Source organism: Acinetobacter terrestris, assembly GCF_004331155.1.
Lineage (GTDB): Bacteria > Pseudomonadota > Gammaproteobacteria > Pseudomonadales > Moraxellaceae > Acinetobacter > Acinetobacter terrestris.
In genome coordinates, this window is sequence record NZ_SJNZ01000019.1 from 1 (window position 1) to 57,671 (window position 57,671).

General features: G+C 42.6%; 48 protein-coding genes, 1 tRNA gene, 2 pseudogenes and 1 riboswitch (1 of these 52 running past the window's edge). Of the genes and pseudogenes, 20 read left to right on the top strand and 31 right to left on the bottom strand.

The window, feature by feature from the left end; translation table 11 throughout:
- From E0H81_RS11115 to E0H81_RS11130, 4 genes and pseudogenes are all read left to right on the top strand, one after another.
- Positions 1-232, top strand: a pseudogene (locus E0H81_RS11115) (transposase); the annotation flags it as partial.
- A gap of 245 nt (positions 233-477) precedes the next feature.
- A complete protein-coding gene (locus E0H81_RS11120; RefSeq protein ID WP_378235392.1) occupies positions 478-1,536 on the top strand; it encodes a type II asparaginase in 1,059 nt (352 codons plus the stop codon).
- Positions 1,537-1,806: 270 nt separating this feature from the next.
- Entirely contained in the window at positions 1,807-2,034 is a 228-nt protein-coding gene (locus E0H81_RS11125; RefSeq protein WP_131318928.1) for a hypothetical protein, read from the top strand.
- A 138-nt stretch (positions 2,035-2,172) separates the two neighbouring features.
- Positions 2,173-2,248: transfer RNA gene (locus E0H81_RS11130), tRNA-Thr, on the top strand.
- An 85-nt stretch (positions 2,249-2,333) separates the two neighbouring features.
- On the opposite strand, the gene E0H81_RS11135 is transcribed toward E0H81_RS11130, so the two are convergent.
- The 3 genes from E0H81_RS11135 to E0H81_RS11145 all read right to left on the bottom strand — a co-directional run bounded on the left by E0H81_RS11135 (position 2,334) and on the right by E0H81_RS11145 (position 5,778).
- The gene (locus E0H81_RS11135; protein ID WP_131318930.1) at positions 2,334-3,161 is read right to left on the bottom strand and encodes an SAM-dependent methyltransferase; all 828 of its coding nucleotides are present in this window, start codon (positions 3,159-3,161) and stop codon (positions 2,334-2,336) included.
- Between the two features lie 3 nt (positions 3,162-3,164).
- The gene (locus E0H81_RS11140; RefSeq protein ID WP_205677723.1) at positions 3,165-4,463 is read right to left on the bottom strand and encodes an FAD-dependent oxidoreductase; all 1,299 of its coding nucleotides are present in this window, start codon (positions 4,461-4,463) and stop codon (positions 3,165-3,167) included.
- 427 nt (positions 4,464-4,890) lie between these two features.
- Positions 4,891-5,778, bottom strand: a complete 888-nt coding sequence (locus E0H81_RS11145; protein ID WP_131318934.1) for a pirin family protein — start codon at positions 5,776-5,778, stop codon at positions 4,891-4,893.
- 288 nt (positions 5,779-6,066) lie between these two features.
- Here E0H81_RS11145 and ycaC point away from each other — a divergent pair, with 288 nt between their 5' ends.
- Both ycaC and E0H81_RS11155 read left to right on the top strand, forming a co-directional pair.
- Entirely contained in the window at positions 6,067-6,693 is a 627-nt protein-coding gene (gene ycaC, locus E0H81_RS11150) for an isochorismate family cysteine hydrolase YcaC (protein WP_131318936.1), read from the top strand.
- Positions 6,694-6,813: 120 nt separating this feature from the next.
- The gene (locus E0H81_RS11155) at positions 6,814-7,737 is read left to right on the top strand and encodes a LysR substrate-binding domain-containing protein (protein WP_131318938.1); all 924 of its coding nucleotides are present in this window, start codon (positions 6,814-6,816) and stop codon (positions 7,735-7,737) included.
- 71 nt (positions 7,738-7,808) lie between these two features.
- Here E0H81_RS11155 and ahpC read toward each other — a convergent pair whose 3' ends face one another.
- From ahpC to E0H81_RS11175, 4 genes are all read right to left on the bottom strand, one after another.
- Positions 7,809-8,372, bottom strand: a complete 564-nt coding sequence (gene ahpC / locus E0H81_RS11160; protein WP_131318939.1) for an alkyl hydroperoxide reductase subunit C — start codon at positions 8,370-8,372, stop codon at positions 7,809-7,811.
- 214 nt (positions 8,373-8,586) lie between these two features.
- Positions 8,587-9,192, bottom strand: a complete 606-nt coding sequence (gene ssb / locus E0H81_RS11165; RefSeq protein ID WP_131318941.1) for a single-stranded DNA-binding protein — start codon at positions 9,190-9,192, stop codon at positions 8,587-8,589.
- Positions 9,193-9,243: 51 nt separating this feature from the next.
- Positions 9,244-10,608 carry an MFS transporter gene (locus E0H81_RS11170; protein WP_131318943.1) on the bottom strand — a complete coding sequence of 455 codons (1,365 nt, stop codon included), beginning with the start codon at positions 10,606-10,608 and terminating at the stop codon, positions 9,244-9,246.
- 148 nt (positions 10,609-10,756) lie between these two features.
- Positions 10,757-11,842 carry a DUF475 domain-containing protein gene (locus E0H81_RS11175; protein WP_131267714.1) on the bottom strand — a complete coding sequence of 362 codons (1,086 nt, stop codon included), beginning with the start codon at positions 11,840-11,842 and terminating at the stop codon, positions 10,757-10,759.
- 235 nt (positions 11,843-12,077) lie between these two features.
- Here E0H81_RS11175 and tenA point away from each other — a divergent pair, with 235 nt between their 5' ends.
- A complete protein-coding gene (gene tenA / locus E0H81_RS11180; RefSeq protein WP_131318945.1) occupies positions 12,078-12,749 on the top strand; it encodes a thiaminase II in 672 nt (223 codons plus the stop codon).
- A 126-nt stretch (positions 12,750-12,875) separates the two neighbouring features.
- On the opposite strand, the gene E0H81_RS11185 is transcribed toward tenA, so the two are convergent.
- Entirely contained in the window at positions 12,876-13,217 is a 342-nt protein-coding gene (locus tag E0H81_RS11185; RefSeq protein WP_131318947.1) for a GlpM family protein, read from the bottom strand.
- 52 nt (positions 13,218-13,269) lie between these two features.
- Positions 13,270-13,623: a DUF1304 domain-containing protein gene (locus tag E0H81_RS11190; protein WP_131318949.1), complete on the bottom strand. Its 354-nt coding sequence runs from the start codon at positions 13,621-13,623 to the stop codon at positions 13,270-13,272.
- Between the two features lie 259 nt (positions 13,624-13,882).
- On the opposite strand from E0H81_RS11190, the gene uvrA reads away from it, so the two are divergent.
- Positions 13,883-16,714: an excinuclease ABC subunit UvrA gene (uvrA, locus tag E0H81_RS11195; protein ID WP_131318951.1), complete on the top strand. Its 2,832-nt coding sequence runs from the start codon at positions 13,883-13,885 to the stop codon at positions 16,712-16,714.
- A gap of 389 nt (positions 16,715-17,103) precedes the next feature.
- Positions 17,104-17,301, top strand: a pseudogene (locus E0H81_RS11200) (AbiJ-NTD4 domain-containing protein); the annotation flags it as partial.
- A gap of 18 nt (positions 17,302-17,319) precedes the next feature.
- Here the strand turns inward: E0H81_RS11200 and E0H81_RS11205 are convergent.
- Together E0H81_RS11205 and blaOXA are read right to left on the bottom strand one after the other, a co-directional pair.
- Complete coding sequence (locus E0H81_RS11205) at positions 17,320-19,023, bottom strand: GGDEF domain-containing protein (protein WP_131318954.1); 1,704 nt, start codon at positions 19,021-19,023, stop codon at positions 17,320-17,322.
- 156 nt (positions 19,024-19,179) lie between these two features.
- Entirely contained in the window at positions 19,180-20,034 is an 855-nt protein-coding gene (blaOXA, locus tag E0H81_RS11210; protein ID WP_131318957.1) for a class D beta-lactamase, read from the bottom strand.
- Between the two features lie 1,086 nt (positions 20,035-21,120).
- Between blaOXA and omp33-36 the strand changes: the two genes are divergently transcribed.
- Positions 21,121-22,062: a porin Omp33-36 gene (omp33-36, locus tag E0H81_RS11215; protein WP_131318961.1), complete on the top strand. Its 942-nt coding sequence runs from the start codon at positions 21,121-21,123 to the stop codon at positions 22,060-22,062.
- A 76-nt stretch (positions 22,063-22,138) separates the two neighbouring features.
- Here omp33-36 and E0H81_RS11220 read toward each other — a convergent pair whose 3' ends face one another.
- The 4 genes from E0H81_RS11220 to E0H81_RS11235 all read right to left on the bottom strand — a co-directional run bounded on the left by E0H81_RS11220 (position 22,139) and on the right by E0H81_RS11235 (position 27,358).
- Positions 22,139-24,109, bottom strand: a complete 1,971-nt coding sequence (locus tag E0H81_RS11220) for a glycine betaine transporter (protein ID WP_131318963.1) — start codon at positions 24,107-24,109, stop codon at positions 22,139-22,141.
- A gap of 174 nt (positions 24,110-24,283) precedes the next feature.
- Entirely contained in the window at positions 24,284-24,976 is a 693-nt protein-coding gene (locus tag E0H81_RS11225; RefSeq protein WP_131318965.1) for an ion channel, read from the bottom strand.
- Between the two features lie 332 nt (positions 24,977-25,308).
- The gene (locus E0H81_RS11230) at positions 25,309-27,024 is read right to left on the bottom strand and encodes a cation acetate symporter (RefSeq protein WP_131318967.1); all 1,716 of its coding nucleotides are present in this window, start codon (positions 27,022-27,024) and stop codon (positions 25,309-25,311) included.
- Between the two features lies 1 nt (position 27,025).
- Complete coding sequence (locus tag E0H81_RS11235; protein WP_131267725.1) at positions 27,026-27,358, bottom strand: DUF485 domain-containing protein; 333 nt, start codon at positions 27,356-27,358, stop codon at positions 27,026-27,028.
- 185 nt (positions 27,359-27,543) lie between these two features.
- Here E0H81_RS11235 and E0H81_RS11240 point away from each other — a divergent pair, with 185 nt between their 5' ends.
- Positions 27,544-31,035, top strand: a complete 3,492-nt coding sequence (locus E0H81_RS11240) for a hybrid sensor histidine kinase/response regulator (protein ID WP_131318969.1) — start codon at positions 27,544-27,546, stop codon at positions 31,033-31,035.
- Between the two features lie 417 nt (positions 31,036-31,452).
- On the top strand, positions 31,453-32,220 hold the full coding sequence (locus E0H81_RS11245; RefSeq protein ID WP_131318971.1) for a hypothetical protein: 768 nt from the start codon (positions 31,453-31,455) through the stop codon (positions 32,218-32,220).
- Between the two features lie 109 nt (positions 32,221-32,329).
- Here E0H81_RS11245 and E0H81_RS11250 read toward each other — a convergent pair whose 3' ends face one another.
- Positions 32,330-32,980: a response regulator gene (locus tag E0H81_RS11250; protein WP_067725655.1), complete on the bottom strand. Its 651-nt coding sequence runs from the start codon at positions 32,978-32,980 to the stop codon at positions 32,330-32,332.
- A gap of 377 nt (positions 32,981-33,357) precedes the next feature.
- Between E0H81_RS11250 and msuE the strand changes: the two genes are divergently transcribed.
- The 3 genes from msuE to E0H81_RS11265 all read left to right on the top strand — a co-directional run bounded on the left by msuE (position 33,358) and on the right by E0H81_RS11265 (position 35,994).
- Positions 33,358-34,092, top strand: a complete 735-nt coding sequence (msuE, locus tag E0H81_RS11255; RefSeq protein WP_131267728.1) for an FMN reductase — start codon at positions 33,358-33,360, stop codon at positions 34,090-34,092.
- A 29-nt stretch (positions 34,093-34,121) separates the two neighbouring features.
- Positions 34,122-35,240, top strand: coding sequence for a dimethylsulfone monooxygenase SfnG (sfnG, locus tag E0H81_RS11260; RefSeq protein WP_131318973.1), 1,119 nt, complete (start codon positions 34,122-34,124; stop codon positions 35,238-35,240).
- A gap of 139 nt (positions 35,241-35,379) precedes the next feature.
- Positions 35,380-35,994 carry a riboflavin synthase subunit alpha gene (locus E0H81_RS11265; protein ID WP_131318975.1) on the top strand — a complete coding sequence of 205 codons (615 nt, stop codon included), beginning with the start codon at positions 35,380-35,382 and terminating at the stop codon, positions 35,992-35,994.
- A gap of 84 nt (positions 35,995-36,078) precedes the next feature.
- Here the strand turns inward: E0H81_RS11265 and E0H81_RS11270 are convergent, their stop codons facing one another.
- Positions 36,079-37,260, bottom strand: coding sequence for an acyl-CoA dehydrogenase family protein (locus tag E0H81_RS11270; RefSeq protein ID WP_131318977.1), 1,182 nt, complete (start codon positions 37,258-37,260; stop codon positions 36,079-36,081).
- Positions 37,261-37,391: 131 nt separating this feature from the next.
- Positions 37,392-39,335 carry an acetate--CoA ligase gene (acs, locus tag E0H81_RS11275; RefSeq protein ID WP_131318979.1) on the bottom strand — a complete coding sequence of 648 codons (1,944 nt, stop codon included), beginning with the start codon at positions 39,333-39,335 and terminating at the stop codon, positions 37,392-37,394.
- Between the two features lie 287 nt (positions 39,336-39,622).
- On the opposite strand from acs, the gene E0H81_RS11280 reads away from it, so the two are divergent.
- Together E0H81_RS11280 and E0H81_RS11285 are read left to right on the top strand one after the other, a co-directional pair.
- Complete coding sequence (locus E0H81_RS11280; RefSeq protein WP_131267733.1) at positions 39,623-40,204, top strand: DUF805 domain-containing protein; 582 nt, start codon at positions 39,623-39,625, stop codon at positions 40,202-40,204.
- Between the two features lie 110 nt (positions 40,205-40,314).
- The gene (locus tag E0H81_RS11285; RefSeq protein ID WP_131318981.1) at positions 40,315-41,295 is read left to right on the top strand and encodes a mechanosensitive ion channel family protein; all 981 of its coding nucleotides are present in this window, start codon (positions 40,315-40,317) and stop codon (positions 41,293-41,295) included.
- Here E0H81_RS11285 and E0H81_RS11290 read toward each other — a convergent pair.
- The 5 genes from E0H81_RS11290 to prfB all read right to left on the bottom strand — a co-directional run bounded on the left by E0H81_RS11290 (position 41,269) and on the right by prfB (position 46,328).
- Positions 41,269-41,982: a 16S rRNA (uracil(1498)-N(3))-methyltransferase gene (locus tag E0H81_RS11290; protein ID WP_131318983.1), complete on the bottom strand. Its 714-nt coding sequence runs from the start codon at positions 41,980-41,982 to the stop codon at positions 41,269-41,271. The two genes, E0H81_RS11285 and E0H81_RS11290, sit on opposite strands and share 27 nt — an antisense overlap.
- Before the next feature lie 208 nt (positions 41,983-42,190).
- Positions 42,191-43,471 (bottom strand): 3-deoxy-D-manno-octulosonic acid transferase, encoded by a 1,281-nt coding sequence (locus E0H81_RS11295; RefSeq protein WP_131318985.1) that lies wholly within the window; start codon positions 43,469-43,471, stop codon positions 42,191-42,193.
- A 110-nt stretch (positions 43,472-43,581) separates the two neighbouring features.
- Positions 43,582-44,658 carry an alkene reductase gene (locus tag E0H81_RS11300; RefSeq protein ID WP_131318987.1) on the bottom strand — a complete coding sequence of 359 codons (1,077 nt, stop codon included), beginning with the start codon at positions 44,656-44,658 and terminating at the stop codon, positions 43,582-43,584.
- A 38-nt stretch (positions 44,659-44,696) separates the two neighbouring features.
- On the bottom strand, positions 44,697-44,999 hold the full coding sequence (locus E0H81_RS11305) for an ArsR/SmtB family transcription factor (protein ID WP_131267738.1): 303 nt from the start codon (positions 44,997-44,999) through the stop codon (positions 44,697-44,699).
- A gap of 233 nt (positions 45,000-45,232) precedes the next feature.
- Positions 45,233-46,328, bottom strand: a protein-coding gene (gene prfB, locus E0H81_RS11310) for a peptide chain release factor 2 (RefSeq protein WP_131267739.1) whose coding sequence is annotated in 2 segments (ribosomal slippage) — positions 45,233-46,255 and positions 46,257-46,328 — 1,095 coding nt in all. Because the reading frame shifts where the segments join, the coding sequence is not laid out codon by codon here.
- Positions 46,329-46,433: 105 nt separating this feature from the next.
- Here prfB and E0H81_RS11315 point away from each other — a divergent pair.
- The 3 genes from E0H81_RS11315 to E0H81_RS11325 all read left to right on the top strand — a co-directional run bounded on the left by E0H81_RS11315 (position 46,434) and on the right by E0H81_RS11325 (position 48,767).
- The gene (locus E0H81_RS11315; RefSeq protein ID WP_205677724.1) at positions 46,434-46,679 is read left to right on the top strand and encodes a hypothetical protein; all 246 of its coding nucleotides are present in this window, start codon (positions 46,434-46,436) and stop codon (positions 46,677-46,679) included.
- A 323-nt stretch (positions 46,680-47,002) separates the two neighbouring features.
- On the top strand, positions 47,003-47,791 hold the full coding sequence (locus E0H81_RS11320; protein ID WP_131267741.1) for a putative porin: 789 nt from the start codon (positions 47,003-47,005) through the stop codon (positions 47,789-47,791).
- Between the two features lie 175 nt (positions 47,792-47,966).
- A complete protein-coding gene (locus E0H81_RS11325) occupies positions 47,967-48,767 on the top strand; it encodes a putative porin (RefSeq protein ID WP_131318989.1) in 801 nt (266 codons plus the stop codon).
- A gap of 45 nt (positions 48,768-48,812) precedes the next feature.
- On the opposite strand, the gene recJ is transcribed toward E0H81_RS11325, so the two are convergent.
- The 8 genes from recJ to E0H81_RS11365 form a co-directional block, all read right to left on the bottom strand.
- Positions 48,813-50,516 (bottom strand): single-stranded-DNA-specific exonuclease RecJ, encoded by a 1,704-nt coding sequence (gene recJ / locus E0H81_RS11330; protein ID WP_131318991.1) that lies wholly within the window; start codon positions 50,514-50,516, stop codon positions 48,813-48,815.
- Complete coding sequence (pdxH, locus tag E0H81_RS11335) at positions 50,517-51,173, bottom strand: pyridoxamine 5'-phosphate oxidase (RefSeq protein WP_131318993.1); 657 nt, start codon at positions 51,171-51,173, stop codon at positions 50,517-50,519.
- A 16-nt stretch (positions 51,174-51,189) separates the two neighbouring features.
- Entirely contained in the window at positions 51,190-52,521 is a 1,332-nt protein-coding gene (gene glmM / locus E0H81_RS11340) for a phosphoglucosamine mutase (protein ID WP_131318995.1), read from the bottom strand.
- 126 nt (positions 52,522-52,647) lie between these two features.
- On the bottom strand, positions 52,648-54,114 hold the full coding sequence (gene guaB, locus E0H81_RS11345; protein ID WP_131267746.1) for an IMP dehydrogenase: 1,467 nt from the start codon (positions 54,112-54,114) through the stop codon (positions 52,648-52,650).
- Between the two features lie 176 nt (positions 54,115-54,290).
- Positions 54,291-54,656, bottom strand: coding sequence for a YkgJ family cysteine cluster protein (locus E0H81_RS11350; RefSeq protein ID WP_131267747.1), 366 nt, complete (start codon positions 54,654-54,656; stop codon positions 54,291-54,293).
- 98 nt (positions 54,657-54,754) lie between these two features.
- Positions 54,755-55,552, bottom strand: coding sequence for an oxygen-binding di-iron domain-containing protein (locus tag E0H81_RS11355; RefSeq protein WP_131267748.1), 798 nt, complete (start codon positions 55,550-55,552; stop codon positions 54,755-54,757).
- A 182-nt stretch (positions 55,553-55,734) separates the two neighbouring features.
- Positions 55,735-56,310: a TMEM165/GDT1 family protein gene (locus E0H81_RS11360; RefSeq protein WP_131267749.1), complete on the bottom strand. Its 576-nt coding sequence runs from the start codon at positions 56,308-56,310 to the stop codon at positions 55,735-55,737.
- A 72-nt stretch (positions 56,311-56,382) separates the two neighbouring features.
- Positions 56,383-56,525, bottom strand: a riboswitch (yybP-ykoY riboswitch).
- Between the two features lie 192 nt (positions 56,526-56,717).
- Positions 56,718-57,671, bottom strand: the end of a protein-coding gene (locus E0H81_RS11365) for a 2-oxo acid dehydrogenase subunit E2 (RefSeq protein ID WP_131318997.1). Its footprint extends 1,068 nt past the window's final position; the window shows 954 of its 2,022 coding nt (coding positions 1,069-2,022); the start codon falls outside the window, past its right edge; its stop codon occupies positions 56,718-56,720.

The window sequence follows — 57,671 nt, forward strand, 5'->3', positions numbered from 1 at the left end:
WCCTGTTCGTAAATCGATGAAGAATGCCAAACCAAAAACACAGCAAGAAAAAGAGTTATTATCAAGGCGTGGTTTGATTGAAACAGTGAATGATCAGTTGAAGAATTAACATCAGATAGAACACACACGTCATAGATCGATCAATAATTTTATGGTGAATGTTATGGCGGGTGTAGTGGCTTACTGTTTAAATCCCCATAAGCCAACCTTTAAAAATTTGTTAAATGGCTGAGGAATCCCTTCGAACTCAGGTTATTTATTTATTTATTTATTTATTTATTTATTAGGCAGAAAAACAATTCATTGCGCATTTTTACCCAAGTTCATTCCAGCAAATATAAAAATCATGGCTTCTGATATTTCTGATGATGAAATCCATATTTTAAATTTGGTATAGGCAAAGCTGGTTTATTTATATTAGGTTATAAGTGGTACAAAAAATGCTTGGATTGTACAGAACATTTATAAGGAAAAATGATGAAAAAAACACTTAGCGCACTTTCTTTAAGTCTCGGCTTATTACTTCCCCTTTCAACTTTTGCCAAGAATAATGTCGTGGTGGTTGCCACAGGTGGCACGATTGCAGGTGCAGGTGCCAGTTCTACAAACAGTGCAACCTATACCGCAGCCAAAGTGCCTGTAGATGACTTGCTCAAGGCCGTTCCTCAAATTCAGAATCTGGCAAATGTTACCGGTGTACAGGCACTTCAGGTTGCGTCAGAAAGCATTACAGATAAAGAACTTTTAACCATTGCACGTAAAGTCAATGAATTGGTGAAAAAGCCCGATGTAAATGGCGTTGTGATCACCCATGGTACCGATACGCTAGAAGAAACCGCTTATTTTCTAAGCTTGACCGTTCATACCGATAAACCGATTGTGGTCGTGGGTTCTATGCGCCCACCTTCTGCATTATCTGCAGATGGCCCTTTAAATTTATATAGTGCTGTTGCCCTAGCTGCTGCCGATAATGCAAAAGCCAAAGGCGTTTTTGTGCTCATGAATGATGATATTTTTGCAGCACGAGATGTGACCAAAACCATTAACATTCACACCAATGGCTTTGCTAGTCAGTGGGGTGCATTGGGGACACTGGTCGAAGGTAAAACCTATTGGTTTAGAAATGTCGTGAAACGTTTTAATAATGCATCTGAATTTAATATTGAAAATATTCAGGGTGATGCGCTGCCTCTAGTTCAAATTGTATATGGTTCTGGCAATATGATTCCTGATGCCTATAAAGCTTATGCAAAAGCAGGGGCAAAAGCCATTATTCATGCAGGAACAGGCAATGGATCTGTTGCAAAAAATATTGTGCCGACTTTAAACGAGCTACAAAAGCAGGGCGTGCAAATTATTCGTTCATCACGTGTGCCACAAGGCTTTGTGCTCAGAAATGCAGAACAGCCCGATGATCAGTATAACTGGGTGGTGGCGCATGACTTAAATCCACAGAAAGCGAAATTACTGGCAGCCCTTGCACTGACTAAAACCCGGGATGCAAAAGAAATTCAACGCATGTTTTGGGAATATTAATATTTAAGCCAATTGAAGAAAGTATGTAGCGATACTTTCTTCACTCCTGAGGTTAAAAGTCTTCATCTGTTGATCTAAAATTTTAAAACAACGACTTCCATTTTTTAAAAAAATTTGCACATTTATTCACCTCATTACAAGAGAATATAAAAACTCAAAAAAATGATCATCAAGCTGCAATATTCCGCTGATAATAATCATCTTACAGAACTTTAGTTCAAGGCATAAAAGTCCATTCAGCAGATCAAAAACTGCTATTCGGGAGTAAGCATGAATACCAGCAATAACTATGTAAAACAGATCAAGAATGCGAAACGTGGTGGTTATACCCCAACCCTTGCCAAAGACATGAATAAACATAAAATTCAGAAAGCATTACGTTTAATAGAACAGTGGAGAAAGCTTGCAGATGAACTGAAGCCACAAATGCAAATTGACATGGCTTTAACCTTGGAAGAATGTGCACAAGACTTAGCCCAGATCCTGAGGCCAAAATAAGCATTGTTATCTTTTAAATTCTTTTTGACTTGCCCACCTTTGCGGCGGATCAATTATTTTTATCTTAAAGCAGGAAAATCAATCGCTCATTTTTTGGCTTGCGTTTTCAGCAAAATTCGCTATTATTCATCCCACGTTGCCGGCATAGCTCAGTTGGTAGAGCAACTGACTTGTAATCAGTAGGTCCACAGTTCGAATCCGTGTGCCGGCACCATTTTATACTTAGCCTCGCTTTTTAGTGAGGCTTTGTTGTTTCTGGGCTTTGGCTTTGCAAAAAATCTCTGAAATGTCAGTGTTGATTATTTTCTCGCGCTGATTTGCACATACTTGACCCAGCCATCTGCATAAAGCTTGGCACATAATTTTGCTGTCATGCGAATTTTAAATCCATCCAGGCCTATACTTTGATGTGGCAATGGCTGCAATGTATGAAAATAATTTGCAAAACCCTGCAAAACGCCTTTAGATAAATCACGGATTTCAATCTCCGCAAAATCATAGTCCTGCAAAGTTTGCTTCAGAGCCGATGCAGTCATTAAATGATCTAAATTTACATCTGCAACTTTTAATAACCATTGATACTTTCGTTTTTGCAATGAATTTAAATCCAGCCATTTCTCAGACCAGATTAAATAATGAAAACCCAGTCTGCCCTTTGAATTTAAAACAGGGTTTACTGAATCAAGAAATGAATTCAAATTGGAGTGATAAGCGGCGTCGATACACAGCACCACATCAAAGCCAGATTTGAACTGAATCTGTTTTAAATTTAAAAAAGAGTGTTGGTGAATCGCAGCAAGCTCAGGAAAATGTTTTTGAATTTGAATCACGCAACTGGATTGCATTTCCACAGCTTCAATGTGTTGAACATAATAATGCTGCTGCCAATGGAGCAGACTTGCACCCTGTCCACAGCCCAAATCCAGCAATCTGTCATTTGAAGTTAAATGCACGGCTTGCGCCAACTGATCTGCCAATTGACGACAAGCATCGGGATAGGATGACGTTGCATCATCCCAATAACCCAGATTAGTCCAAGCGAGTTCAGCATCATCCCCTAACTGTTTTGCGTTAATCGCATACTTATGTTGTGAAAATTGCTGTTGAATCGCTTGAAGCCATTTCATGGATTAGTAGCCGAGTTGTGGGGCAACCTCAACTTTAGGTTTTAATCCCACAAACGGCAATGGTGCACCCAAAATTTCTGCAATATGCATCGCTGAAGTTACTGCAGATTCGAGTACCGGCAAGCCATCGCAAGACCATGAACCACAGTAGAACACTTTACGGTTGAGGTCTTTATGACGCTGCTGTAATTCTTTATTTAGAGCCACGGTTTGAGAGTTCACCACCGCACGGGTTAAGGTAACGCTGGAAATGATTTTTTTAGGATCAATTTCAGTCACTGGTTGCCAGGTTTGGAATACGGGTGTCTTGCCGACCAGACTTGGCTCGACTGAATTCAGCCATACGGTGAACTGTTGGCGGGTAAACTTACGATCCATCATATAACTGAGCACCGCCCAGTCTTTACGCTTGGGTGGCATCACGGTTTGATCAGTGTGAATCACCAATTGACCCTGTTCAAATCTGAATTGCTTTAACAGTGCAATATCATCTGCGAACTGTTCATTATCTAAAAAGGTTTCAATTTTATTGGTCGGTGTTGCCACAATGACACGGTCAAAAACGCGCTGCTCACCTAGTGCATTTTCAACCAGAACTCCATTTTCCTGTTCTTTGACTTGGGTAATGGCAGTGCCATTATGAATTTCAATGTCTTTAATTAGCTTGTCGACCAATGCTGGCGTGCCACCTTGAAGACGCAGTAAAGCATCGCCATCGGTCAATTGACGCAAGAATGTCAATAAAGGTTTTGCAGGCCAGTCGCCAATGGTTTTTGGGTTACAGGTACAAATGGTATACAGCACCGGCATCACCGCGCCATGCCAGAATACTTCTTCGATATCATTATTATTAATAAATTCAGCCAGGCTAATCTCTTGGTTCTTTGACTTAAAGAATCGAGCAATGGCCGCTTTCAGTTGCAGCATGCCTTTGACCAGACGCCAGCCGTATTGTTGCAGCCCTTTACGGTTATTGATAATCGGGAAATTCCCAATACGGCTACGGGTGGTGGTTAGCCAGGTTTCAGTGCGATCCTCAAACAGCCAGCTGCATGCCATATAGGTACGCACGGGGAAAGTGGGTATATCCAGATAGGTCGCCAAACTGAGGGTGTTTTTCCACAAATGCGGATTCATGACACGCAAGGGTGCATCAATTAAGCCGCCTTCAAATTCAATGCTATGGCTGTCCATACCACGTCCAGGCAATGCTTCAAAAATAGTTATGCTATGCCCTGCATCTTTAAGAATTCTGGCGGTAGCTAGCCCAGCCATGCCACTACCAATAACTGCAATATCCAAAATTATTATCCGTCAGTTACACATAAGATTCTTGAAATTATGAACCAAGCGAGATTAAAAGGTGGTATTAAAATATTCCAGAATATATTTTTTTAACAAAAGTCATCATGACAGGTATTAGAAAGATTTTTTACGTTCATTCACAGCTTAAAAAATTCAAATAAATGTGTGAAATTATTATAATTTTTCAAAATAAATATAAAAAAACCTTTAAAAAAAGACAGATATATTAACCAATATTATAACGATCGGTTTACAAAATCATAAATTTTCGTTATGATACATCACATAATAATTTGACTTTCAGATTCACTTTTAACCCCCATAACTATGCAAATGCTGTAAAAACAACAAAATTCATTTCGCAAAAAGCCCCTAAACATTTAGGGGCTTCTTTATTTTCTAGATAATCAACCCATGGCTAAAATTAACTGGCCACTGGGATCTCCCCAAATTTGCCACTATTAAAGTCATTAAAGGCTTGAACGATTTCATCCTTGGTATTCATCACAAAGGGACCATAGCCCTGAATTGGCTCATTCAAAGGTTGGCCAGTAAGCACTAGAAATTTGCTGTCTTTAAGCGCCTGCAGTTGAATATCGGCTTCACCGTCCTGAGCAAACATGACAATGGAACTGTCTTGAACATGCTGCGTTCCATTCAGCTGCATTTCACCAGAGAGCACCACAACCAGTACATTGTGATCGACAGGCACATGAATGTGATGCACATGTTCTGCTTTCAACTCACCATCCCAAACGTTCACAGGACTATAAGTAGAAGCAGGACCGCTATGCTCTGCATCATCCGCTATATAGCGACCGGCAATCATACGGAGATGCCCCGCACCCTGTTCAAGTTCAATCACGGGAATATCTTGTGCTTCAATGGCCTGGTACTTAGGTGCGGTCATTTTGTCTGCTGCAGGCAAGTTGACCCAAAGCTGCACCATTTCAAACAGGCCACCCTTGTTGGCAAATTCTTCAGAATGAAATTCCTCATGCACCAAACCTGCACCCGCCGTCATCCATTGCACATCGCCAGTTTTAATCTGGCCGCCGCCTCCGGCTGAATCTTTGTGAGTCACCCCACCTTGATAAGCCAGCGTCACCGTTTCAAAACCCCGATGCGGATGTGAACCGACCCCATGCTGCTGCGTGGTCGGACTAAAATGGTAGGGTGCTGCGTAATCCAAGAGCAAAAATGGGCTAATTGCCTGACCTAAACGATCGTAGGAAAATAGGTTTTTAACCGGAAAGCCATCTCCGACCCAATGCATGTTCTGGTTACGGTAAACGCCAATAATTTTTTTCATTTCAAACTCCTATCTCTAGGAAACAATATGCGTACATATTAGTCTTTTTAAATATCTCAACATAGCTAAATACCAATACACACAATCTCATTTTTAGGACAAAAATGGGCTTTGCATTTTTATAAAGATTCATTCTTAGCTTAATCCAGCCAAATTATCCTATAAATAATATGATGAATCTCAAATAATCGGGTTTATCCCTAATCATTATCTCATTAATATCAATTCAACCCAGAACATCTAAACAGAGTTCTACTTCTCCACAACACAATTCATGAGGCAAAAAAAATGGGCAAACCCTACGTTCGTTTAGACAAAGATAATGCAGCAGTTTTATTGGTCGACCATCAAACAGGATTACTTTCACTGGTGCGTGATATCGATCCGGATAAATTCAAAAACAATGTTTTAGCACTTGCTGCAGCAGCTCAATATTTCAATCTTCCGACCATTTTAACCACCAGTTTTGAAAGCGGCCCAAATGGACCTTTGGTTCCCGAGCTGAAAGAAATGTTCCCCGATGCACCTTATATTGCCCGTCCGGGTCAAATTAATGCCTGGGACAACGAAGAATTCCTAAAAGCGGTCAAGGCCACAGGTAAAAAACAACTGATTATTGCCGGTGTTGTGACCGAAGTCTGTGTGGCATTTCCTGCACTTTCCGCACTTGAAGAAGACTTTGATGTGTTTGTGATTACCGATGCTTCAGGCACATTTAACCCTTTAACCCGCGATTCGTCATGGGATCGTATGTCCAATGCCGGCGCACAATTGATGACCTGGTTTGGCGCAGCCTGTGAGTTGCACCGCGACTGGCGTAACGACGTTGAAGGTTTGGGTGCATTGTTCTCAAATCACATTCCTGATTATCGCAACCTGATTAACAGCTATAACCAGCACAGCGCTCAAAAATAACAATAGTCTTTTAAAATAAGCGGTCTTCGGATCGCTTTTTTGCAGTTCTTAATGTCCGTTATTTGGTTGATTTTCAGCTACAATAATCACTATTCCCTGGTTCTGTTTTGAGCATGATGTATGCATTCATTTGATGATTATTATTACTTTTTCCTGGTGGTAAAACACGGCGGATTTAGTGCAGCAAGTGAAGCCAGCAATATCACCAAATCAAAACTCAGCAGGCGCATTTTAGACTTGGAAAGTCAGTTTAATGTCAGCCTGATTCAACGCTCCACCCGTCATTTTAAGGTGACGGCACTGGGGCAGGAATTTTATGAGGAATGTTGCAAAGTCATCGCCCAGGTGGAATGTGCCAATAATGTCTTACTGAAACAAAAAAGTGAGCCTCAGGGGTTAATCAAAATCAGCTGCCCTTCAGTGATGATGCGTTTTCAAATTCGCACTTTACTGAATCAGTTTTTAAAAGATTATCCCAAAGTACAGATTGAACTCGAACTGACCAGCCGCCGTGTGGATCTGATTCATGATGATATGGATTTAGCCATCCGCACCAATTTTCAAGCCAATGAAGATTCCAGCTTAATTGTCCGTGACGTGATTAAAACCATGCATTGTTTGGTGGCAAGTCCAGAATTGCTACAAGGACGAGAGATCCAGCATTTTACCGAATTACATGAATTTCCAAGTGTGGTTCTGGGCATTCAAAAATCACAATATTATTGGCATTTAAAAAATCGTGAACATGATGAAATGATTGATATTCCGCTGCAACCGCGGATTAAAAGTAATGATCTAGCCGGAGTCTACTATGCCGTCCGCGATGGTTTAGGCATTGCCGATTTGCCTTATATAACCGTTGAAGAAGACATTAAACAAGGCCAACTGATTCATGTCTTACCGGAATGGTGCTCAAATTTAGGCACTGTGCAGCTGGTCTATGCTTCGCGTAAAGGGCAACGTCTGGTGATGGAAAAACTGATTGATTATCTGGTCGAAGGTTTAAGAGATTTAGCCAAAGATCATTTAGGTTATGCGCTTTAAATTAACAAATGACGCATAAAAAATCCAGGCACACAGTCCTGGATTTTTTAGGAGATGATCTCAATTTGAGATTAGATTTTACCAATCAAGTCGATTGAAGGCGCCAGTGTGGCGTCACCTTCTTTCCATTTTGCCGGGCAAACTTCACCTGGGTGTGCATGAACATATTGCGCCGCTTTTACTTTACGAAGAAGTTCTTGCGCGTCACGACCGATACCACCTGCATTGATTTCGATAATCTGGATTTTACCTTCAGGGTCAATCACAAAAGTACCGCGGTCTGCCAAGCCTTCAGCTTCAATGAGAACTTCGAAGTTTTTCGCCAAAGTCCAGGTTGGATCGCCAATCATTGCATACTGGATTTTTTTGATTTCGTCCGAGCTGTCATGCCAAGCTTTATGGGTAAAGTGGGTGTCAGTCGATACTGAATAAATCTCAACGCCCATTTTTTGGAATTCAGCATAGTTATCGGCCAAATCACCCAGTTCTGTTGGACAAACAAATGTGAAGTCTGCAGGATAGAAGAACACCACTGACCATTTTCCGATCATGTCTTTTTCAGACACTGCAACGAATTCACCATTTTTATAAGCGGTTGCGTTGAATGGTTTTACTTCAGTATTAATTAAACTCATGAGATATTCCTCTAGCTCGTTTCTGGGATTGCTTATCTTGTGAAGCTAGAATACGAAAGTTTCTCGAATAGGTAAAACCGTACTTTTTTATAAAAATTATCGAAAAAATAGATCAAATATTTCTATCAGTTTTCTAAAAATGATTGTTTTGGGCAATAAAAAACCCTTTGCGGTTACAAAGGGTTTTGGATGACGAGTTACCGTTTTAATCTAATTAAAACGGTAGGTCATCATCTAAATCGGCAGGTGCAGCGACAGGCGCAGCAGGTGCAGATTGCGGTGCTTTTGGCTGGAAAGCAGACGGATTATTGTTTGTATAACCACCTTGCTGGTTGTTATTAAAACCACCACCTTGATTATTGCCATAACCGCCTTGGTTATTGCTATTGTTATTATTGTTGTTATAACCACCGCCTTGGTTGTTGTTGAAACGTGGTTGGTTATAACCCGCGTTGTCACCACCTGCAGCTTGTTCACCTTGCTGACGGTTGCTATCTAGCATTTGCATCTGTTCACCACGAATTTCTGTGGTGTAGCGTTCTTGACCGCTTTGGTCTGTCCACTGACGCGTACGCAATGAACCTTCGATATAAACTTTAGAACCCTTACGCAGATATTGCTGTGCAATTTCACCTAAGCGGTTATGCAACACAATACGATGCCATTCAGTTTGTTCTTTACGTTCACCAGTGGTTTTATCAGTCCACGAATCACTGGTTGCAATTGAAAACTGAGTAAGAGAACCACCATTCGGGAAAGTTTTGGTTTCAGGATCTTTACCTAAAGTTCCGACTAAAATTACTTTATTAACACCACGCATCAGACGTACACTTCCTATCTATTTCTATATTTTACTTTATAAGAGTTATGCTTAAATGGCTACATCTTTACCTAACAACTGCGTTAAATCTTGTCGCGCAGCTTCATTTATAAGCTGCTTATCAATTTTAACATAAGCGAATTGCTGATCAGACATCACCACAACCTCTTCAATACCACGAATTGCCAAAAGTTGAGAAGTCCACTCATCCGTTTGTTTTGCCTCGGGTAAACGCAACACCAGGGATGAAAGATAACGCGGCTGAGCCAAGCCCCAACTGATCAACAACCAGACAATTGCGATAGCACTTAAGATCCCCCAACCCAAAGCAGTATTATTGAGTAACAATAATTGACCACCAATCATGCCACCAAAAAATGCCCCTAAAAACTGACTGCTGGCATTTACACCCATGGCTGTGGCTTTAGACTGAATCGGTGCAGATTTGGATAACCACGAAGGCAACAAGGCTTCCATCACGTTAAAGGCAATAAAGAAGAACCCTAAGCCTGCCAATAAAATGTATTTTGATTCATAGCCAAAAATCAGCACCAGTAAACCCAGGATAATCCCGCCAATCGCAGTCAGGAAAATGCCGCGCATTTTGCGATATTTTTCCGCCAAAATAATGCTTGGAAAAGCAAAAAACAGGCTAATGATCAGTAATGGCAAGTACACCAGACCATGACTGGCCAATGGAATATCAGCAAACTGAATCAGCTGCGATGGCATATAGATAAACATCGCGGTCAGTAATAAATGCAGTGCAAACACTGAAATATGCAAGCGGTTTAAATCGCCCATTTTCAGCACTTGTTTCAGTTGTGCAAGATAACCTTGCTGATAATTTTTATGATGACGGGTCACTTTGGGAACCAAGAGCAACATGGAAATTGCCGCCAAGCCCATAATGGTGGTGACCCAAAACAGTCCAGAAATACCGACTAAACTGGTGAGCCAAGGCCCAAGGCTAAACGCGAGCATAAAGGAAAACCCAATACTCATTCCCATCACGGCCATGGCTTTGCTGCGCTGTTCTTCACGGGTGACATCGGCTAATAGTGCCATCACCACAGCAGAAACTGCACCACCACCGGCAATCGCACGGCCAATGATCACGCCATAAATGGTTTCAGACATCGCGGCAATTGCACCACCCAGGGCAAACAGCAATAAGCCCAAAATCACCAAAGGCTTACGGCTAAAACGGTCAGCCAGCAAGCTAAACGGAATTTGTAAAATGGCCTGGGTTAAACCATATACGCCAACCGCCAAACCAATCAGCGCAGGTGTTGCCCCTTGATATGACTGTCCTGCTACGGAAAACACAGGAATAATCATGAACAAGCCCAGCATACGCAGCGCAAAAATACTGCTTAAGGCAAAGGTTGAACGGCGTTCTAAAGCATTCATCATATCAATAAGCTTGGTTTTATGAGTTTAATTTCGATGGGCTATCCTACAACATTCATGTTATGGATGTTGAGTTATTCAAAGATCAGCCACGATAAAAAAGGGCACATTTTTATGCGCCCTTATTGTAACCGTTTTTCTTAAAAAAGGATTAACCGATCCGTTCTTGACGCTTGGTATATTGAATGGATGCAATGACTGCCCAAACAATAAAGGCCACACCAATCAAACCGGTCACAACTTCAGGTACGTGTAGACCCGTGCCGCTCGCCAGCATAATAAATGCCAAAGCACCAATCGCGTAATGCGCACCATGCTCAAGGAAAATATAAGCATCTAATGTGCCTTTTTCGACCAGATAAATCGTCATTGAACGCACGAACATTGCACCAATGGCAAGACCCAGCATAATGATCACAACGTCAGATGTAATCGCAAATGCACCGATGACACCATCAAAACTGAACGATGCATCCAGTACTTCAAGGTAAAGGAAACCACCAAAACCGGCTTTAATCACACCTGTAGATGCACCACTGGCATCATGTGCAACAGCATTGCCCTGTTCATCAATTTCAGGTTCACCGCCTAACAAGTGACTCAGTACTTGAACCCCAATGTAAATAACGATCCCCCAGATTCCTGCCATGGTCACGGCTAAACGTGCAGTTTCCTCTACATTTGCTGCCATGATCAGCAAGCCAACCAATGCAAGAAATACTGACATTGCAGGTACGTTGGCTAGATTAGACAAACGTGCTTCAAGCCATCTAAACCAGTGCGTGTCTTTTTCGCTATCCAGGAAGAAATTCAGGAATACCAGTAACAAGAATGAGCCACCAAATGCTGCAATTTCAGCATGATGTGCCATCAACTTCTCTGAATAAAGAATAGGATCATTGATCGCCATTTTCACGACTTCAAGCATACCCATGTCCGCAGTGACTGCAACAATCACAATCGGGAACACCAAACGCATGCCAAATACAGCAATAACAATACCGACGGTTAAGAAAATCATTTTCCAGAAATGATCCCAACCGCGCAGTACCGAGGCATTGACCACGGCATTATCGAAAGAAAGTGATACTTCCATGACGGCCAGAATGGCAGTAATGGTTAACGCCGTGAACATGGTCTTTAAACCTGCTTCAGGGCCATGCGTAAAGCCCCAATATGCAGATATAGCCAGACACACGATCGTAAAAATGATTGAGAAACCAAAATGTTTCATCATGATAGATCGACCTATGAACAAATATATATAGAGAGTAAATTCGGTAAAACTTAAAAAAGAACTTAAGATTTTATGTGCACAATTATGACGACTTTTTGCTATTAATCCAAAATTCTTCGTATGATTTTTTTCAAGAGAAATATACTATTTATGCAGCTTGATATCTTGGCGTGAAAACTCTTGTTATAGTCCTGCCTTCTGTAAATTCTTCTTTTATTATCGACAGGATGATGACATGAGCTTTTCTCAAGATGTATGGCAGCGAAATTTGGCTTTATATCAAAAAACTTTAGCCCTGCCATTTAACCAGGAACTTGCACAAGGCACTTTGAGCAAAGACGTTTTTAGTCATTATGTGATTCAGGATGCGCATTATTTACTGGCTTATGGTCGATCACTTGCAGTCTGTGCTGCCAAAGCCTTTGAAGCCGATGACGTGATTCAGTTTGCCGAGGCTGCCAGAATTGCCATTGTGGTTGAACGCAGTCTGCATGATGGCTTTATGCAGGAATTTGATATCACCAAAAAAGAATTTGAATCCACGCCTCTTACCTTGGCTTGTCATCATTACAGCTCGTTTTTAACGGCAACTGCTTGGTCTGAAAGCTATCCGGTGGTCTTGGCTTCCTTACTGCCATGTTTCTGGATTTATGCCGAAGTGGGTAAAGATATTGTCGATAATTCAATCCCGAATAATCCCTATCAAGCTTGGGTCGATACCTATTCAGGTGAAGAATTCAATGAGGCGGTGCGAAATGTGATTGCCACAATTGATAAAGTTGCTGCACGCTGTGATGCCGATACCCTTGAGAAAATGCACCAGGCTTATACCACAGCGGCCAAACTGGAATGGCTGTTCTGGGATAGTGCATATGATCAACGCCAGTGGTTGGGCTTGGATCAGTAATAAACAATAAGAAATGAATTACTCCCTTCTACTGTTAATAGGCAAGATTTTCTCACCAAGATTACTTTAATCATCTCCCCTTGCGGACTCAAAATATATTTTGAGTCCGCAAGGGGAGGGATTTTTTTACTGCTGAAATATCTGCCAGCCATAAATCAGCCCGGCTGCTGCCACAACCCAGCACAGCGTTGCTACGCCCAAACACGACCACATCGACATTCTGGTTGCCAGCACATACACCATCAACAGATAAATAAAATAGGGAATGAGCGACCATAACCCGAATAAAGCGGTTTTCTGTAAAGCTGCTGCACCCTGCTGCTGTGACACAATCACATGCGCAATCAAGGCAAAAGTCGGAAATAACGGCACCAGTCCTGCAATATAAAATGCCTTGCTTTTAGAAAGTATCGAAATTAGCAGTACCACTGCGGCGCCCAATATACATTTCAAAAATAAAGACAACATATTCACAGATCCAGCAGGCAAACGTTTTTAAAAATGAATTCTATGCCGATCCTTAAAATATATTTACTACAATTAAAGCAAGCAATGCAGGGACAGCCTGAATATAAATGATCTTTTTACTGGCAGTAATGCCGCCATAAATCCCGGCAACCCAAACACAGCCTAAAAAGAAGTTGGCCAGTGCCCTGGCATAAGCATCAGGTGCAAACAGCGACCAAATTAATCCGGCAGCTAAAAAACCGTTATATAAACCCTGATTTTGCGCTAAAACTTTGGTCAATTTTGCCTTTTCCAGATTATGGCCAAACGCCTTCATGCCAGACGGTTTATCCCACAGGAACATTTCAAGAACCAGAAAATAAATATGTAGCAATGCAATCAGTGTGATTAAAACTTTCGCAATCATTGTTTTAATTTCCTTTTTTATTTTGATGCTATTGTGCTGTGATTTTGCTTTTTTAGCGATACCTTCTGCAACATGATTCACATTAAAAGTAACTTATTCAGGCTTGTGGCGCTCTAGAAAGCTCGCTACAGTCTTATAAAACTTAATTAAATTGATTTAGCCGACACAATATGTCGCTAAAAAATGATTTTATTCAACTTGAACAAAATTAAATCGCTATCATATATAACCTTCAATTTGCACATTACCGAGATGTTTTATGAGCCAAAGTCATATCCGTATTCGAGGCGCACGTACCCATAACTTAAAAAATGTGTCACTCGATATTCCACGCGACAAATTCGTGGTGATTACGGGACTCTCAGGCTCAGGTAAATCTTCCTTAGCTTTTGACACTTTATATGCTGAAGGTCAGCGCCGTTATGTAGAATCGCTTTCTGCCTATGCGCGCCAGTTCCTTTCGCAAATGGAAAAACCGGAAGTCGATTCTATTGAAGGTTTAAGTCCTGCGATTGCGATTGAACAGAAATCTACCAGCCATAACCCACGTTCAACTGTGGGAACAATCACGGAAATTTACGACTATTTACGTCTGTTATATGCCCGTGTCGGAACACCGTACTGTCCTGAACATGACCTGCCGATGGTGGCACAAACTGTATCTGAAATGGTCGATGCAGTAAAAAATCTGGAAGAAGGCACGGCTTTAATGCTGCTTGCGCCTGTAGTGCGTGAACGTAAGGGCGAATACACCAACCTGTTTGAGCAATTGCAAAGCCAAGGTTTTGTCCGTGCCCGTGTCGATGGTGAAATTGTTGAAATTGACACTCCACCCGAGCTGGATAAAAAGAAAAAACACACCATTGAAGTGGTGGTGGATCGCTTTAAAGTCCGTGATGACTTAGGCAACCGTATTGCAGAATCTTTCGAAACTGCGCTGCGTTTAGGTGGTGACATCGCGATTTTATCGTGGATGAAAGGCGAACAAGCGGATCGTGTGTTCTCGGCAAAGCATTCCTGCCCTGAATGTGACCGTGCCGTTGCAGAACTCGAACCACGTTTGTTCTCGTTCAACAATCCATTTGGTGCCTGCCCTGCCTGTGATGGTTTAGGTACACGCAGCCATTTTAGTACTGAAAAACTGATTCCAAACAGTGAAGTATCATTAAGCCAAGGCGCCATTCGTGGTTGGGACAGACAGCGTCCGTATTACTACAGCATGATTGAAAAAGTCGCAGCGCATTTTGGCTTTTCTCTGGATACGCCGTGGAATGAACTGGATGCCGACATCAAAAAGAAATTCCTTTACGGAACAGGCAAAGACAAAGTTGATTTAAGCTATATCGATGAGCGTGGTCGTCAGCATAAGCGGGTTCAACCTTTTGAAGGCATTTTGCCGCATCTGGAGCGTCGCTACCGTGAAACTGAATCGAATTATGTTCGTGATGATTTAGCGCAATATTTATCCAATGCAGCCTGTGATGCCTGTGGCGGTTCACGTCTGAATGAAATTTCACGTAACGTCCGAGTCAAAGACAAAACCATCGCGCAAATTACCAAAATGTCGATTGGCGATGCCGAAGCTTATTATCAAGACCTACAGCTTGAGGGTGCCAAAGGCGAAATTGGCGATAAGATTTTCAAGGAAATTCGCGAGCGCCTACATTTCCTTGTTTCTGTCGGCTTGAACTATTTAAGTCTGTCGCGTTCTGCCGAAACCCTGTCGGGTGGTGAAGCACAGCGTATTCGTCTGGCTTCGCAAATTGGTGCGGGTTTGATGGGTGTGATGTACGTATTGGATGAACCGTCGATTGGTCTGCATCAACGTGATAATGACCGTCTGCTTGAAACTTTAGTTCGCTTACGTGACCTAGGCAATACAGTTTTAGTCGTCGAGCATGATGAAGATGCAATTCGTGCTGCGGATCATATTATTGATATTGGCCCGGGTGCCGGTGTGCATGGCGGTCATATTATTGCCGAAGGTACCTATGAAGAAATTTTGGCAAATCCTGACTCGCTTACCGGACAGTATTTATCAGGCAAGTTAAAAATTAAAGTGCCGAAAGTGCGTACTCAACCACCCAAACCTGAAGAAAAAATCAAGCTGATGGGTGCTGCGGGTCACAATCTACAGAATGTCGATTTGACCATTCCTTTAGGCATTATGACCTGTGTGACAGGGGTTTCAGGTTCGGGTAAATCGACATTGATTAACCGTACCCTTTTACCGCTTGCCGCAACGCAATTGAATGGCGCAACCACTTTAACCGCTGAAAAATTTGATTCGATTGATGGCTTACAGTTCCTCGATAAAGTCGTGGATATTGACCAAAGCCCGATTGGACGTACGCCTCGTTCTAACCCAGCAACCTATACGGGTTTGTTCACCCCGATCCGTGAACTCTTCGCACAAACACCTGAAGCCAAAGCACGTGGTTATGCTGCGGGTCGTTTCTCATTTAACGTGAAAGGTGGTCGTTGTGAAGCCTGTGAAGGCGATGGCATGATTAAAGTGGCGATGCATTTCCTGCCGGATATGTATGTGCCTTGCGATGCCTGTCATGGCGACCGTTATAACCGTGAAACGCTAGAAGTCGGTTATAAAGGCAAAAATATTTCTGATGTTTTAGGCATGACTGTTGAAGATGCAATGCATTTTTTCGAAGCTATTCCCGTAATTCACCGCCGTCTAGAGACTTTAACGCAAGTCGGTTTGGGTTATATCCGTTTAGGTCAATCTGCAACAACCCTTTCTGGTGGTGAAGCACAACGTGTAAAACTGGCACGTGAGTTGGCGAAACGCGATACGGGTAAAACTTTATATATTCTGGATGAACCGACCACAGGTCTGCATTTCCATGACATTGCGAAACTGTTAGATATTCTGCATCAGCTCCGCGATAAGGGTAATACCATTGTGGTGATTGAGCATAATCTGGATGTGATTAAAACTGCGGATTGGGTAATTGACCTTGGTCCTGAAGGTGGTGCCGGTGGCGGTATGATTATTGCTGAAGGTACACCTGAAGAAATGTCTAAATCTGAAGTTTCACATACAGCGAAGTTCTTGAAGCCATTGCTTAAATAATTTTTTTATCCTAAATGCATGATAAAACGGTGATTCATTCACCGTTTTTTTTATTTTAAATTAAGAATATGACCGCATTAGAAATTTTAGATACAGCGGTTAATTGGACTCGGTAATTCAATCACTGCTATTACGACCTATGTAAACTAAAATTTAAAAATAAACCTTAATAAATCTTGGATTCATGAGTGTGGCATGGATGCCACATGTTTCCCATCACGACATGGATGTCGTGTATGGGAAACGAAAGGTTTTTGTCTACTTTTGACCTTTCAAAAGTAGAGATAATGCCTACGCAAAGGTATCAAAATTGAATCAATCAAATGAGGCAGTGCTGATTTCAAAGAATTAAGCATTGTTTGTTAAGCAAGTTATCTAATATTGAACCCTTAAAAATCATTGAAGATAAACATGGATTACATACAGTATTAAAAGATAGCTTAAGTCAACTTTATGGCTATACCTCTGATGCGGATGGTATTCGCCATGCCATGCTCGAAGAATCTAATTCAACTTATATCGATGCAAAATTTATGCTGGTTGCATGCACCAATTTTATTAATTATTTGATTGAGAAAACCAAATAAATATAGGGTGATACAATATCACCCTGCTACTGCATTTTTCCCATTTTCTTTGGCTTTAAATAAAGACTTATCGGCTTTTTCTAATAATGCCATCCACGATGCTGCACCAACAGCCACACCAGCACTGACAGAAACCTGAATATTTTGATTAATCTCGGCAATGTAGAGTTCAGAGTTGCCAATTTCTTTCAGAATTTTATTCGCGACAACCCAAGCGTCATCAAAATCAGCCTGTTCGATTAATACCAAAAATTCATCACCACCGTAACGAATGATCAAATCTGAATTTCGCACATTAACTTGTAATTTTTCCGCAACCAGCCGGATAACTTCATCACCAACAATATGCCCAAATGTATCATTTACATGTTTAAAATCATCAATATCAAAAATAATGAGGGCTGTTTGAGTAAATTTTTCAGGTTTCTTTTCCAAATACTTAATATATTCATCCAAAGCCAAACGGTTAGATACACCAGTTAAACTATCAGTATTGGCAATGTTCCTAAGCTGAAATTCTAAAGCATCGCGTTGCTGTAGCACACGTTTCAATTTTTTAATTGCCTGTAACAAAGTCACCGGATCATTAGATAACTCATCATATTCACTATCTGTAACCTTATGCTGGGCCAAACGAAAAATTGTATTTCTGGCTTTAATTAAAGGTTTAAATACCCCATTTCGCGCATAGATCATGGTAAAACCTGCGGTAACCAGACAAATGATTGCAACCAAAAGCGTTAGGATAAATTGCTGTTGTGCCTGCTTTTTCTGGTTTTGAGCAACGCTCACACTATAATCAAGAATATAGGTTTGTAAATTCACCACGGTGGCAAATTTATCAACCATTGCTTCTGTGAGTTGCGTACCCGTCAATGAATATGCCCGATTTTGCATACTCTCATTGATTAAGCCCGCAACAATTGGAATACCTTGGTCTAAAAACTGTGTTTTTACTTGGTGGTGCAAAGCCAAATATTCCGGGGTCTTAGCTTGTTTGGGCTGGATAGTATTGACCAAGCCCCATAAATAATGTGCCTGATGTTGAGTCTGTAATGATCGGGCCAGATTATCTTCAGGTATTTTTTCTGCAAAAGTCACCGACGCAATGATATTCGAGGCAATTCGCCCGGCCTGATCGCGTAAATCTGCCAGAATTAAAATGAGGGTGTAGGAATCGGAAACAGATGTGTCCTTAGCTACAGTGTGCAGCAATACATTTTTTAAAATTTTCTGACAACTGTCCCATGCCATGAACATTTGCTTAATCGCATCATCAAGCTGTTTTGAAGTCCGTTCAGATCGGGGCAAAGCAGCATAAGCATCTACAGCTTGACGACCTTGCTGTAACGTTACTTTTAAATTGGATGATAATCCGGGTACCTGAGCAGAAAAGCCCGCTGCATTTAAAATTTGTAGGGTTTGCTCAATTTGTAAATCGACTTCTTTTCGATACCTATGCAACTCATTTAGATTTGCTTCCAACTCATCAGGGGTACTTGACATCACCTTATTCGCAGGCGCCCGCTCGCGCGAAACTTTATTGGCTAAATCTGCAACCGCACGTAGTGCAGAAATTTCCGTCAAGGCACGATCCGCTTTTTGATAACTTTGATAGCTACTAATAATTAAAGGAATAGAAAGGAAAAGCAGTGAGAAGATAATGATGATCATCGACAAGTAAAGCCGTTGGCTAATCTGTTCCGAACGTAATTTATACATGGATTCAGTACGCCCTACACACAAACAACTGGCCAATCATCATCATATTTCGCTTACAATACAAGCGTATATATTACATGATTTTTTACTAAAATAATTCTTTCTTATCAACCGTTTATCTTATTTTTTATAAAAATATATTGTTAATACTTATCTCTAGCGAAGATAAAAGAATAAGCCGAGCTTATCTAAAATATCTAGACTCAATTGCTTGCGCTCGCCCACATCATCGGTATTTTGCATTTCCAGATTTAAAACGAAAGCGGTGATCTGTCCATTTGGCTGTTCCACCCAGCCTGTATACCAGCCAACTTGTGGACTTACATCCATCCCCCAGCCACTTTTAGCATATAGTTTGGTATCCCCGCGACGCTCTATAAAAAGCATCTCTTTCACCTGTTTCTGTACAGCAGCATCAAAAGGCAATTGTTCTGTTGCCAGTTGATAAGCAAATTTCACTTCCTGTTCAGGAGTGATTTTTAAAGGACCTATTAGCCAAAAATTATCAACCTGTAGACCAATCTGTTGATTGCCAAAACCAACACGTTTTACTTCTTGCTGCATTAAGTCCAAACCAATACGTCTGGCCAACTCTTGATAAACAGGAACCGCAGACACCTGCATTGCCTGCCCCAAAGTTATGTCTTTTTCCCATGCAGCAAAACTACGTTTCTTACCATCCCATTTAAAAACTTCCGTGGTAGTTACTTTGTGATGCTGTAAGCCAATCAAGGCATTTAACATTTTAAAAGTTGAAGCTGGAATATAGGGAGAATTGGCACGTGTTAAAGCATTTCCATAACGATTCAACTGATGACCATCGTAAGTCATAAAGACGGCTTGTTTATTTGCCTGATTTAATAGTGTGGCAATATCTTCTGATCGCGCAGAGCTTAATTTTGAGTGAGGTTTTATCACCGCTTTACTCAAATTCTGTTCTGTTCCCATCTGGCAGGCACTTAATTGCATCAAAACGATTAAGCAGCTTAAGTAAAACAATCCTTGTTTCATCTCAAAATCTCGAAAGCATAAGTTCTCTATTTTTATCAAATCCGGCCACATCATTTTGTATAAATTACGCATCACTCAAATATTTTTATTAGAGGGGTAAGAAAATATTTACACATGCCACAAATAAGTGCATAATGCCCCGCATTAGGGCAAGTCAAAATCATTCCTCAGCAGGATTTTTGATTTTTCCGAGATTTTTGGCTAAAAAACCCCAGTTTTCATAGGAAACTGGGGTTTTTTATTACTAAATTTAAGATATTACATATAACTTAAATCAATAACGCACTTTATTGGTGCAATAAAATTCTAAAAAATAATTCAAAATGAACATTTTTTAATATTCTGCTTTGTAATAAAGCAGTGATCAAAAAATAAAAAATTAATAGTCTATTGGTTTTAAAGCCGTGCTGATATTTAGCTATTTTTTATTAAATATGAGAACTCAGCCAGAGCAAGATTATTTTAGGTAAAAAAAAGCCCAACCTTGGGGAAAGTTGGGCATATAAAAACAAAACTTGTTTATGGAGAATCAGATCATCATCACATTATTTCAATGCAATACGACTTGATAGATATATTATGGTAAAAATCTTTAAATAAGTAAAGCCTATTAAACCAGTAGGGTTTTATATAAATCACAAAAGATATGCATAAATGTGAAATATTTCACATATTAAAGATTAAGATGGGTGTTTTTTAAACAACAAAAATAGACATTTCAACTCACCTTTATTGGTTTAATTCATAAAATATTACAAATGTGATAATAAGCTCACCCTATACCAACATATATAAATTATTTTTTTACAATTAACGAATGCAAAGTAACCTAATTTTACATTATAAAAAGTAACTTATTCCGTTTATTAATTTTAAGCAAAATAAATAATTTTGATCCATATAATCCTTTGTTATAAAAAAGTTTTTGGAATTTATAAGTAAAAGTCAGATTGTATAATTATTACTCTACGTGATGTTTATAGTAATATTCCAATAAAATAATGTTCTTTTAGTTCATTGACTTAATGTATTGTTACAATACAATGCCTACTGTTTAATCCATTTTTAATAGAACTGGTAATTATTATGAAAAAACTCGGTTTAGCCACTGCTTTATTATTAGCCATGACGGGTGCTCAAGCTTATCAAGCGGAAGTTCAAGGGACTGTAGGCTACTACGATGCTGAATTAAATGATGGTAACTATAATGTAGGAGCACAAGGTACTTACTACTTTAAAGATATCGATACATCTAAAGGACCGTTGGCTGAAGCTGCTTTCTTAAACCAAGCAAGCAGTATTTCTGCTGGCTATAACTTTGGCCAGTTGACATCTGACATCAACAGTTCTGTTACTGTTGGAGGCACAACAGTAGCGATTAATGAAGAATTTAATGTAGAACAACATTCTTACGGCGTTAAGGGTGAAACCTATATTCCTACAAGTGTTGTACCCGTATACGCAAGCGCATCTTACAATCATTCTGAAACTGATGCTAAAAACGATTTTACAGCTTTGCTTCAAGATGATGACTCTGGCGATCGTTACGCACTTGAGCTTGGTGCTTTAGTTGCGCCAAACTTCTTGGTGGCTGTAGGTTATACCAGTGCTACAGAAAAGGATTCATTAGATACTTTTAACATTTTAAATAATGGTCTAATGAGTGCTTCTATGGAAGCTCGTTCAATTGAAAAAGACAACGATGCAATTACTGCACGTACTAAATATGTAGGTCCAATCGACGGTACTAACATGTCAATTGGTTTCGAAGCTGGCTTGGTTTCTGGCGAAGAAACTATGTATCAACTTAAATCAGATCTTTATGTAACTCCTAAACTTGGTCTAGGTCTTTCTTATACAGACGGCAGCTATAAGAGTTATACCGTTCCAACATCTGCTGTTGGTGTGAATGCTAGCTACTTTGTAACTCCAGCAGTATCACTAGGCGCAAGCTACGTTTATGCAAATGGTGAATATGGCGCAAATGATGCACAACTGGGTGCTGTAAACGCTAAATTCCGTTTCTAATTTTTGATTAGATTCTGAATAGAAAAAAGGACGCTTTAAGCGTCCTTTTTTATTACGGCTTTATGACTAGCTGAATTTATTCTGGGGTGCGCACCAGACTTAAAAAGTGTAGATGGCGTTCATATTGATCAATAATATCTTGTAATAGATCATCTGAAGTCCAATCCATCACATCATAGTTCTGACCGCCTTCTTTTAAAAAGACTTCTGCCTGATAATAGCTTATTTCATCCGCAGTCATTTCTGGCATAAAACTCGGCGGAACCGTTTCTCTTATCACCACCTGGTAGATAAAATTAATTTCATCATGATGATCGACTCTTAATTCCAGGCCATCGGCAATCGAGCGAATGGTCACTGTCAACTTACGGCGCTGAAACTCCTTTTGCACACTTTGAAAGGCCTTGGATACCTCAGTTTGAATATACTGACTCACCTCTGTTTCAGTATGCGGATAATGCATAATCAGGCCTAAACGCTGCTGCCAACTACGTGGGTTTTGAATCGCTCGTGGGGTAATACGTGCTTCTTGTAATGCATTCATTTTGATGACATCCAGACGCAAGGCTTTCACTAAACCCCAACAGATCAACAGCATAATAAAAGTAACCGGCAAGGCACTCATCATGGTGGCTGACTGTAATGCACCGAGTCCACCCACCAGCAGTAAGACAATCGCCAATACCGCCATCAATACGGTCCAAAACAGTCTTTGCCAAATGGGAGAGTTTTCAGATTTTGCGGTTAAATAGTCGGTCACCAGTGCACCGGAATCTGCAGAAGTCACAAAAAACAGCATCACCAGACAGGTTGCCAATAAGCTCATGACGCTTGAAAAAGGCAAACTTTGCAAGAACGCGAATAGTGCGACCGATGAATCGCGTTGAACTGCCACAACCAGAGAATGATTCGCTTCATGCAGAATGCTATACAGCGCGGCATTTCCCATGAAACCCATCCAGATCAGGGTAAAACCGGTCGGAATCAGCAAAACACCGACAATAAATTCGCGAATACTGCGTCCTTTGGATACCCGGGCGATAAACATCCCCACAAATGGTGACCATGAAATCCACCATGCCCAGTACATAATGGTCCAACCGCCAATCCAGCCATTAGGTTGATAGGCATATAAATTAAAGGTCATCGCAAATAAATTTGAGACGTATTGCCCGGCATTTTGGATGGTGGTTTGCAGTAAATAAATAGAAGAGCTGGCAAAAAATACGAACAGTAATAAAGTCAGCACCAAAATTAAATTCAGTTCAGATAGCCGTTTAATTCCCTTATCTAGGCCTAAGAATACAGACATTGAAGCCATGGTGCTGACCACAATAATCAGGATCACTTGGGTACTGGCTGTTTGTTGGATTCCAAACAGGTAGTTCAGCCCCGAATTAATTTGAGTTACTCCAAAACCCAAGGTGGTGGCCACACCGAAAACTGTTCCAATCGTGGCAAAGGTATCCACGGCATCCCCGATCGGACCATAAATTTTTTGGCCAATAATCGGATACAAAGCAGAACGAATTTTAAGTGGCAGATTATGGCGATAAGCAAAATAGGCCAGTGCCAATCCCACCACAGTATAAATTGCCCAGGCATGAAAGCCCCAATGAAAGAAAGTCACGCGCATGGACTGTTGTGCGGCTTGAATCGTTTCGCCCGCCCCTTCCGGCGGTGAGACATAATGCATTACGGGTTCGGCGACGCCAAAGAACATCAGGCCAATTCCCATGCCTGCTGTAAATAACAGAGCAAACCAGGAAGTATTGCTATAATTGGGCTGGCTATGATCGGGACCCAGCTTGATTTTCCCCATGTCCGATAATGCAATATAAATCAGTAAAATAAGAAATATCGCGACCGACAATACATAGAACCAGCTAAAGGAATCTGTAACCCATTGATTGAGATTCTTGGTAATCAGCTCAAATGAGTTTGGGGCTAAAACAACCACCACCAGAAAGATAAAAATGATAGCGACGGTACTTAAAAACACATTTGGATTGACGTTAGCAAACCAGGATGGATTTTTGGAAGGCATACATCCTCCATTTTATATTTTAATTAATGGGATAGACCAAATGGTCAAACAGAGCATTTATCGAAAGATAAATAAAAGACGAGTTAAGCAGAACTAAATTAAAACTCAAACACATCATAAATTAATGACACAAGTCATGCAGTTACATTCCTGTAACATAGTCACAATTTTAGATTATTTATTGGTCTTATTCTGATTGGGTAAATAGGCAATGTATTGCAGGGCGATTAAACGCGAAACAATCAGTGCCAAGTACATGACACCAAAAAACATTTGCAGCATTGCCAACACACGTGCAGGTGCACTCATCGGCATTAAATCAGACAAGCCGGTTGCCGACTGTAAACTAAAACTTAAAAACAATAAATTCAGCCAGCTTTGTAAACCGCTCATATTTGGATTATGAAAACTATCCGGCACCAGTAGCTGACAAATGTTATATAAAAAGGCAAAACCCCAAGCAAGCAGCGTAAATACCGCAGCGGCAGCGAATAGCTCATCCCGGGTTAAGTAACGGTCTTCAAACATATAACGCAATAAACCATAGGCGGCACTAAAATAAGCGGCAGCCTCGAAACCATGCGCAATCACTTGAATCATGGGATAATCCAGGCCCAATAAAATCATTGAAGAAAAAATGACCGCACCACCGACAAAACTCATTCCTAAAATCGTAAACATCGGTGTTTGCCGGATGACCTTGGCAATGACCAGTAAAACCAGAACCCCTAAAAGCCAGGTCAAAGTCCGATAAGTGGTACTGTAATTGCCCGCTACAGATAATATTAAAATGATAAATTGCAGCAAGATCAGCCATGCTGAAGGTAATAAACGAAAAATTTTCCACACATCAATAAGCGCCTGCATTTACCACTCCAAGAGATTGCCGTTTTTTGTTTATCATGCTGTTTTCTTTCTTTTTGATCGGATCAACTTAGCATGAATGAGCGAGCATACGAATGACACATTTGTATGAATATCTGGATGAAGAGTTGGATGAAAACCTAGATAAAAATCATCGAAAAGAATTCGTTAGCTCATGCGCTAGATTAAATTTCGGGACAATATGTGCAAAATAAAAAATCAGCTTTAAAAAACGAATTAAATTCAAAACAATATTCTTTAATAAAGCTCATCTTGAATTTTCAGACCATAAAAAAGTCCCCGCAGGGACTTCTTTATCTTGTCAATTTTAAGTCTTAGTGATCAGATGCACCTGATGCGCCAATACCTGTCATTGAACGAACATACTGTGCGTCAAATGCTTTACGCTCTGCTTGTGCACGTGCTGAATTATCAGTCACCGAGAACAACCAGCAGCAGAAGAACGACAATGGCATTGCAAAGATTGCAGGACCATTAAACGGATTGATTGGTGTATCAGAGATGCCTAATGTATCTACCCAAACGGCTTTAGACAGCACAATCAGCAGCACTGCAAGCCCTAGACCTACCACACCGCCAATCACCGCACCGCGCGTGGTCAAGCCTTTCCAGAACATTGACAGCACAAGTACCGGGAAGTTGGCACATGCAGCTACAGAGAATGCCAAACCGACCATGAAGGCAACGTTTTGTTTCTCGAACAAAATACCCAAAATCATCGCAAAAATTGCAAGACCTAAAGTCGCGATTTTTGACATGCGAAGTTCAGATTCAGGCGTAGTACGGCCTTTTCTGAATACGTTTGCATACAAGTCATGTGAAATTGCTGAAGCACCAGACAAGGTCAAACCTGCCACTACGGCAAGAATCGTTGCGAATGCCACCGCTGAAATGAAGCCCATGAACAGGTCACCGCCAAGCGCATCACTCAAGTGCACCGCAGCCATGTTGTTACCACCCACAAGCTCTAACTTGCCAGTAACGGCCATTTTCGCTACATCAAGGAATTGCGGGTTATTCGATACATACATGATCGCACCGAAACCGATGATGAAGGTTAAAAGGTAGAAATAACCAATGAAACCTGTTGCAACCACCACTGACTTACGTGCTTCTTTCGCATCTTTCACTGTAAAGAAACGCATTAAAATGTGCGGTAAACCTGCAGTACCAAACATCAATGCAAGACCGAGCGAGATTGCATCAATCGGATTTGCAGCCAGCTTACCTGGTCCCATGATATTGCCGGCTTCAGCCAAACTGACATCATGTACTTTAGAGAAGATCTGAATCGATTGTTCAAACATTTCAGTGAAGCTAAAGCCCACGCCTTTCATGACCATAAATGCCATGAAGGTTGCACCTGAAAGTAACATCACCGCTTTGATGATCTGTACCCAAGTGGTTGCCAGCATACCGCCGAAAATCACGTAAGCCATCATCAGCAAGCCAACAATCACAACTGCGATGTTGTAGTTCAAACCAAACAACAGTTTGATCAGCTGTCCTGCACCAACCATCTGAGCGATGAGGTAGAACGCAACCACAACCAGTGAACTGATCGCAGCCAAAGTACGTACTGGTTTTTCTTCCAAACGGAAAGACACTACGTCAGATAAGTTGAATTTACCGAGGTTACGTAGACGTTCAGCCACCAGGAACAATACGATTGGCCAACCCACCATGAAACCCAGTGAGTAAAGTAAACCGTCAAAACCTGAACTGAACACCAGTGCAGAAATACCCAGGAACGACGCAGCTGACATATAGTCACCGGCAATCGCTAAACCATTTTGAAAACCTGAGATCCCGCCACCGGCAGTATAGAAATCTGTGGTACTGGTGGTTTGCTTCGCTGCCCACTTGGTAATTACCAATGTGAAAGCAACAAAGATCACGAACATAATGATCGCGTGCCAGTTGGTTGCCTGCTGTTCAGCGGCTCCGAGATCTGGGCCAGCCATGGCCATACCCGACATTAGCAGCGTTAATGCTGCAAGGGCTTGAGCCTTCAATGAATTCCATTTCATATTAGTGCGGTCCTTTTTCTTTGGCAATTGCTTCTACTTCTCTCATTGCTTCTTGTGTTAATGGATCCAACTTATTGTTCGCAATATAGGAATACACACCGCAAAGTAGAAATGATAATACGATGATGCTTAGACCCAGTGGCATTCCCCACGTTGTTACACCACCGCTAAAAGAACTCATCAAGAATTCTTTGTTATAACCAACAAGCAGCATAAAACCCACGTAGACGAACAACATAATTGCTGTAAGTGTCCAGCTCAGTGTGCTTTTTTTACTGACCATCTGTTTAAATTTCGGATTCTGTAGAATTTGCTCTACCTGTCTCTCATCCATAACCCATGCTCCTGTTTGCGCCCAGCCTTAGGCACTATTTTTTAATTCGAATTATTACGTTGTATAACTTAACAATCTTGTTGGGTAGTTGTAATTAATACTTTGGTCGTTAAATTTTAACCAATTACACTGGTCAGATTATCAGATAGGGTATCATTACGATATAGTTTTACACTGTAGGCAATATGAACAGCTGGCTCATTATCGGGGTTCTCGCCCTCTATATCGCATTACTTTTTATTTGTGCATTTTTTGGGGAAAAACACGCGAGTCGATTAAGTACCCGTGGTCGCATGCTACTCTTTAGTTTAACTTTAGGGGTTTACTGTTCATCCTGGACATTCTATGGCGCAACCGGTGCCGCTGTTCGCGAAGGCATTATCTTCCTGCCCATTTATCTGGGACCCTTGATCTTTGTCGGAGTCGGATACGATATTTGGCGACGCTTGGGCCGAGTGCGTCAGCATCATGCCATTTCCTCCATTGCCGATTTTGTTGCAGCTCGCTATGGCAAAAGCGGGACATTGGCCTCCCTCGTCACCATTCTTGCCGTCATCGCCATTATTCCCTATTTGGCCTTGCAGCTCAGAGCGATTGCCTTAAGTGCTGCGGTGATTCTGCAACAGGACTCTGGCATAGAAAGCACCACCAATGGCGTGCTGTTCTTGACTGGGGTATTGGCCATTTTGGCCATGATTTTTGGCACCCGGCAAATTGCCAATACCGAACAACATGGCGGTTTAATGTTGGCGGTTGCGTTTGAGTCCTTTGTTAAATTATTTGCTTTACTCTGTGTTGCCTTGTTTTTTGTGTTTGATTCTCCGGACAATTTAAAACAAATTTCAAGCGATGTTGCTGATACCTTTAAAGAAGTTCAACTGTTTGGTGTGCCGGAAACGTTTTGGGTACAAACGGTATTGGCAGCACTGGCGGTCATTTGTTTGCCGCGCCAATTCCATGTGGCTGTAGTTGAACTACGCGATGAAAAACATATTCGTGGGGCACGTCGCTGGTTTGCCACTTATCTGATTCTGACCACCATCGCGATTATTCCAATTGCCAGCTGGGCATTACATGCCGCACCGCAATTTTTAGCCATTCCCGATGTGGCTGTTCTGTCCTTGCCGCTCAGTTATAACCAGGACTGGTTGACGTTATTGGCTTTCCTGGGTGGTTTTTCTGCATCAACAGGCATGCTGTTGGTGTCCTCGGTCGCTTTGTCGATCATGCTCAGTAATGACCTGATTATGCCGGCACTCTGGCGCACGGGCATCCTTTCACGTCACGATAAACGTCTGCCTTTGGTACTGAAATTTACCCGTCGCATCTGCATTTTAGCCGTCATGTTATTGGGTTTCCTGTTCTTCCATTTCTTTAATGACATTGACCAACTCTCTGTTTTTGGCTTGCTCGCGTTTAGTGCAGTGGCACAATTCTCCCCTGCCCTGATTGGTGGACTGTATTGGCGTGGCGGCAGTAAGCAAGGGGTCTATGCAGGTCTGATTACCGGCTTTGTGATGTGGGCATATACCTTGCTATTTCCAACTGTGCTGCGTAGCTTGCCTGCGGAATATAGTCAGTTTACCCAGCAATTGCTGAGCCTCGGGCCTTTTGGAATTAACTGGTTACGTCCAGAAGCCTTGCTCGGTTTTCAGTCTTTTGCAGCATTGACCCATGGCGTGGTCTGGTCTTTAGGTCTGAATATCCTGCTCTATGTTTGGGTATCTCGAATTTTCCGTCCCAGTATTGCAGAGCAGATTCAAGCGGAAAGTTTCTTCTATTATGAAACCAAGCCCTTACCCTCCCACAGTACAACCAGTGACATTAATTACCTGCAGCATGATGTTGCCCGTCTCAAAGTGGGCGATTTAATTGCCCTCGCCAAACGGATTACTGGCGAAGGCCCCACGACAAAAGCCTTCCGCCAATTCTGTGCGCAAAACAATGTCATCCTGAATGAAAATAGCAGTGCCAACGGCATGTGGTGGCGCTTCACCGAGCAATATCTGGCAGGAACCATCGGTTCAGCTTCCGCACGTACCCTGCTCACCACTGCAATGGTGAATAATGGTTTAGCCCTCGGTCAGGTGGCGAACATTCTGGATCAGGCATCGCAATGGCAGCGTTTTAACCAAAACCTGATCATGACCATGATTGACCATATGACCCAAGGGGTGAGTGTGGTTGATGAAAATATGTGTCTGGTGGCGTGGAATAATCAGTACCTTAAACTGTTCGATTATCCAAAAGACATTGTCTATGTCGGCTGTCCAATTGCAGATTTAATTCGCTATAACGCAGAACGTGGTGAATGCGGTCCGGGTTCAGTTGAAGAACACGTACGTAAACGGATTCACTGGATGGCTATGGGCAGCGCGCATGAATTTGAACGGATCCGTAAAGATGGCCGGGTGATTCAGATGCGTGGCAACCCGATTGAAGGCGGTGGTTTCGTCACCACTTTTGCCGACATTACCGCATTCCGTGAAAATGAAGCGGTGCTTGAAGGACGCGTTCAGGATCGAACCCAGCAGCTTGCCAATGCGCTTTCCGAACAACAACTGGCACGCGAACAAGCCGACCGCGCCAATATGTCGAAAAGTCGCTTTATTGCAGCGGCCAGTCATGACTTGTTACAACCGATGCATGCCGCGCGTTTGTTTAGTACAGCTTTAGAACAAAGCGTGCAGTCGGATGAAGACCGCAAGACATTACAACAACTGGATCGTGCCTTGCATGGTGCAGAAAGCATGTTGTCTGCCCTACTGGATATTGCGCGTTTAGAAGGGGGTACCATTCAACCCAAGCGTCAATCATATCCCCTGCATGACTTGCTCAGTGACCTGGAACTGCAATTTAAATCGATTGCGGCGCAACGTGGCATTAAACTCAGTGTGCATGATGCCCAGTTCTGGATTGATACCGATCCGCAGTGGATTCGCCGTATTATTCAAAACTTTGTCAGCAATGCCTTGCGTTATACCGCTAAAGGCAAGGTGATTGTCGGTGTTCTGCGTTCTGCAGAAAAACCCAACAATATCCGTATTGGGGTTTGGGATACCGGTCCGGGGATTGCAGAAGAACAGCGCATTAAACTGTTTCAGGAGTTCGAACGCTGCGGTCATACCTCGCCTTGGGGTGAGCAAGGTCTGGGACTCGGCTTAGCCATTGTGCAACGCATGACCAGCCTGCTGGACTACCCGGTACACGTCTATTCTGAATATGGCAAAGGTTCTTGCTTCATGATTGAAGTGCCGATTGTGGAAGCACCGAAAGTGGTGGCAACACCAGTCCAGGCAATTCCGCTGAAAAGCAAAGCCTATAAAATTTTATGCCTGGACAATGATGAAACCATTCTGGAAGGCATGTCGACCTTGCTGACCAAATGGGGTTACCAAGTGTTTAAAGCGACGGAACCTGAACAGGCGCTAGAACTGATTCAGCAAGAAAACATTCAAGTGTGGCTGGTCGACCAGCATTTGAATAACGGTAAAATTGGTCTCGATTTCATTCTGGAAAATCGTCAAGAGCAAGTTCCTGTGGCATTGATTACCGCAGATTCAGATCCTGAACTGCCACAACATTTGAAAGAACTGAATATTGTGCTGCTGAAAAAACCGTTAAAACCGGCCTCACTTCGTTCATGGTTATCGGGATTAAAAATCTCTAACTCCTAAGCCTAAACTGTAAAATCAGACGTCCATTTCACCTTGCTGAAATGGACGTTTTTTTACACAAAAACACCTATAGTTACGCGTACTGGCAATTTAATTTTCCACCTAGGCAAAACTGTTGAAAAAGTCTTATTTTCAGGTCTGTTGTATTGACCAAAAACTCCAACCCTGTATTTTCTATGGCAAAGAACATCAAAATTCAAATATACACTTGTATAATTAGTTACAATTTCGCAAATTATTATTATTAAAGGTATTTTTTTAATAAAAAGCCACTCTATAACTTTAGTCGTATTCCGTTCGTCGCCATCCTGGCTCATATATGAGAGCAACAAATGATCAGTTTAATTTCTGTATCAGTACGTACATCAAAACACTGCCCAAGAAACTGATCATCATAGAAAAATCCAGGAGTTTAAGATGAACATTTCTGAAGCCAGAAGCCATGGCGTAGATCAATCGCAACAATTTTACCGTCAATATGGTGCCAATGCCCTGTTACCTGAAATTCAATGGACTGAATTATTCAAGCCCAGCCACTTGAAAGACACACATATTCAGGCATTAAACACCTTGTATCAAAGTGCGGTTCCGCTTGCATTACAAGTGTTTGATGAATTGAATTTTGATGTATTCAGTCCTGCTGCCTATAAACCGCAAGGCTTGGGTTTATTTGACCGACTTGCTGAACAAGAAGATAAGCTGATCCAGTCCTTAAAAGCCGAATCTAAAGACTTAAGCGATGCAGTACGTCACCAGATTTGGAGCATGTTATTGCGCGGGGGTGCGGTGCTGGTCTTTAAAGCATGGCTGGGCAAAGTCAAAACCGATGAGAATCTGCTCGATACCACCCAGTTTGATGAATTGTCTGATCTGCTTTTTATCAAGACCCCACCTTTGGAATTGGCACAGCACTTAGAGGTAAATGCCCATGCCAATGAAGATCATATCTTCCTGCTGTATGGCAGTGATGTCTATTTAGACCGTTTTAACAGTCTGGAAACTGCGACTTTATTTGTCGATTTAGGCGTATATGATGCGGCATTTTTAAGTTTACGAGATGAAAGCGTGGCTGAATATCTAAAAGAACAAGCATATGTATCTCAAGAGCAAATTGATGATCTGCAATGTGCATTAAATCCATTATTTTGCACAGACCATACCCCCAGACAAAGCTACGTCGCCTAATCTAAAACACTAAAGGCTTTGAATTTCAAAACATCTCGCGCAATAAACCTCGCAATAAAAAAGGCACTTTCATCAAGTACCTTTTTCGTTCAATGCTGGGTTTAGCAGATTACATTCTCTTTTCTTCAATATTTAACGCACTGATCGCCAATACTGCCTGAGTACGGTTTTGTACATTCAATTTACGGAAAATGGCAGTGACATGCGCTTTAATGGTTGCTTCAGAGACATCAAGCTCATAAGCAATCTGTTTATTCAGTAAACCTTCAGCCACCATCATCAATACACGGAATTGTTGCGGTGTCAGCGATTGAATACGTTCTGCCAGCGCAGTTTCATCTGCGGCACGTGGATCAAAATTCAGGTTGGCAGGCAAGTTTGGCGGTAACCAGATGTCACCTTCCAGCACCTGGCGAATCGCCTCGCCAATATGGCTTGGATGTGCTGATTTAGGAATATAGCCCATTGCACCATGCGCAATGGCACGTTGAATAATTGAAGTTTCTTCATGCGCAGAAACCACAATAATTGGAATTGAGGGATATTGTGCACGGACGTGAACCAAAGCTGAAAAGCCCGAAGCGCCTGGTAAATTTAAATCCAATAAAACCAAATCCGGTTCTGGTCCGTTATCTAAGCGTTCGTACAACTCATTTACTGCAGCTGTTTCATGAATTTGAGCTTGCGGTAAGCTGTAACGAACGGCCTGAATTAAGGCATGACGAAACAGCGGATGGTCATCAACGATTAAAATATTCATAAGCGACATGAAGGATCTTGTGCACAGTGGTTTCTATTCTAACCATAGTCACGCATTTAAGGATATGCAAGATCTCACTATTTTTACATTTAAGCCGATATTCACACTCACAAATTGGCAAAATTATGTATTTTCTTAATTTCTTTCAATCTAATCACTTTTTCATATAAATTTTATCGTCTAAAGAAAAATGCTTATTAATAATCAAGATAAACCTATAAATCAAATAATTAACAAGCCTTAAAACGCCAGTTAATCACAATTTTCGTTATATCTTAAAATCAGATAACTTTTCTGTATTTGCTTATTTTACAGCATATGCCAACTGTTGATTAATAAACACATTCCGAGATTTTATTGTTTTAGGTTATTCCAAAATGTCTATTTTAAATACACAAAAACCCTTAAATATTGTTGCTGTATCGGGTGGTTTGAACAACCCGTCAAAAACTGAAGCTTTGGTTCAAGCGATTCTGGACGAACTGGGTGAAGCCACCCCGATTAATGTCCATTTCATTAAATTCAGCGAAATTGGTCAATTGATGGGCGGTGCGATCTACCGCAATCAATTACCACAGCGGGTACAAGATGACTTGGCTGCCGTAGAAGCAGCAGATGCACTGATTGTCGGGACGCCAGTGTACCGCGCATCATTTACCGGTTTATTTAAACACTTTTTCGATTTTGTAGAACAAACCGCATTGGTCGATGTGCCTGTGCTACTTGCGGCTTCAGGCGGTTCTGAACGTCATGCCTTGGTTCTTGAACACCAGTTACGTCCATTGTTTAGCTTCTTCCAGGCACAAACTTTGCCAATCGGTGTTTACGCGACTGACCGCGATTTCACGCCTGAATACACCATTCACAGCGAATTCTTGCGTGACCGTATTACTTTGGCCGTAGCACGTGCGCTACCAATTCTTGAATGGGCACCGGCAAAAGGTCAACGTGCAGAAGTGGTCAAAGAGAAAACCCAACAAGCCAACCAAAACCTGGGCATTAATAAACAAATCGAGCAGGAAGAAGTGCTTCCTTCTGCGGCAGTGCCAAGCCTGGATGCAGCAGAATCACGCTTGCACAGCAAAAAATCACCGAAGACTCAAGTCGCTTAATTAGCGGCTTCCAACTCGAGGGTTTAAAAATGTCACAACAACAAGCGCAGCAAGACAACAATGTAAAATTTGCCTATTGGGTACCCAATGTCAGCGGCGGTTTCGTGGTCAGCAACATCGAACAGCGCACCGACTGGAGCTATGAGTACAATGTCCGCTTAGCCCAAGCGGCAGAAAAAAGCGGTTTTGAATACGGCTTAACCCAGATTCGTTTTGCGTCAAGCTACGGCGCAGAAAACCAGCATGAATCGGTCAGTTTTAGTCATGCGCTATTGGCGAAAACTGAAAAAATCAAACTGATTGCAGCAATTTTACCGGGACCGTGGAAACCTGCTCTGGCAGCAAAACAATTGGCCAGCATTAATCAAATGACCAATGGCCGTATCGCGATTAACGTGGTCAGTGGCTGGTTCCGTGGTGAATTTGATGCAATTGGCGAAGAATGGCCAGAACACGATCAGCGTTATGCCCGTTCCGAAGAATTTATTCGCAGCTTACGTGGCATTTGGAATACAGATCACTTTAATTTTGATGGTAAGTTCTATCAGTTTAAAGATTACACGCTACGTCCACAGCCATTGCCAAACAAGCCGGTTGAGATTTTCCAGGGCGGCAGTTCACGTGCAGCACGCGATATGGCAGCAAGCGTATCCGACTGGTACTTCACCAACGGCAATACGCCTGAAGAGCTGAAAAAACAGATTGATGATATTCGTGAAAAAGCCAAAGTGAATAACCATCAGGTAAAAATTGGTGTCAATGCTTTCATTATTGCCCGTGATACCGAAGAAGAAGCCAAAGCCGTGCTGCAAGAAATCATCGACAAGGCCAACATCAAGGCAGTAAAAAACTTCGGTGATGCCACCCGCGAAGCCGGTGCATCCACTGCTGAAGGTGAAGGCAACTGGGCAAAATCAAGCTTTGAAGATTTGGTGCAGTATAACGATGGCTTTAAAACCAACCTGATTGGTACACCGCAGCAAATTGCTGAACGTATTGTGCTGCTTAAAAATATCGGTGTCGACCTGGTTCTTTCCGGCTTCTTGCACTGTATTGAAGAAGTGGAATATTTTGGTCAGAAGGTCTTGCCTTTGGTGCGTGAACTCGAAGCAAAGCAGGCCGAACAGCTACAGGCAAAATCAGCTTAAGCCATCCCATTATAATAATAATGCTTTACCCCACTTCATCCCCTCAGGACTCGGCCTGAGGGTTTTTTTTATGCAAATACAGTAGTCAGATTCCAGATTGCTCCTTACAATCGAAGTCATCTGAATAAGGAAAATGTCAATGTATACAGGTATTGTTCAAGGCTTGGAAAAAATCATTGAAATTAAAAAAGGTGATGGTTTTATTACGATTGTGGTGAGCAACCAGCAGCACTTTTTTGCCGATGTTTTTATTGGTGCAAGTGTTGCCATCAATGGCGTATGCCTGACAGTCACCACCATTGATGCCGCACTGAATCAAATTCATTTTGATATTTCTGATGTCACTTTGGCACTCACTACCTTAAAAAATTTAAAAGTCGGTGATGCGGTCAATATTGAACGCTCTGCCAAAGTTGGTGCAGAAAATGGCGGGCATAACCTGTATGGACACATCGAAGGCACTGCAATTGTTAAAGCTCTTGAACAGCGCGGTGAGACTTTCCACATTGACCTGCAGATTCCAGACGGCAATATCAAATACTTCTTTCTAAAAGGTTTTATAGGGCTGAATGGTTGCAGCCTCACCATCAACCGTGTCGATCGTCAAGCGAGTGAAATCTCGATTGATTTGATCCCTGAAACACTTCGTTTAACCACATGGAAAGATGTCAAAGTTGGTGATGAAGTAAATTACGAAATTGACCAGATGACCCGAACCTTGGTGGATACCCTGGAAAATATCCATCAGCGTTAAGCTTTCTTGTCTTAGTTTGATTTGCTTCGAGTCATAAAAAAGCCTTGATCTAAAGGCTTTTTGAGTTTTGGATAGGGCGCTCAATCAAGAATAAAAACTTGGATCAGGCACTTTGCCGGTCAACACCCACTCGCCCACTTCCTGATATTTATAATCAATCGGGTCATGCAGCGTCTGGGTACGCACATTTCGCCAGAAACGGTCTAGATTCAGTTTGGCTGTGGTCGCACGTGCACCCATCACTTGGAAAATATTTTGCGTCACAAACAGCGAAGTATTGGTCGCAGCAATTTTTGCAGTGGCAATGGCAATACTGACTTCACCACGTTGCTCGGCTGTTAGGTTCTCGCCGATATCCCAAGCGTTCTGCAAGGTCTCTACCGCTTTATTGGCCAGTAAACGTACCCCTTCCAGTTGCACATAAAACTCGGCAAAGTGCTTTTGCATGAATGGATCATTGACTGCATTTTCAGCCAATGATTTTGACCATGCTTTCTGGCTTTGCACAGTTTGTTTTGCAGTTTCAAAAGCGCCTTCGGCTACGCCCAAGAACATATGCACAAAAATCAGCTGTGCCACTAAAGGGCGTAAGCTCGAATACGGCGTACTCAGCGGTCCCGGATTGAGCAGCAATTCATCTTCTTGAATTTTGACCTGCTCGAAATGACTACTGCCACTGTCAGTTTGGCGTTGTCCCATATTGTTCCAGTCACCCAAGAAACTGACCCCGTCGCGCGCAGTCGGAATCACGCCAATCAGTAATTTTCCATCCTCGTTATAACCTGAGCAAAGCAGTACATCTGAATCCATCGAACCTGAACAAAAGCTTTTATCACCATGAAAGATATATTCATGTTCAGAGACTTTCACTGCTGTAGTGCGTCGGTCCAACGGATTTAAAGTATTGCCCCAAAACAGGTTTTCCTGAGCAGTTTGCTGAAACCATTTGCCATATTGTTCAGGTTGTGAAAACAGTTGTACCGTTGCAATCAGTAAATGATGAAAACCATAAACATGCGCAAGTGAACTATCGACTTGAGCAATCGTCTGAATGGTTTGAAAAATTGTTTTCCACGTTGCCCCTTGCCCACCATATTGGGTTGGAATAGACAGACCCAATAAGCCACTTTGACGAATTAAATCACGCTCGGATTTTGGGTTGCCACCCTGCTTGTCACGTTCTGCGGCAGTGGTTGCAAACTGTTCGGCCAGTTGTCGGGCGATCTCAATCGGTTGAGCTGAGGTTAACGGTGTTGAAGCATTCATAATATTGTCTGATTATTCCTATATTTTTAGCTTAGCAGATGATGTTTTGCTGCTTTATCTCAATGCCTGCAGTCCTTATACGCAAAATAAAAATACCGCCTGAAAAATACAGGCGGTATAAATAAAATGACTTACTTGTCGGGGTAGACGGTCGCAATCAGATTGTCCACCACCTGTGGATCTGCCAAGGTTGAGGTATCGCCCAAGGTATCCAGCTCATTGGCAGCAATCTTTCTTAAAATGCGGCGCATGATTTTACCGGAACGGGTTTTTGGCAAGGCGGGTGCCCAATACAAAGCATCCGGTGTAGCGACGGGTCCTAATACCTTGCGTACCCAGCTGACCAGTTCTTTACGCAGCTCGTCAGATTCCTCAAAATCGGCCTGCAAGGTCACAAATGCACAGATGCCCTGACCCTTAATGTCATGCGGCATGCCGACCACGGCAGCTTCAGCGACATGCTCGTGTGCCACCAGGGCACTTTCCACTTCTGCCGTGCCTAAACGGTGTCCGGAGACATTTAATACATCATCGACCCGTCCGGTAATCCAGTAATAGCCATCTCGGTCACGGCGTGCACCATCTCCGGTAAAATAAGTCCCTGGATAAGTCGAGAAATAGGCTTCAATAAAACGTTCAGGATCGCCCCAGATGGTGCGCATCTGTCCCGGCCAGGAATCCTTGATAATCAGGTTGCCTTCCGCTTCGCCTTCCAGCTCTTTCCCTTCAGCATCGACGATCGCCGGTTGGATGCCAAATAATGGTCGGGTGGCAGAACCCGGTTTTAAATCGGTTGCACCCGGTAAGGGTGAAATTAAAATCCCGCCTGTTTCGGTTTGCCACCAGGTATCGACAATTGGACAACGGCTTTCACCAACCACGGTGTAATACCAGTTCCAGGCTTCCGGATTAATCGGCTCACCGACAGATCCGATTAGACGCAAGCTGCTGCGGTCACTCTCACGGACAAAGGCATCACCTTCACGCATCATGGCGCGAATTGCCGTTGGGGCGGTATAGAGGATGGTGACATTGTGCTTGTCGACAATATGGCCGGTACGTGCCCAGGTCGGATATTGTGGTACACCTTCAAACATCACCGTGGTAGTACCGTTCGACAATGGCCCGTATAGCACATAGGAATGCCCGGTAATCCAGCCGACATCTGCAGTACACCAGAACACATCATCCTGCTTGATATCAAAGACTTCACGGAAAGTCGAGTTCACATAAGTCAGATAGCCACCGGTGCTATGCAGCACACCTTTGGGCTTGCCGGTTGAACCTGATGTATACAGGATAAATAAAGGATCTTCGGCATTCATCGGTTCAGGGGGGCAGATTTCATTGACCGACATGATTTCCATGTGATACCACAGGTCACGTCCTTCCTTAAGTTCAATCGGGTTGCCGGTACGGTGCACCACTATCACATTTTGAACGGACTCGGTTCCCTGCACCTTGAGTGCCGCATCGACATTTTCTTTCAGTGGAATCGGCTTGCCACCGCGCATGCCGGAATCGGCAGTAATCACGACTTTTGCCTGACAGTCTTCAATCCGACTGGCCAGTGAGTCTGGCGAGAAACCACCAAATACCACACAGTGCACCGCACCAATTCGTGCGCAAGCCAGCATAGAAATGGCCGCTTCAGAGGTCATGGGCATATACAGCACCACACGGTCGCCTTTGGTCACGCCATGTTTTTTGAGTACATTGGCAAAACGGCAGACTTCATCATGCAGTTCTTTAAAGGAAATAATTTTATGCCGTGAAGGATGATCGCCTTCCCAAATAATTGCAGGTTTATGCGGATGTTCTTTTAAATGACGGTCCAGACAATTGGCACTCAGGTTCAGCTGTCCATCGGCAAACCATTCGATCTTGAAATTATCCTTGTCGAAACTGGTGTTTTTGACTTGGCTAAAAGGTTTAATCCAGTCCAGTTTGTTGGCCTGTTCTGCCCAATATTCATCAGGCTGATCAATGGATTTCTGATAACGCTCGAAATATTCAGACTCATTGGTGCGAGCGGTTTTTTTAAATTCTTCTGGTACAGGATAGATCTCTTTCATAGGTACTTCCTTGCTCTTTTCATCTCATCACGAGATGCCATGCCACGTTCTTGATTTTATTGACTGCATACCCACAGTATGACGATTATTTTTCAACCGCTTCAATCATGCTTTGGTCGTAGTTTGTTTATACAAGTTAAAACACAGACTGCTTATCGTATACAACAAAAAAAATGATCTTGTTCGTATCTGATCTGTTCATTTGATCTTATAATTTAACAAGAAAATGCTTTCACTGCTTTACGACAACCTCCATTTTATTACCTCCTTCTTACCCGGAAAAGCATATGAACCCGCAAGACTCATCTCCTTTTTTTTCCCGACCGCAACCGGTCAAGGCAGATAATCCGCTCTCTCCAGAAGGGCGTTTCGGTCGTTTGAGTTCAATTGGCTGGTATGGCTTTGTCCATTTAATTACCTTCTTTGCCACCATTGCACTAAGCCTGACCATGGGGCTTTTCAACCTGAATACCCTGTCGGTGGACAATCAGTTTGTGAATACTCTGACAGGAATCGCAGGCCTCGGCTTCGTGGTGATTTTGGTACTGTATATCTATTTCCTGATCGTGATTACGGTACGCCGTTTGCATGACCTGAACCGTACTGGCTGGCTGATTTTGCTGTTTCTGGTGCCACTGCTGAATATTTTTATGGGTCTGTACCTGCTTTTGGGTTCAGGCACCAAAGGCATCAACAACTATGGTCTGCCGCGTGAAACCCCGGTCTGGGAAAAAATATTGGCCTGGTTGATGATTATCATCACTGTGTTAAGTTTCCTGGCTTCAGGCAGCATCGTGTCGTATATGTTTGGTGCCGGTGAACTGGAAATGCCGCAAGAAGTGATCCAAAAAGGCACTCAATACTTTTAGACAGGCTGACAGTTTTTTCACAAAACTAGCGGGAATGCCACATATTGCTGGTTAAATTATTGCTGAGTTTCAGGCAAAATAGCGCATAATTTTTATGATTCGGAAAACCAGTGGCTGAACAAAACAATGCCTTGAGTGAAGTGACCCAAGGCACCTCAGACCTGTTGCACGAAGCAGGCGAAAAAACCGCACAAACCGTGCTTGAACACACCACAAAATACAATGATGCCTATTCGACCATCGACAAATTTGTCGAGGCATTTTGGGAACGTTTACCTTATATCTGTATTGCGCTGGTGGTGTTTACGATTTTCTATTTACTGTCAAAACTGTTTAAATTTTTTGTCCGTAAAGCTTTAACAGACCGCACCTATACCAAACAGAATCTGGTTCTGGTACTCAACCGGGTCGGTAGTTCAGCCATCATGTTCTTTGGTTTCCTGATTGCCATGGTCATTGCCATTCCGGGATTCACCCCGGGTCAGCTGATGAGCGCATTGGGGATTGGTTCGGTCGCGATCGGTTTCGCGTTCAAGGATATTTTCCAGAACCTGCTTTCCGGTATTCTGATTTTGCTGGGTGAACCGTTCAAAATTGGTGATGACATTATCGTATCGGGCATGGAAGGTACGGTTGAAGATATTCAGATTCGTGCAACTTTTTTACGTTCACCCGATGGACGTCGTATCGTCATTCCAAATGCAACCGTTTATACCAGCGCAGTGACCGTAAATACGGCATATACCCGTCGCCGCTGTGAATTTGTGGTCGGTATTGGTTATGAAGATGATATCCAAAAAGCCAAAGATATTATTACTGCCATTCTGGATAAAGATCCAACAATCCTGAGCCAGCCTGGGTTTAGCGTGAATGTAATCGCACTGGCTGACTTCTCGATTACCTTAAAAGCGTTCTGGTGGGTCGATACGACTGAAACAGGTATGGGAACGTCGATCAGTGCCGTACAGGAACGGGTGATTCAGGCCTTTGCCGAACATAATGTTTCTATTCCTTATCCAGTACAGGAAGTCAAAGTCTATCGTGGTGAAGGCCATGAAGATGCTTCAGCCCGTGCTAAACAGCCGACCTAAAACATAAGAAATAGCTGTCTCAGTACGGAGAATACGGTTGCCGAGGCTTACTGCCTGGCAGCCGTTTTTTATCAGTAAATCGACCTCATAGGGAATAAAACCGCCTTCGGGTCCAATCACAATCGTACATGGATGATCAATCGCAAAGGGCATTTTCATCTCTGCATAAGGATGGGCCACATAGGCCGGACAATCCGCTGTAACTAAACTGGGCAGTACATCCTCTACAAAAGGTTTAAAGCGTTTATAGATTTCAATTTGGGGTGCAATTGTATCCCCGGCTTGCTCCAGACCCAGCGTTACATATTGATCTAACTGCTGTAAAAATGGCGTTTGCCAATAGCTTTTATCGACTCGATAACTGTGCAAAAGAATAATTTTCTCTACGCCCAGCGTGACACTGTCCATAATTAAACGGCGTAGCACTTTAGGACGTGGCATGGCCACAATTAAAGTCACCGCTAGTTTCACCGGAACAGTTTCTTCTTTAACTGGTTTTAATTTTATGGCTTGTTCGGTCACTTCGACAACTTCGGTCAGGTAACGTTTCCCTTCGCGAATCCCCACTTTTAATGTGTCTCCGACTTGCACATCAACATGCTGTTTTAAATGTTCAAGCTGACGTTTCGAGCTAATCGACCAGATTTCTGATTCAGTTTGGCGTGGGTCAAGAAGGACGATGTTCATAGAATCCTGTACTAAAAAAATATGCAATCATTCGATACACGGAAGGCGACATGGATGTCGCCAGCAGTGCTGAGGTACAGGATGTACCTTCAGCACTGCAAAAGATTTTTGTTACTTTTAATCTTTTAAAAGTAAAAAGACCTACACGAAAAAAATAGAAACTTAACCATAATTTTGAGGTCGTGAATGCTCTAGTCCCAAATGATTTTTAAAGATACTGATCAATCACCGCAATATGCTTTGCTAACGAGCCTGTATTTTTAAGCATGATTTGCTGTGCCTGCTGGTTCAGTTGCTCTGCAGCTACCTGATCATTTAACAGTTCAATTAAAACTTTCGCCGCCTGCTCTGCATCGTTCACGACTTTAACGCCGCCTACAGCGACAAACTCATCAACAATGGTCTGGAAGTTAAAGTAATTTTTACCTAAAACCGTCGGCACATTTAATGCAACCGGCTCTAAAATATTATGCCCACCGCCCGGTTCATTCAATGAACCGCCCACAAAGCAGACTTGGCTTAAGGCGTACCACAACCACATCTCACCCATACTATCGGCTAGGTACACTTGGGTATGCGGCTCAATAATTTCACCTAAACTGCGGCGTTGAGTATTTAAATCTAGGTCTTTTGCACCCTGAAACACCTCGTCAAAACGTTCCGGATGACGTGGCACCACAATCACTACAATCTCTGGATATTGGCTAAGATAAGGCTTTAATGCGTTGAGTAATTTTTGTTCTTCAGGTGCATGCGTACTGGCAATGGTGATGATTTTACGTGCTGCTAAATTCCAGTCTTGTTTCAGTTGCTGCGCCTGTTGAATAAAGCTTTCAGGGGCATGAATATCAAACTTGATACTGCCCAATACCTGACTTTTATTCTCAGACATGCCCAAATTTAGGAAACGGTCTAAAGTCGCCTGATCTTGAGCCAGTAACTGGTCTAAACCACTGAGCATGCCTCGGCTAAGCCTTGGAACCTTGCTGTAGCCTTGGGCAGATTTTTCTGAAAGTCGTGCATTGATCAATAAACACGGCACTTTAAATTGCTGGGCCTGATCAATTAAATTCGGCCAGATTTCAGTTTCTACCAAGGCCAATAATTTTGGCTGATATTTTTGATAAAACGCCTGAACTAATTTTTTCTGATCGGCAGGCAAATACACCGCCTGGAACAGATGCTCATAGGGGGCTTTTAAAAACAGGGATTTGGCCCGTGCCTGTCCGGTCTTGGTGGTATTGGTTACTAAAACCGCATGACCCAATTTTAAATAATGTTCGATTAAGGGCTGTGCCGCATTGGTTTCGCCCACAGAGACCACATGAAACCAGATTGCATGCAGGTTTTTAGGCTGCTGGAATGGTCCAAAACGCTCAAGACACTCTTGTTGCAATTGCTCCATATCCAACGCACGTTTTTTGATCCGCCATTGATACAATGGTTTAATGACTGATAATGCTGCGTTGTACCAAAAAGGAGTAGCCAAACAAGTTGCCTCAAATTGTGTTCAATCGGCAAAATATAACAGAGCAGCCTTCACATGTTAATGAATTCTGCTCTGTGCAATGATTTATTCTGCTTTATTGATCGATCAACTTAGCTTTCAGCCAGCTGCTTATTTAAGAATGGATAGTCGATATAGCCTTCTGCCACATCAGTACCAATCATATTTTCAAACTTCACCTCATTCAGAGGTTCATCTTCTACCAGACGCTCGAAAAGGTCAGGATTGGCGATATAAGCCTTACCAAAAGACACTGCTTCGGCTTTGCCTGAGCTTAATAATTCAAGTGCATCGTCACGGCTTAAACGCATATTGGCAATATAAGGCACACCATTTGAACGCGCTTTCATGTCCAGGCTAATGCTGTCATCCGCCAAATATTCGCGGGTAAAGAAGAAGGCAATGTTACGTTTACCCAGTTCTTCTAGCACATAACCAAAAGTTTCTTTCGCATTGGCATCGCCCATATCATGCTCATCGCCACGCGGTGCCAGATGCACACCGACACGACCTGCACCCCAGACTTCAATCAGGGCATCCACCACTTCAAGCAGAAAACGCGCACGGTTTTCAACAGAACCACCATAAAGATCGCTACGTTTATTGGTTGAACTTTGCAAGAATTGGTCAATCAGATAACCATTGGCCGCATGCAATTCCACACCGTCAAAACCGGCAGCTTTGGCATGAATGGCAGACTGTTTATATTGCTCGGTAATGGCATGAATTTCTGAAATTTCCAGTGGACGTGGCACCACATATTCACGTTTTGGACGCAGCAAGCTGACATGACCCGCCTGTTTGACATCACTGGCAGAAACCGGCGTTTCACCGTTTAATAAATCAGGGTGTGATACACGCCCCACATGCCACAATTGCGCCACGATCAAACCGTCTTTGGCATGCACAGCATCAGTCACCTGTTTCCAGCCTTCTACTTGCACATCGCTAAATAAGCCAGGCGTTTTTTCATAACCATTGGCTTCTTCAGAAATCACTGTTGCTTCTGAAATGATTAAACCTGCGCTGGCACGTTGTGCATAGTATTCGGCCATCATTGCGGTCGGTACACGGTCTGTTGTAGCACGGCTACGTGTTAATGGTGCCATCACGACACGGTTTTTAAGTTTAAGTTCACCAAATTGAATCGGTGTTGAAAAATCTGTCATCCAGCAATCCTCTTACAGCTTGCCTGGACTGATTTAGTCTAAAGCGCGTGCTGTAAATGTTGTAAAAATTCTTGGATCAGTGCTTCATTACGCGAGAAATAAGACCATTGCCCATATTTGGTCACATGAATCAGTCCTGCCTGTTGCAGCACCGACAAATGATTGGACATGGTCGATTGAGAAATATCGGCAATTTTTTCCATCTGCCCTGCGCACACGCCACGACTAAAATCATTTCCGCACTCTTCAGTGGAAATGTAACGCTCAGGTTCTTTTAAACATTGCAGAATCTGACGTCTAATCGGGTTGGCTAAGGCTTTATAAATCGCTTCTGTGTCCATCTCATTTCACTCATGTCATGATCAGCACCTTACCAAAAATCATTATATCGAATTTATACGATATTAATATCGAAATTTATCGATACTGTATATTCATTTTGTAATTTGCTGCAATCTTGTACAACTTCACTCTATTCTAACATTGTCTGATCATTGAGTTTTATCAACATCGAATGACCAAATTTTAAAGCTAAAAAAACAGAGGACCAGCCTCTGTTTTTCAAATAATAAAATTACAGACCCTGTTTTAAACTGGCTTCAATAAATTTATCCAGGTCACCATCCAGCACTGCACCGGTATTCGAGCTTTCCACACTGGTACGCAAGTCTTTAATACGCGAATCATCCAGTACGTATGAACGAATCTGGCTACCCCAACCGATATCGGACTTGGTATCTTCCAGCGCCTGTGCAGCATCGTTACGAATTTGCATTTCACGTTCATACAGTTTTGCACGTAACTGTTTCCAGGCATGGTCACGATTGGCGTGTTGTGAACGCTGGTTCTGACAAGCCACCACAATACCTGTCGGTGCATGGGTTAAACGTACCGCAGAGTCAGTTTTGTTAATATGCTGACCACCGGCACCGGATGCGCGATAGGTATCGGTACGAACGTCCGCAGGATTAATATCAATTTCAATATTGTCATCAACTTCAGGCGAAACAAACACCGCAGAGAATGAAGTATGACGACGGTTACCCGAGTCAAAGGGTGATTTACGCACTAAACGGTGAACACCGGATTCGGTACGCAACCAACCATAGGCATAGTCGCCTTCTACACGAATGGTCGCCGATTTAATTCCGGCAACATCACCGTCAGACTCTTCCATCAATTCCGCTTTAAAGCCGTGACGTTCAATCCAGCGCAAATACATGCGCAGCAGCATTGAAGCCCAGTCCTGTGCTTCTGTACCACCAGAACCCGCCTGAATTTCCACATAACATGGGTTTGGATCCATGGGATGACTGAACATACGGCGGAATTCAAGTTTTGCCAGTTCCGATTCAGACGCATCTAATTCTGCCTGCACATCTTCTAGCAGGCTTTCGTCGTCTGCTTCAACCGCCAAATCAAGCAACGCTTGCGCATCTTCTAGCTGCGTCGATAAACCTTCAAGTACATTGAGTACGTTTTCAAGCTCGCCTTTTTCTTTGGCCATGGCTTGTGCACGACTTTGATCATTCCAAATCGCCGGATCTTCTAACTCGCGGAGAACCTCTTCTAAACGCTCTTTTTTCAGATCGTAGTCAAAGATACCCCCGTAGTGTTTGACCACGGTCGTTTAAGTCTTTTAATTGGTTTAGATAAGGATTAATTTCCACGTGAATTACTCTCAATCAGAATACTAGGCTTAAATACCTGTCAATTATAACACAGAGCATGGATGCAATTTTAGAGGGCTAATACGCAATAACAAAGCTCAGTTTTTGAATGTAGAAGCTGATGCTGCATTTGGCGATGAGGATGAAGTAACGATTGCTGCAGACTATTATTTCGACCAAGCATTTAGCTTAGGTGCTGCATATCATATTCAAGATGATGCTGAAGAGGATGTCGATTTCTTCTCAATTCGTTCTCAATATTTCGTTAATTCTAACTTTGCAGTGGGTGGTGAAGTAGGTTTTGGCGATGATGTTCAGGCATTCAATATCAATGCAACATATGGTTTTTAATTGAGCAATAAGTCATAAAATAAACAGTTAAAAACACTCTCAAATGAGGGTGTTTTTTTAATGTTAACTCTCTATTTTGTTACAAAATACTAAAGATTTTATTAAAAATTCACATAAATCCATGAACTATCCACAATCTTAATAAAACAAAACATTTAAATAATTTCATACATTCCAAATACTTAATATTAAAAAATTACATAACATTACGTTAGCAACATTGAGTAACCTTGCGAGGATTGACCCAATCTGATTTTGGTCTAGACTAAAACTTGTAACAAAAAATGTATTAATTTTAACCATAAATTTAAGGGGTAGTATCCATGAAAAAATTAGCCATTGCTTCAGCACTTCTTTCTGCTCTAGCAGTAACAGGTACAGCAAATGCATACCAAGCCGAAGTAGGCGCAGCAGCAGCTTACGTTGACCCAGATAATGGCGGTTCAGGTAGCGCTTTAGGTGTAAATGGTACTTATTACTTTAACCCCGTTCAAACTCGTAATGCTCCACTTGCAGAAGCAGCTTTCCTTGACCGTGCAAGTAATGTAAGTGCTCAAGCAACTTTTGCAGACCAAGGTGATAACGTAGAAAGCAATACCTATGGTGTAAATGCTGAAGTCTATGTTCCAAATACTGACTTCTTTATCGGTGCAGGAATTGCTAAAAACGATACTGAAGTTGATCTAGGTCCACGAACTATCGATACTGATTTAACTACATATAGTGCAGAAGTAGGTTATCTCCCTGCTCCAGGTTTACTCATTGCAGCCGGTTTAAAAGGTTGGGATAATGATCAGGATGACGGTGTAGATCCAACACTTCGTGCAAAATATGTTACTCAATTAAGCAACGGTAATGACATCAATCTAGAAGCAGGTGCTTCATTTGGTGATCTTGATGAGTATAACTTAGCTGCCGATTACTTTATTGATAAAACACTAAGCGTTGGTGCTGACTACTACAACAATGACTTAACTGATCAAAGTGAATTTGGCATCAATGCCCGTAAATTCCTTAACCAGCAAGTTAGCCTTGAAGGTCGTGTTGGTTTCGGTGAAGCTGGTAACAATGACTACAACTCATTTGGTGTAGCTGCGAAGTACCGCTTCTAATTGATCTAAAATAATTTAAATGAAATAGCCCATCTTCGGATGGGCTATTTTTTTGTTCTAAAATAAAGCATTTAGGTATTTTTTGCACATTGACGGGGCGAATATAAACTGTACAATTTGTTACAACTGTTCATGAAGCAGTCATATTTTTATAACAAAACCGAGATACTCTAAAATGTTAAAACAAATTGCTCTTTCTGCTGCACTACTTGCTACTTTGGGAACCACTCACGCTTATCAAGCTGAAATTAATGCTGGATATGAAAACACTGATATTGAGAATTTAGGGGATTTAGACACCATTTTTATTAATGGTAAATATTATCTTAATGGGGTTCAGGTAAAAAATGCTCCGTTAGCAGAAGCCGCGTTCTTAAGTAAAGCCAGCAATATAGGTCTGGGTTATGCTAATGCAAGTGGCGACGGAGATGAGGATATTGATGCACTTGGGATCAACGGCGAGTTTTTTATTCCAAATACACAATTTTATGTAAGCGCTGCTCTTAACCAAACCGATTTTGGTGATGAAGATAATACTGGTTATGCTTTTGAAGTCGGTTACTTACCTATTGAGGGTTTATTATTAGCTGTTGGGGCAGCTAATGAAAATGTAGATCCTGTACAAGTTGCTAACTATGGATTTACTGCAAACCTTTTAAATGCTGTAACCGTAGGTGAAGATACTGCTTTATCTTTACGTGCCAAATATGTGACTTTAATTGGTAATCACTATGCCAATTTTGAAGGTATCTCATATATGGGTGATGAAACAACTTATCGTTTAGGCGCAGATCTTTATCTTGATCCGACATTAAGCGTAGGTGTATCAATTGCTGATTCTACTGCTGATGAGTCAGATACTCTTTTTGGTGTTCGTGCTCAAAAATTCTTTACTCCAGCCATTGCTGCGGGCGTAAACTATACAACTACTGATGGTGCTGATTCTTTTGGCATTAATGGTACATTCCGCTTCTAATCACTCAGATTAAAAGTCAAAAAACCGCTCATTTGAGCGGTTTTTTTATTGTTCTAAATGCATGACACGCAGTTGTAAACTCACGTTGCCATTAAATTCATTTTTATCCAGTTCATAGACCAGGCGAACACTATCTTGCATGGCATCAAATTCGAATTTTTCACTGGCATTAAAGGCAATTGCTTCCACAATTTGACCATTATCCAAAGCCAAACGCAGTTTTAAATGGGTTTCTTTCAACCAGCGATAATCTAAAACTTTGAATACACCTTCAAAAATCGGCGATGGAAATTTTTGTCCCCATGGGGTTAAGTTTTGCAGCAGATCGACTGTATCAATTTGAAAAATTGCCGTCGGCAATTCACCATCGGTCCATAAAGTGGCATGGAACAACGACTCATCCATAGTCGAGATTAATTGCTCAAAAACCTGTTTGAATTCTTCAAAGTGCTGTTTCTGTATGGTTAAACCCGCTGCAGCAGCATGTCCACCAAAGTGGCTGACCAAATGCGGATGTTGTTCCGCAATCAGTTCAATCGCATCCCGAATATGCACGCCTTCTATTGAACGTGCAGAACCTTTGATATGAATGCCATCATCATCTGCCGCAAAAACGATGCTTGGACGATGAAACTGTTCTTTTAAGCGACCAGCCACAATGCCAATCACCCCTTGATGCCAATGCGGTTCAAACAGAATTAAAGCTGCAGGTAAATCTGCCTGATCCAATTGCAAGCTTGCTAATTCAGATAAAGCTTCTTGCTTCATCTGCGCTTCAACCTGGCGACGCTCAACGTTTAACTGATTCAACTGCTGCGCCAGTGGATAGGCAGTTTGCATATCGCTCGCCATGAGACATTCAATACCTATGTCCATGGTTTCCATACGCCCAGCCGCATTAATTCGAGGACCAAGTACAAAGCCTAAATCTTGTGCCTTGAGTTGAGGTGGCTCTCGTCCTGCAATATCCAGCAAAGCACTAATCCCTGCACGACATTGATTTTGCTGAATCCGCTTAACTCCGGCATCCACCAAGATCCGGTTGTTATAATCCAGACTTGCAACGTCTGCATAAGTACCCAGTGCAACCAGGTCTAAATACTGTGCCACCTTGGAACTTGATTTTCCTGATTTACGTCGGTGACTCGACAGGTTGGCAAGCAAGTAAAATGCAACGCCCACCCCTGCCAAGGCCTTACTTGGAAAGTCGCAGCCCAGTTGATTTGGATTCACCACCGCTTCGGCCGTAGGCGTTTCCTTGGTGGTCAAATGGTGATCGGTAATAATCACCTGCATGCCATGTGCTTGGGCTTGTTCAACCCCAGCATGACTGGAAATACCATTATCGACCGTAATCAGTAGGTCTGGCTGATACTTTGTAAACGCCAGATCTGCAATTTTCGGTGTTAAACCATAACCATATTTAAAACGGTCCGGAACCAAATATTCAATATTTGCGCCCATGTCTCTTAAAGCCAGAACCATCAATGCAGTGCTTGTTGCACCATCCGCATCATAATCGCCAACAATGACTATTTTTTTATTCTGATCAATGGCTTGATCCATAATTTGAATGGCTTGTTCTAAACCTTTCATATTTGGAGCAAGTAAATGCTTCAGTTTAAGTTCAAGTTCTTGTTCGGATTGCACACCACGGCGCGCTAAAATTTGCGCAATAAAGGGCGACACGCCCTGAATATTTTCAGGGCGTGTAATAAAAGGTCGTTGCTGAATCAGGGTTTTTGGCATTTAAGGCATGAGCCGCTGTAATTTCCATGTACCGTCGATTCTTTCATAACTCAAGCGGTCATGTAAACGGTTTGGACGGCCTTGCCAGAATTCGTAATAATCTGGTTGCAAACGATAGCCACCCCAGAATTCAGGTTTGTCCAGCTCTTCCTGATTAGCGACCTGCTGATGCAGATTCCAGAAGCGCTGCTGCAATTCTTCACGGCTGGCGACCACACCACTTTGCGGAGTACTGATATGAGCGGCGATCTGACTTTCACGCGGACGTTTATGATAGTAGTCCGTCGATTCCTCTTCCGAAATTTTAATAACCTTGCCGCTAATCCGGATCTGACGTTCCTGTTCCTGCCAGTAAAACAGTAATTCAGCATACGGATTTTCGGCCAGATCCAGACCTTTCTGGCTGTCATAATTGGTATAGAAGTCATAACCCGCTTCAGTAGCACCGCGCAACAAGACTGTACGTACATGCGGACGGCCCTGTGCATTCGCAGTCGCCAGCGACATGGCATAAGGTTCATGTAGCTGTGCAGCTAGTGCATGATTAAACCATTGCAAAAATTGCATATGCGGATTGGGATTGACCTGATCTTCGTATAACTCGCCCTTTTGATAGTTTAGACGCAGTTCACTCAGATCCTTAATCAGATCACTCATTCACTTTTCCCCTATTTTAAGCGGCGTTGGCACGTACAGCATCAGCCAATGAATTTGCCAGTGTGGTTACCTCTGCAAGATCCTCGCCTTCAACCATGACACGAATAATCGGTTCAGTTCCTGATTTACGAATCAGTAAACGGCCACGACCTTTGAGCTGTTGCTCCGCTTTATCAAATTCAGTCACCAGTGCAGGCACAGCATAGGGATCAAACATGGCTTCTAAACGAACATTCACCAAAACATTAGGCAATAAATGGAAATCGGCAACCAATTCATGCAAGGCTTTTTTCTGTTCAACCATGACCGTCAACACTTGCAAGGCTGCAATAATCGCATCGCCTGTGGTGCTCTTGTCTAGAGTCAGAATATGCCCGGATGGTTCACCGCCAATTACCCAGCCATTTTCATCCAGTGCTTGCAGCACATAACGGTCGCCTACGCTGGCGCGTATAAATGGAACTTGGGCTTTCTCGAGTGCCAATTCAAGTGCCATATTGCTCATCACGGTCCCGACAATTCCCGCAGGTTTATGACTGGCTTGGGTCGCCAGAATATAAAGGATGTTATCGCCATCGACCAACTGGCCATATCTATCCACCAAAACCACGCGGTCGGCATCGCCATCAAAGGCAATCCCCAAGTCAGCTTGATGCTCAACTACTGCTTTTTGCAGGTTTTCCGGATGGGTTGAACCACAATCTTTATTGATATTTAAACCATCGGGTTCGTTATACAGTGCAACAACTTTAGCACCCAATTCTTTAAATACCGAAGGACCCACGTTATAGGCAGCCCCATTGGCACAGTCCACCACAATCTTTAAATTGCTTAAGTCAAAATGGTAAGGGAAGGTTGATTTACAGAACTCGATATAACGGCCGTTGGCATCTTTGACACGAACGCTTTTACCCAGGTTTGCGGTATCTTCAATTTTTAATTCTTTTTCAAGTTCTTGATTAATCGCTTCCTGAACTTCATCAGGCAGTTTTTTGCCTTCGCTTGAGAAGAATTTAATCCCATTATCAAAATAAGGGTTATGCGAGGCTGAAATCACAATGCCTAAACTGGCATGTAAAGCACGGGTTAAATGGGCAATGGCTGGTGTTGGCAATGGCCCCAATAAATGAACATACACCCCGGCAGCATTTAAACCGGCTTGCAAGGCAGATTCTAAAATATAGCCAGATAAACGGGTATCTTTGCCTAAAACAACGATGGGTTTAGTTTTCTTGCTATATTGCTTTAATACCTTCCCCGCAGCAAACCCGAGCTTAAGCGCAAATTCAGGTGTAATTGGAAGTTCCCCAAACTTTCCACGAATACCATCTGTTCCAAAATAACTCATTTTTTACTCACTTCTTATACAGGTGTGATGATATTCATCATCCAATTTTATCCGCAATTACTTTACACCAAAATCAAAAAAGCCGTCATACAAATGACGGCTTTTCATAGCTTGGATTACTAAAAATCAACCAACACGGTAGTTTGGCGCTTCTTTGGTAATGGTCACATCATGCACATGTGATTCAGACATACCCGCTGAAGTAATTTTCACGAATTTCGCATTTTGACGAAGATCTTCAATCACCGCAGAACCGGTATAACCCATAGATGAACGCAAACCGCCCATCATTTGATGCACGATATTACCCATTGGGCCTTTGTAAGGCACGCGACCTTCAATGCCTTCTGGAACCAGTTTTTCAGCACCGGCTTTAGAGTCCTGGAAATAACGGTCTGCAGAACCCGTCGCACCCGCCATTGCACCTAACGAACCCATACCGCGGTAAGCTTTGTAGTAACGGCCTTGGAAGAATTCAACTTCGCCCGGTGCTTCTTCAGTACCTGCCATCAATGAACCGACCATGATGGTGCTTGCACCTGCACCAATGGCTTTTGCCATATCGCCAGAGAAGCGGATACCACCATCAGCAATCAAAGGAATCTGTTCTTTCAATGCATTGGCAACGCTGTCAATGGCAGAGATTTGCGGCATACCAATACCGGCAACAATACGAGTCGTACAGATTGAACCCGGACCAATACCCACTTTAACCGCATCGGCGCCGGCATCAAGTAAAGCCAATGCAGCATCACCGGTTGCGATATTACCGCCAATCACCTGAACTTGCGGATAGTTGGCTTTAACCCAACGAACACGTTCAATTACACCCGCAGAGTGACCGTGTGCCGTGTCGACAACAATCGCATCTACGCCAGCTTCAACCAGTGCTTCAACACGTGCAGGGGTTTCAATGCCGGTACCGACTGCAGCGCCTACACGCAGACGACCGAGGTCATCTTTACAGCTGTTTGGATAAAGCTCTGCTTTACGGAAATCGGTAACGGTAATCAAACCTTTAAGTTCGTTGTTGTCACCAACCACCAATACTTTTTCAATACGGTTTTTTTGTAATAAGGCTTGGATATTTTCTTTAGATTCGTTTTCGCGAACAGTCACCAAACGGTCTTGCCCAGTCATGATGTTGCTGACGGGTTGCTCTAAATTGGTCACGAAACGTGTATCACGACCTGTCACGATCCCAACAACTTTGCCATCTTTAACAACAGGTACACCGCTGATATTGTTGGCTTGAGTCACCGCAATCAATTCACGAACCGTTGTTTCTGGAGTCACAGTGATAGGATCTTTCACCATCCCTGCTTCGAATTTTTTCACACGGCGTACTTCAGCTGCTTGAGCAGTAATATCCATGTTTTTATGCAGGATGCCGATACCACCGTTTTGCGCCATCGCAATTGCCATACGTGATTCTGTCACAGTATCCATTGCAGCTGAAACAAGGGGAATATTCAGATTAATGCCACGAGTAAGGCGTGTCTTTAAGGAGACATCTTTTGGGAGAACAGTTGAGTAGGCAGGGAGTAATAAGACATCATCGAAGGTTAGCGCTTCTTGAACGATGGTCAACATAACAGTCTCACTGGTAATTTCCGTGCGCTATTATAAACAAAAAATACAGGTTTATTCATGCTAATTTCAAAGCGCAATGCAAAATAAATTTTTATTAATGAACATTTACGCGGTTTTTTGTTCAAAAACAGCCACTCTGCTGCATTATGCTGCTGAAGATTTAATTTTATGGACCATTAAATCACCTGATCAAAATCGTCGTCATTAACTGGTTCTGCTGTTTCAACAGTTATAAGCGGAATCATATTGTAGGCACGGCGGGCTTTATTACATTGCTCATCGGCAATTTGCACTTCTTTGCAGCTAGAACTGCGCACTGTATAAATTGCACAGCTGACCTGTTCACCAATTTTTCCCTCGAGCGCTGCACAATAGGGCTGTGCCTGATTGGTGCCTTGCATACACGAGTAAACCGCAGTAAGCGGTTCGGTATACTGCTCCGGCATGGCAATGCCTTCCGCCCAATAGAATGAAACCCGGAAATGAGCACAACATGCTCCACAACTCAAACATGCATCCTGCGTAGTAACTTGAGACAACATTTCTTATAAATTCTCGTCATCAAAAAAAGTTTTTTAGGCGGAAAAATATAAAAAATGTTGCTTTTATACGCAAGATAAATCAGTGAACAGCAAAGATATTATTCAGGGCAGGTAAATACCGTTTCATCCATCAAGTCGATTCCACACTCTAAATTTTCAATCCAGTCCAGGAACTGGTTAATCTGCTCTTTACCCATGAATGGCGTGCCGTGCTGTGGCACGATCATTTCAATATCCATGGTGCGAACCATATTGACCCAAAGGCGAATCACTTTATTGGAACACATATAGCGCTGGTGAAAGCTTTTCATCTTTGGAATATGCGCCGCAAAGTTTTCCAGCGGCTTAGAAGCATCATCCACCATCGACGCGCCCATATCGCCTGAAAACAGAATTTTCGCAATCGGATCGTAAAACTGGAAGTTGCCAACAGAATGCAGGAAATGCGCAGGAACAACAATAATACGTGACTCGCCCAAAGGAATGATCCCACCATGGTCTGGCAATTCAATCAGGCGTTCCAGCCATCCCCCTTTCATTCGGTCACTCATAAAGGCCGAGTTCAAATGCGGTAAGAAACGCGCCCAGAGTTTAGATGCCACCACTTTGGCTTCGGTATACACCAACCAGCGTGGCATCGAAGTAATAATATCGGGGTCTTGGTGTGAAGCCATCACATAATCCAGATTGGTCAGGCGGGTATATTTGTTCAGCTCCATGGTCAGTGGGACATAGGTTAAATCGCCACCTGGATCCAGCACTGCGGCACGTTCATTATCCAGAATTAGAAATTGGTTGGCCTGTACACCCTCACCTTTGACCAGACTGGTAAAGCTAATACATTTATGTGTGCCATTATCAAATAACACTTGTGATGTAGTGCGATCAAATGCCATAACCCATTCCCCCAAATATTGCTGTAAAAGTGCATTTTTTAATGCCCTACAACATATAGGGAATTAGGGCGATTTACAACACAGATATATTGAAATATTGTCAGATTTATCAGTAAATTGTGGCACATTTAGCCATAAAAAATCCCGACTAAAATGCCAGGATTTTTCACTACCATTCGACTTTACAGGAAGTAATGTTGCACCAAAGTAGCCACACCAATGATTAAGAAGATGCTCGCACCAATTTTATGAATCAGTGGAATTGGTAATTTGTCCGCCAGCTTGTTGCCAACAAAGACTGCCGGTGCATTGGCAATCATCATTCCGATTGTGGTTCCTAGCATTACCCAGAACACACTGTCAAAACGCGCAGCCAAAGCGACCGTTGCCACTTGGGTCTTGTCGCCTATTTCTGCCAGGAAGAACAGCACAAAGGTTGCCCCAAACACGCCATATTTTTGCCATTTATTAATATTATCGGTTTCATCTTCCAGTTCGTCTGGAACAAGCATCCACAGTGCCATCGCAATAAAGCCAACCGATACAATCCAAAGCAACACGACTGGGCTTAATACCGTGGTAATCCACTGGCCGAGAACAGCCGATATACCATGATTCAATAAAGTGGCAAATAAAATGGCAAGCAGGATAGGAACAGGTTTTCGAAAACGGGCTGCCAGCAACAAAGCTAATAACTGGGTCTTGTCACCCATTTCAGCAAGGGCAACAATAGCGGTTGAGATGAGCAGTTCATACATGTGATCTTTCTCTGGCTAGCAAAATTTGCCGATGACTTACCGCTCCTGCTAGCCAAAATCTGCGGAGTGATAAATCAAAGGTCTTGCCAACAAAAAAAGCTTTGAGAAAAGCTGAATTGGTTCTTTGCTATGATGACCATGTTCTGTTGAACAATTATGTTGACCATCACCTTTTTACATTGCGTAAAAAGCGGCTACTCCCCAATGAAGTGCGGTGATTTTAATCGCAAAGCTGTTTTTTATCAAATCAATTTGCTGACTGGCTTTTGAAACGCAGGATAAAAAATAAAATTAAGCGATGAAGATGAGATGAGTCCTATGTTCCCGACATCTTCGTAATCTGTATCTATGCCCATAAAAAAACCCTGCCGGAACAGGGTTTTTATGATTCATGCTTTATGAACTGATTAGAGCAATAAAGTACGAATATCCGCTAAAAGCTTGGTCAATTTATGGGTAAAGCGTGCAGCATCAGCGCCGTTAATCACACGATGGTCATAAGACAATGACAATGGCAACATCAGGCGTGGATCAAAACTTTCACCATTCCAGACCGGTTGCATGGTTGCAGGTGAAATACCCAAAATCGCCACTTGAGGCCAGTTCACCAGCGGGGTAAATGCGGTACCGCCAATTGAACCCAGACTGGTAATGGTGAAATTCGCACCTTGCAAATCTTTCGGTGATAATTTTTTCTCACGTGCCTTTTTACTTAATTCACCCAGTTCAACCGCAATTTGCTTCACTGATTTTTGGTCCGGGTTACGCAGTACAGGTACGGTCAAACCATCAGGCGTTGCTACAGCAATCCCCATATGGATTTCATTGCGCAGTAATACTGACTTTTGATCATCCGCCAAATGACCTGCAAAATAAGGCTCTTCTTTTAAAAGATGCGCCAGAGCTTTGGCAATGAAAGCCAAAATGGTCAGGCTAATACCTTCTTTCTTAAAGTTGCCTTTCAACTCGCCGCGCCAAGCTTCAAGCTCGGTAATATCCGCAGCATCAAACTGCGTGACTTGAGGAATGAAGTTATTCAATGACAGTTGCGGCACAGAAACCTGTTGCAAACGTGTCATGGCTTTTTCTTCAACACCACCAAATGCAGAGAAATCGGGAAGTTTTGGCAGACCGGCTGCCTGAACGGCAGCAGCTGCTACAGGAGCAGGTTGCGACGTCGTGAGGCGGGTTTTAACATAAGCCTTCAGATCTTCTTTCATCACACGCGCATGCGAACCAGATGCTTTCACCTCTGATAAAATCACACCCAATTCACGTGCCAGTTTACGCACAGCAGGGCCAGCATAGACTTTCGAGTTGGCTGCATTCTGCTCTTTGGTCAGCTTGTCTGCATTATCCGT

Excerpts from the sequence above, each read along its gene's own strand:
- E0H81_RS11120 (WP_378235392.1), top strand. The coding sequence starts at position 478 with ATGAAAAAAACACTTAGCGCACTTTCTTTAAGTCTCGGCTTATTACTT.
- E0H81_RS11250 (WP_067725655.1), bottom strand. The coding sequence starts at position 32,980 with ATGAATATTTTAATCGTTGATGACCATCCGCTGTTTCGTCATGCCTTA.
- E0H81_RS11190 (WP_131318949.1), bottom strand. The coding sequence starts at position 13,623 with ATGATTGCGAAAGTTTTAATCACACTGATTGCATTGCTACATATTTAT.
- E0H81_RS11225 (WP_131318965.1), bottom strand. The coding sequence starts at position 24,976 with ATGCAGGCGCTTATTGATGTGTGGAAAATTTTTCGTTTATTACCTTCA.
- E0H81_RS11185 (WP_131318947.1), bottom strand. The coding sequence starts at position 13,217 with ATGTTGTCTTTATTTTTGAAATGTATATTGGGCGCCGCAGTGGTACTG.
- E0H81_RS11245 (WP_131318971.1), top strand. The coding sequence starts at position 31,453 with ATGAACATTTCTGAAGCCAGAAGCCATGGCGTAGATCAATCGCAACAA.
- E0H81_RS11170 (WP_131318943.1), bottom strand. The coding sequence starts at position 10,608 with ATGATGAATGCTTTAGAACGCCGTTCAACCTTTGCCTTAAGCAGTATT.
- tenA (WP_131318945.1), top strand. The coding sequence starts at position 12,078 with ATGAGCTTTTCTCAAGATGTATGGCAGCGAAATTTGGCTTTATATCAA.
- E0H81_RS11125 (WP_131318928.1), top strand. The coding sequence starts at position 1,807 with ATGAATACCAGCAATAACTATGTAAAACAGATCAAGAATGCGAAACGT.
- E0H81_RS11240 (WP_131318969.1), top strand. The coding sequence starts at position 27,544 with ATGAACAGCTGGCTCATTATCGGGGTTCTCGCCCTCTATATCGCATTA.
- E0H81_RS11355 (WP_131267748.1), bottom strand. The coding sequence starts at position 55,552 with ATGGCATTTGATCGCACTACATCACAAGTGTTATTTGATAATGGCACA.
- E0H81_RS11265 (WP_131318975.1), top strand. The coding sequence starts at position 35,380 with ATGTATACAGGTATTGTTCAAGGCTTGGAAAAAATCATTGAAATTAAA.
- glmM (WP_131318995.1), bottom strand. The coding sequence starts at position 52,521 with ATGAGTTATTTTGGAACAGATGGTATTCGTGGAAAGTTTGGGGAACTT.
- E0H81_RS11175 (WP_131267714.1), bottom strand. The coding sequence starts at position 11,842 with ATGATGAAACATTTTGGTTTCTCAATCATTTTTACGATCGTGTGTCTG.
- E0H81_RS11205 (WP_131318954.1), bottom strand. The coding sequence starts at position 19,023 with ATGTATAAATTACGTTCGGAACAGATTAGCCAACGGCTTTACTTGTCG.
- E0H81_RS11325 (WP_131318989.1), top strand. The coding sequence starts at position 47,967 with ATGTTAAAACAAATTGCTCTTTCTGCTGCACTACTTGCTACTTTGGGA.
- ssb (WP_131318941.1), bottom strand. The coding sequence starts at position 9,192 with ATGCGTGGTGTTAATAAAGTAATTTTAGTCGGAACTTTAGGTAAAGAT.
- E0H81_RS11305 (WP_131267738.1), bottom strand. The coding sequence starts at position 44,999 with ATGGACACAGAAGCGATTTATAAAGCCTTAGCCAACCCGATTAGACGT.
- E0H81_RS11235 (WP_131267725.1), bottom strand. The coding sequence starts at position 27,358 with ATGGATGAGAGACAGGTAGAGCAAATTCTACAGAATCCGAAATTTAAA.
- E0H81_RS11290 (WP_131318983.1), bottom strand. The coding sequence starts at position 41,982 with ATGAACATCGTCCTTCTTGACCCACGCCAAACTGAATCAGAAATCTGG.
- E0H81_RS11220 (WP_131318963.1), bottom strand. The coding sequence starts at position 24,109 with ATGCCTTCCAAAAATCCATCCTGGTTTGCTAACGTCAATCCAAATGTG.
- E0H81_RS11270 (WP_131318977.1), bottom strand. The coding sequence starts at position 37,260 with ATGAATGCTTCAACACCGTTAACCTCAGCTCAACCGATTGAGATCGCC.
- ahpC (WP_131318939.1), bottom strand. The coding sequence starts at position 8,372 with ATGAGTTTAATTAATACTGAAGTAAAACCATTCAACGCAACCGCTTAT.
- sfnG (WP_131318973.1), top strand. The coding sequence starts at position 34,122 with ATGTCACAACAACAAGCGCAGCAAGACAACAATGTAAAATTTGCCTAT.
- E0H81_RS11145 (WP_131318934.1), bottom strand. The coding sequence starts at position 5,778 with ATGAAAAAAATTATTGGCGTTTACCGTAACCAGAACATGCATTGGGTC.
- E0H81_RS11360 (WP_131267749.1), bottom strand. The coding sequence starts at position 56,310 with ATGTATGAACTGCTCATCTCAACCGCTATTGTTGCCCTTGCTGAAATG.
- blaOXA (WP_131318957.1), bottom strand. The coding sequence starts at position 20,034 with ATGAAACAAGGATTGTTTTACTTAAGCTGCTTAATCGTTTTGATGCAA.
- omp33-36 (WP_131318961.1), top strand. The coding sequence starts at position 21,121 with ATGAAAAAACTCGGTTTAGCCACTGCTTTATTATTAGCCATGACGGGT.
- E0H81_RS11280 (WP_131267733.1), top strand. The coding sequence starts at position 39,623 with ATGAACCCGCAAGACTCATCTCCTTTTTTTTCCCGACCGCAACCGGTC.
- pdxH (WP_131318993.1), bottom strand. The coding sequence starts at position 51,173 with ATGAGTGATCTGATTAAGGATCTGAGTGAACTGCGTCTAAACTATCAA.
- E0H81_RS11350 (WP_131267747.1), bottom strand. The coding sequence starts at position 54,656 with ATGTTGTCTCAAGTTACTACGCAGGATGCATGTTTGAGTTGTGGAGCA.
- E0H81_RS11320 (WP_131267741.1), top strand. The coding sequence starts at position 47,003 with ATGAAAAAATTAGCCATTGCTTCAGCACTTCTTTCTGCTCTAGCAGTA.
- E0H81_RS11135 (WP_131318930.1), bottom strand. The coding sequence starts at position 3,161 with ATGAAATGGCTTCAAGCGATTCAACAGCAATTTTCACAACATAAGTAT.
- E0H81_RS11230 (WP_131318967.1), bottom strand. The coding sequence starts at position 27,024 with ATGAAATGGAATTCATTGAAGGCTCAAGCCCTTGCAGCATTAACGCTG.
- msuE (WP_131267728.1), top strand. The coding sequence starts at position 33,358 with ATGTCTATTTTAAATACACAAAAACCCTTAAATATTGTTGCTGTATCG.
- ycaC (WP_131318936.1), top strand. The coding sequence starts at position 6,067 with ATGGGCAAACCCTACGTTCGTTTAGACAAAGATAATGCAGCAGTTTTA.
- recJ (WP_131318991.1), bottom strand. The coding sequence starts at position 50,516 with ATGCCAAAAACCCTGATTCAGCAACGACCTTTTATTACACGCCCTGAA.
- guaB (WP_131267746.1), bottom strand. The coding sequence starts at position 54,114 with ATGTTGACCATCGTTCAAGAAGCGCTAACCTTCGATGATGTCTTATTA.
- acs (WP_131318979.1), bottom strand. The coding sequence starts at position 39,335 with ATGAAAGAGATCTATCCTGTACCAGAAGAATTTAAAAAAACCGCTCGC.
- E0H81_RS11300 (WP_131318987.1), bottom strand. The coding sequence starts at position 44,658 with ATGACAGATTTTTCAACACCGATTCAATTTGGTGAACTTAAACTTAAA.
- uvrA (WP_131318951.1), top strand. The coding sequence starts at position 13,883 with ATGAGCCAAAGTCATATCCGTATTCGAGGCGCACGTACCCATAACTTA.
- E0H81_RS11155 (WP_131318938.1), top strand. The coding sequence starts at position 6,814 with ATGCATTCATTTGATGATTATTATTACTTTTTCCTGGTGGTAAAACAC.